This window comes from Pseudomonas sp. 15A4, from assembly GCF_016925575.1.
GTDB lineage: Bacteria > Pseudomonadota > Gammaproteobacteria > Pseudomonadales > Pseudomonadaceae > Aquipseudomonas.
The window spans coordinates 1,546,457-1,587,500 of sequence record NZ_CP068986.1; the positions used below are offsets into that span (position 1 = coordinate 1,546,457).

The window sequence follows — 41,044 nt, forward strand, 5'->3', positions numbered from 1 at the left end:
CAATCACCGCCACCAGGACCGGCCGCCAGACGCTCGACCACTTCTTTCTGCAGCATGAAGTGCATGTCGCGGATCAGGTAGGCGTTCTGCAGCAGGTGGAAAATCAGCGGCGTCGAGATGTTGTAAGGCAGGTTGCCGACGACACGCAGGCTATTGGGTGCGGCGTTCAGGCTGGTGAAGTCGAACTTCAGCGCGTCACCCTGATGCAGGCTGAAATTCGGCTTGCTGCCGAACTGATGCATGAGGATCGGCACGAGGTCTTTGTCGAGTTCCACGACGTCCAGCTGCGCGCCGCTGCTCAGCAGGCCTTGGGTCAGGGCACCTTGCCCCGGGCCGATTTCCAGCATGCGGTCTTCGGCCTTGGCACGAATGGAGCGCAGGATCTTGTCGATCACGCCAGCATCGTGCAGGAAGTTCTGGCCAAAACGCTTGCGCGCCTTGTGTTGGAATTGCTCGTTCATGAATGGGTCTCGGCCATCTGATAGGCGGTTTCCAGAGCGACCCTGAGGCTGCCGGTGTCGATCTTGCCTGTGCCCGCCAGATCCAGCGCCGTGCCGTGATCCACGGAAGTGCGAATGATCGGCAGGCCCAGCGTGATGTTGACGGCGGCGCCGAAGCCTTTGTACTTCAGCACGGGCAGGCCTTGGTCGTGGTACATCGCCAGCACCGCGTCGCAGTGCTCCAGATATTTGGGGGTAAAGAGCGTGTCGGCGGGCAGCGGGCCATATAAGTCCAGCCCCTCGCTGCGCAGACGCGCCAGAGTAGGTTCAATGATGTCGATTTCTTCTCGGCCCAGGTGGCCACTCTCGCCGGCATGCGGGTTTAGGCCACAGACCAGAATCCGCGGGCGGGCGATGCCGAATTTGTTGACCAGATCCGCGTGCAGGATGCGCGTCCCACGCTCCAGCCGCTCAGCAGTGATCGCGTCGGCGACGTCACGCAGGGGCAGGTGAGTGGTCACCAGCGCCACGCGCAGATCACCGGTCGCCAGCATCATCACCACTTGTTCGGTATGGGTCAGCTCCGCAAGGAACTCGGTATGGCCGGAAAATGCGATGCCACTGTCGTTGATCACGCCCTTGTGCACCGGCGCTGTGATCATCCCGGCGAAGTGGCCGTCCATGCAGCCCTGGCCGGCTCGGGTCAGGGTTTCGAGCACGAAACCGCCGTTGGCTTTATCGAGCTGGCCGGCTACTACCGGCGCTTTAACCGGCGTGTCCCAGACATACAGACTGCCAGCGGGGGCGGGGACGTCAGGCCAGGCGGCGGGTGTGACGGGAATCAGGCTAACGGCCACGCCCAGCTGGGCGGCCCGCTCGGTGAGCAGGTCACAGCTGGTAATGGCAATCAGGGGATGGGGCTGGGACTGCGCGGCGAGCAACAGGCAAAGGTCAGGACCAATGCCGGCCGGCTCGCCGGGTGTCAGGGCGAAACGCTGGGGTTTCACTTGGCCGCCTGATCAGCTCCGGGGAGCTTGATCTCGACGTAGGCTTCATCACGGATCTGACGCAACCAGGTTTGCAGTTCTTCGTCGTATTTGCGGTTACGCAGTACGGTCATTGCCTGTTGTTCACGCGCCTGACTGGTGCTGTCAGTCGAACGACGGCCGAGGACTTCCAGAACGTGCCAGCCGAATTGGGTCTCGAACGGCTTGGAGACGACGCCCTGAGGTGTCTCGTTCATGACGTCGCGGAACTCCGGAACCAGCGAGCGCGGATCAACCCAGTTCATGTCGCCGCCGTTAAGCGCCGAACCCGGGTCTTCGGAAAAGCTCTTCGCCAGTTCGCCGAAGTCTTCGCCATTCTGGATGCGATCGTAGATACGTTGCGCGAGCAGCTTGGTCTCGGCTGGGCTACGGATTTCGCTTGGCTTGATCAGGATGTGACGAACGTGAACCTCGTCGCGCATCTGGGTCTGAGTCTCGCCGCCGCGTTTTTCCAGCAGTTTGAGGATGATGAAACCGCCCGGTGTACGCGCAGGAGGGGTGACCTCGCCCGGACGCATGGACGACAGCATGTCGCCGAACGGAGGCGGCAGCTGAGCGGCTTTACGCCAGCCCATGTCACCACCGTCCAACGCACTTTCACTGGCCGACGATGCGATCGCCATCTGCTCGAAGTTCGCACCCTGTTGCAGCTTGCCGTAGAGGTCCTTGGCTTTGGCTGCAGCAGCTTGAATCTGATCCGACGTCGCACTGTCCGGCGTCGGGATCAAAATGTTGGCCAGGTGGAATTCTTCAGAGAACTGAGCTTTGCCCAGATCGGAAGCCAGGAAGTTCTTCACTTCTTGCTCCGAGACCTGAATGCGCTCGGCAACCCGGCGCTGACGCACACGGCTGATGATCATTTCCCGGCGGATCTGCTCACGTGCGCTGGTGTAGGACAGCCCGTCGTGGGTCAGTGCAGCCTTGAACTGGTCAACACTCATGTTGTTGCGTTGAGCAATGGTGGCAACTGCCTGGTTCAGCTCTTCATCGCTGATGCGAATGCCGGAGCGTTCGCCGATCTGGATCTGCAGGTTTTCCAGGATCAGACGATCCAGGACCTGAGACTCCAGTGCGCTGGCAGGCGGAACGCCTTGCCCGCGCTTGGCGATGGTTTGCTGAACCTCACGGGTGCGCTGGTCGAGCTGGCTTTGCATGACCACGTCGTTGTCGACGATGGCAACTACCTTGTCGATGGTGCGCACTTCAGCGTGCGCAACAGAACCGATAAGCAGCGCGCCCAGCATCAGCGGGCGCAGACAATCAGAAAGCTTGGTCTTCACGTTCACGATAACCTTGGATGCCTTTGTCGAGGAAGCTTTCAACTTTTTGGCCAACGACGCCGCCAAGTCCCTTCAACACGATTTGTAGGAAGACGCCGTGGTCGCCTTTTTCGTTCTGCGCAACCTCTTGGGTGGTTTCGTCGTAATCGACCCAGTAACGGTTGATCAGACGCAACTTCCAGCAGCAGTTGTCATATTCAAAACCACCGAAGGCCTCGAGGGTACGGTCGCGGTTGTAGTCGAACTGCCAGCGCGCGATGGCGCTCCACTGCGGCACAACCGGCCAGATAACCGAGAAGTCATGCTGCTGGATTTTGTAGTAGTCCTTGATAACTGAGCCGTCCGGGAGGACCGCGTCGCCGCCGCCAATGGTCCAGCGCCCGGTCGTCTGATCGTAGCGAATCTGGTCGTTACGATAGCGATAGCCGGCGTTGATGATCTTGCCCGGCTCGTCTTCAGGCTGGTAGTGGAGCATTGCACTGCCGGAGCGAGTGCTGCGGCTGTCCGGGTCCCAGTTGAAGTCCGACGTTGCACGCCAGTCGCGGTTGAAGCGGTATTCGTATTCCAGTGCGTACGGCGACACGTCGGACTGAGCATCTTTGCGGTCTTCGAAGGAAATACCTGGGAGTTGCACCTTGCGATCGGCAAAGTACACCGCCTGACCAATGCTCACGCGCTGACGTTCGAAACCGTTGTCTTCGATCCAGCGATTGGTCACGCCCAGCGACAGTTTGTTTTCGTCGCCAATACGGTCGGAGCCGACGAAGCGGTTGTCGCGGAACAGCGAGCTGTAGTTGAAGGTGGTTTCGCCACTGTCGAAGATCGGAATATCGCTCTGATCTTTGTTCGGGACATAAAGGTAGTAAGCACGAGGCTCCAGCGTCTGACGGTAGTTTTTACCGAACCAGTTGGTGTTGCGATCGAAGTACAAGCCGCTGTCGACGCTGAAGATCGGAACACTGCGGTTTTCGCTGCTGTGATAAGTCTCGTCGGCCAGCAACGTACGTTTGCCCTGCGCGTCCAGGTCAAGATCGTACTGGGTGTAAACGTATTTAAGCTTAGGCGTTACAAAACCGTAGCTCGCCGTCAGCGGCAGGCTTACCGACGGAGCAAGGTTCAGACGATCGCCGTTTGCGCGTGCAAGCCCAGAAATATTGTTGTCGAGTCTAGTTGTACCTATGGAGCCGTCCGCATTCAACGGGCCGCCGTTTTCATCGACGTAATTGCCCGTTCTCAAATCTCGATCAAAGCGAACCAACTCTGTCTCGTAATCGAACTTCAGGCCTTCAGGACGATATGGCAACGTTCCGTTCAAGGTCAGCTGGGGAAGACGAGCATATGGCGTGATCTGAGTCACGGTGGTCAGTTGATACTGCTGCGCATTCAGCGTCGCGGTATAGCTGTCACCACGGTAGTAAAGCGCACCTTGCTGGTTCAGGTAGTCGCTGGTGCTCACACCCTCCTGACCGCTTTTCAGATCCTTGAAGTAATAAGGATCACTGACCTTGGTGTAGTCGATCTTGCTGGTCAGACGCGAATCCAGACCACTGCGATCCTGCCAGTTGATCAACCAGCGAGTGTCTTTGTAGTCCGACTGGTCTTTGCGATCATCATCGTCGTCATTCAAGTAAGCCGCACCGAACTGACCTTCGCTGCTCTTGGTCAGGTAGCGGAACTCGCCTTCCAGCAACATGCCGCGCTTGGCCATGTAGGTCGGGTACAACGTGGCGTCGTAGTTCGGCGCCAGGTTGAAGTAGTACGGAGTGAGCAACGAGAAGCCCGTGTCGGTGCTCGTGCCGATGGTCGGCGGCAGGAAGCCGGACTGGCGACGGTCGTCGATCGGGAAATAGATGTAAGGCGTGTACAGGATCGGGATGTCATGAACGCGCAGTGTGGCGTTGGTGGCCGTACCGAAACCGGTGGCCGGGTTCAGGGTGATGTTGTTGCCCTTCACCGTCCACGCGTTGCTGTTCGGCTCACACGTGGTGTACGTGCCGTCCTTCAAGCGGATGATCGCGTTCTCGGCACGACGAGCGTACAGCGCGTTACCGCGAACGTTGCTCTTGTGCAGCACGTATTCGGCGTTGTCGACTTTGGCTTCGCCGGTGTCGAGCTGAACTTCAGCATGGTCGCCGACGATCAGGGCGCCGTTGTCGCGCAGACGGACATCGCCGTTCAGCTCGCCACGGTTCTCGGCCTGATGCAGGCTGGCTTCGTCAGCCTCGACCTGCATGCTGCCCTGACGCAGAACAACGTCACCTGCCAGGGTCGCAACCTGTTCTTCCTGCTGATAACGCGAAGCCTTGGCGCCGATGAAAGTCGGTGCGTCGCTCTTCGGCGTCTTGTCGTCCATGCCCGGACGGATCGGTTCGACATAGGCGCCCGAGCAATACGGACCGGTCTCAGCCAGTTGGGCTGCGGTCAGCTTCTCGCGCGGCACCCAGTCCAGGTGGCTGTAGTCGGCGCTGCGCGACTTCAGGCCACGGCCCTTGGCCTCGGTGACCAGCATCGTTTTGGGCACGACTTCGCCATCGGAGGTGGTGGTCGTCTGAGCGCCATCTGCCGTGCTGCTGTTGGACGAAACACTGTTGGCGTCGTGCACGGGGCGCGGAGGCAACTGGGCTGCGTTGGTTTTCGGGGAGCAATCCCATGCACCTGTTGCAGACACCGAGCAGTCATACTGTTCGGCGGCAACCACGTACGGGACGGCCAAGGGTTGCATCGCCAGCAGACTGCCGGTTACGAGCAACGGAAATTTTTTACGAAACGCGGGGGATTTCAATGCCATCTTATTAGTCCGGGCTTCCTGCGCGCCATCTGCCCGCGGGGGGCCGCACGCCTCTCGATGGGCTGAAAAAGATGTCGGATAATAAAGCATGACCCGCTTGACGGCTAGCGCCGTCGGAGACCCTTGCAATGCCAGATCAAGATGTACGCCTGCAACACCTGAAAGTTTGGCTCGATGAGCAGCTCCCGCGTTTATTCGAGGCCCAGAACTGGGGCCCGATACCCCCGGCCACGTTGACTGCTGCCAGCAGCGACGCCAGTTTCAGACGTTACTTTCGCTGGGAGGGGAGGGCCGCACTTTTATTGTCATGGATGCTCCGCCCCCACAGGAAAACTGCAAACCCTTCGTGGATATCGCTCATTTATTGAGCGGGTCGGGCATTAATGTTCCGAAAATTTATGCCGAAGACCTGAATCAGGGCTTCCTTTTATTGAATGACCTGGGTCGTCAGACTTATCTGGATGTGATCAACGAGCAAAATGCCGATCAGCTGTTCAGTGACGCAATCGACGCATTGCTCGCCTACCAGCAACTACCGATGGATGCGCCGTTGCCAAGTTATGACGTGGCACTGCTGCGCCGCGAGCTGGAGCTGTTTCCCGAGTGGTACGTGAAGCATCATCTGGGCGTGGCGTTTGACCAGGCGCAGCAGGCCAGTTGGCAGGCCGTCAGCGATCTGCTGATCGAAAGCGCGCTGGCCCAGCCGAAGGTGCTGGTGCACCGCGATTACATGCCGCGCAACCTGATGCTCAGCGAACCGAACCCTGGCGTGCTGGATTTTCAGGACGCGGTATACGGCCCGGTCACCTACGACATCACGTGCCTGTTCAAGGATGCGTTCCTGAGCTGGCCGGAGGAGCGCGTAGCGGACTGGCTCAAGCTGTATTGGAGCAAGGCCGCTGCGGCGGGTATCCCGGTGCAGGAAGAATTCGATGAATTCCGTCGTGCCAGTGATCTGATGGGCGTGCAGCGGCATTTGAAGGTGATCGGTATCTTCGCCCGCATTTGCCACCGTGACGGCAAGCCACGCTACGTCGCGGATGTACCACGCTTCTTCTCTTATATAGAAGCGGTATTGGCGCGACGCCCCGAGCTGGTTGAGTTGAGTAATCTGTTGACCAGCCTTGGCCATACAAAACCGACACAGGCAAATCCGGCATCTGCTGGGTAATGGACGGACTGAAATTGAAGAGGGACTGCACTTGATGATTGTCTTGATGAGGGCCGCATGAAAGCGATGATTCTGGCGGCGGGTAAAGGCGAGCGCCTGCGCCCGTTGACCCTGCACACGCCCAAACCGCTGGTGCGTGCCGGCGGCGTTCCACTGATTGAATATCACCTGCGCGCGATCAAATCGGCTGGCATTGAAGACGTTGTGATCAACCATGCGTGGTTGGGCCAGCAGATCGAAGATTATCTGGGCGACGGTCGTCAGTGGGGCCTGAAAATCCGCTACTCCCCTGAAGGCGAACCCCTGGAGACGGGTGGCGGGATCTTCCGTGCGCTGCCGCTGCTGGGCGACGAGCCTTTTCTGGTCGTCAACGGTGATATCTGGGTCGACTTCGATTTCAGCTCATTGATGAAACCGCTCAAGGGGCTTGCGCATCTGGTGCTGGTGGACAACCCGCCGCATCACCCTGACGGGGATTTCGCGCTGATCGACGGGCATGTGCATGACGACGCAGCTCAGCCGCGCCTGACCTACAGCGGCATTGCGGTGCTGCATCCGCAACTCTTCGCGGGCTGCACCGAAGGCGCGTTCAAGCTGGCGCCCCTGTTGCGCGACGCCATGGCGAAAGGCCTGGTGACAGGCGAACGTTTCGGCGGCCGCTGGGTGGATGTCGGTACCCATGAGCGTCTGGCCGAAGTCGAGCAGATCCTTGCGGTGAAATCCTAAATGCTGTGGCCATTCACGGTGGTCGGCGGCGGCGTCGGCTATCTGATTGCCAGCATTCCCGGCGCCATGCTCGGCGCACTTCTTGGGCAGGCGCTTGATCGGCGACTGCATTTCCGCAGCTGGGCGGAGATGCGCGAGCGTGCCAATGGCCGCAGCGTGCCGCAGGATGACGAGCTTATTTTCATCATGCTGGGGCGTCTGGCGAAGAGCGACGGTCGGGTGGTCGACGGGCACATTCAGCAGGCGCGCGTTGAGATGCGCCGGCTGGACCTCGGCGAGGCGGCGCAACGACGGGCGATTCAGGCGTTTAATCGGGGTAAGGACGGGCGCGACAATTTGCGTGTCCACCTCACGCGCCTTAAAACACAGCCCCACGCCGCAGAAGGTCTGTTGCGTGCCTGTTGGCGCATGGCGTGGGCGGATGGCAGGGCGTCGCGCACCGAGCGTGAACTGATTGTGCTGTGGGGCAAATGGCTGGGCTGGACGGCGGACAAGGTCGAAGGCTTGTCATCGACCGAAGACGAGCAACGGTCGCGGGGCGCGCCCGCCAGCAGTGGCGGCGAGTTTCAGGACGCGCTCCGTTTGCTGGGTGTGAAAGCCGATGCCGAGCCGGCGCAGATCAAGCGGGCCTATCGTCGCTTGCTGAGTCGTCATCACCCGGACAAGATCGCCGGCAGTGGCGCTAACCAGATCCAGGTTCGTGATGCCACCGAGAAAACCCGCGAGCTGCATCATGCCTACGCGGTGATTCGCGATCGACGCGGGTTTCGCTGACGCTTTTGTTTCGTTGATGCTGCCCTGAGCGCAGGCAGCATCGCAGGCGATCAGGGTTACTTCGCTGCATCCCCTTCCAACCATCCCCGAACCCGACGAAACAGTTGGTCCTGCTCCATCGCCGGGTTGCCGGGAATGGCGCTCAGTGCGACTTGGGTGAACCGCGCGTTTTTGCTTCGCTTGCTCGCGTCAAGACGGTCTTGTGCCTGCTGACGTGGCACCGGACGATCCTTGTTGACGAAGTCGGCCGTCGGGACTTTCAGTGTCGGCAGCATCTCCATCAGCGATGGCGTTTCCTTGCCGGTGTCTACGGCCGTGACCATTACCAGCCGTTGAACAGCCGGCGATGGCCTCTCGCTCATGTAACGCGCCGCCCAATAAGCGCCTTTGCCGTGGCCGAGGAGGACGATGCTGCGGGCCTTGTTCTGCTGGGCAAACGCCACAGCGCTGTCGATCCTGGCGAAGATTTTCTCGGCGTTTGCCTTGGCGATCTCGGCCTGGGCGGCGGCCTGTTCGGCAGCCGCTGCAGCGTCCGCTTCAGCGGTGGCCGCAGGGTCGGGGGCTTTTGCCGCTGCGTCCTTTGCTTTATCGCCGTCACCCGCCGCCGCTGGTGCATCCACCGCGCGGGCGAAAATACCGTCATTGTGAGCGTCCGGCATGCTCAAACTGAGGCTGGACCAACCGACGTCCGGCAACTTGCGTCGCAACGGTGCCACCGCCGTCGGCCAGTCTGCTGATTCATCGGCGCCTGGCACGATGATCACCGCGCCTTTGGGCTCGTCGACGTTCGCCGGTTTCCACAGGGCCAGAAAGGCCTCGTCGCCCGCCTGCAACTGTTGTTGCTCGACTTGCGGCACCTGACGCTCCAGCGCCAGGGTGTCTTCTTCAGTGCGCGACGGCAGTGCGGCCCGCTCGACCGGCGCTTCAGCAGGCTTGGCGTCTTTATCCGGCGTCGGGTCCGCAGCCACCGCGAGCGGCGAGCAAGGTAGTATCAGCGTCAGGCACAGCGCAGGAAATAGTGCGCGAAGGGTGTAGGACATCGAGTATTCCAAAGGCCGGAAACAATTCCAGCAGACTAATGGGTTGACGGCGGTTTGTCAGGCCAGGCAATCAGCTCCACAGCGAGCGCCAGACACACCAAACGATCGGCACGGTATTCATGGAAATGGAGACGACAGTTTGAGAATCCACGCGCGGTGCCTTCGGGTTATCGGCGATACCGGCGCGCTCTTGATCGGCCTGATGCTGATCCTGCTGCCGATGTCGCACCATGCCGCCGCCTCGCCCACGCAGGCCGACCCCTTGAGTCGCGAACAGCAGGACTGGCTGACCCAGCGCGGGCAATTGCGCGTAGGGCTGGTCCTTCAAACGCCTTACGCCCAGCTTGATCGTCGTGCGCAGCAGTTGTCGGGCGCGAACGTCGACCTTATCAATCTCATGGCAAAGACCCTTCAGGTGGAGCTGCTGTGGCGCAGCTATGCCGATCAGGCCGAGCTCGAAAAAGCCCTTGTCGACGGCCAGATCGACTTTGCGCCCGGCCTGACCCAGACGCCCGCCGGCTTGCGCCTGTGGCTGTATTCCGATCCGTACATGCGCGTGCCGCAACTGATCGTCGGCGAGCGTGATGGCACCGGTGCGGTGGATCTGGAAAAGCTCGACAGCCAGGCGCGCGTCGCCGTACGCATGCCCAGCGCCACCGCTGACTACCTGCGCAGCAACTACACCCACCTCAATCTGCAAGGCGTGCCGCTGGAGCGTCAGGCGCTGCAGCTCTTGCTCAGTCAGCAGGCGCGATTCGCCGTGATCGATGAAGCGCAGCTCAGCCGTCTGTCCCGCGAAGCCGAGTTTGCGGGGCTCGCCGTAGTTGGCGACATTGGCTTCCCGCAGTTGCTGCGCGTGGCTTCCCGACGTGACACGCCGCAGCTCGCCGAGATCATCAGCCAGGCATTGAGCGCCATTCCGGCCCGGGATCTCGAACAGTTGCATACGCAGTGGCTGCAGCCCAAATACCCGCAGATCACTGAGTCGCCGGGGCTGTGGAAGAACATCGCGCTACTGCTGTCGGTCCTGCTCATGGCCAGCGGCGCGATCGTTTACTGGCAGCGCAAACAACAGCAGCAACTGGAGAAACAATTACTCGCCGCCCGGGATGACATCGCCAGGCGCCTGGCCGGCGAAGAGGCATTGCGGCTGGCGCAGTTCTCCATCGATCAGAGCACCGTCGGCATTCTCTGGGTCAATTGGGACAGCCATGTGCGCTACGCCAATCAGGCTGCCGAGGCCATGCTGGGTTATGCGCCGGGTGGAGTGGTGGACCGGCCGCTGATTGATTTCGAGCCGGGGCTGAACATGGATCGCTGGCTCAATCTGTGGAAAACCGCGCGCTCCACCGAGGAAGGGCCGCAGAACTACGAAAGCAATTGCGTGCGCGCCGATGGCAGCATCCTGCCTGCCGATGTGTCGCTGAGTTTCCTGCGCTTTCGCGATTCCGAGTACTTGGTGGTGTTCATCACCGACGTGACCGAACGGCGTCGGTCCCTCGCTGCGCTGCAAGAAAGTGAAGCGCGCTTGCAGGTGCTCGCCGAGCAGTTGCGCGAGCTTTCGGCGCACCTGGAAACCGTGCGCGAAGAAGAAAAGGCCCGAATCGCCCGGGAAGTCCACGACGAGCTGGGTCAGATGCTGACCGTGCTCAAGCTCGAAACGTCCATGTGTGAACTGGCCTACGCCGATCTCGACCCTGGCCTGCGGGATCGCTTGAACAGCATGAAGCGCCTGATTGCCCAGTTGTTCCAGTTGGTGAGGGACGTGGCGACCGCGCTGCGACCACCGATTCTCGATGCAGGCATTGCCTCGGCCATCGAGTGGCAGGCCCGACGCTTTGAAGCGCGCACCCAGATCCCCTGCCTGGTGCAGGTGCCGGACAATCTGCCTAGCCTGCCGGACGCAACGGCCATCGGGCTGTTTCGCATTCTTCAGGAGTCGCTGACCAACGTCATGCGTCACGCCGAAGCGCATACGGTCGAGCTGAGCCTGACGCTGAGCGACGGCGTCCTGTGCATGCGCATCGCCGATGACGGCAAGGGTTTCGATCAGCGCGCCGAACGTCCTGCGTCGTTCGGGCTGGTGGGCATGCGCGAGCGGGTGCTGATCATGGGTGGGCAATTGCATCTGGACACCTTGCCCGGTGAAGGCACAACCTTGCGCATCCACATTCCGCTGGACCCGGTCGCTGAGGAGCACGTGCATTGATTCGCGTATTGGTTGCCGAAGACCACACGATTGTCCGCGAGGGCATCAAACAGCTGATCGGCCTGGCGAAAGATCTGCAAGTGGTCGGGGAGGCCAGCAATGGCGAGCAGTTGCTGGAGGCTTTGCGCCACATCCCGTGCGAGGTCGTGCTGCTGGATATTTCCATGCCGGGCGTCAACGGCCTGGAGGCGATCCCGAGAATTCGCGCGTTGAACAATCCGCCTGCGATTCTCGTGCTGTCGATGCACGATGAAGCGCAAATGGCCGCGCGGGCCTTGAAGGTCGGCGCCGCTGGGTATGCCACAAAGGACAGCGATCCTGCGTTGCTGCTGACAGCGATCCGGCGCGTGGCTGCGGGTGGGCGTTACATCGATCCGGACTTGGCCGATCGGATGGTGTTTGAGGTCGGGCTGACGGATAGCCGGCCTTTGCACTCGTTGTTGTCCGAACGCGAGTTTTCAGTGTTCGAGCGCCTGGCCCAGGGCGCCAACGTCAACGACATTGCCCAGCAACTGGCTTTAAGCAGCAAAACCATCAGCACCCACAAGGCGCGCCTGATGCAGAAGCTGAAAATCAATTCGCTGGCCGAGCTGGTGAAGTATGCGATGGAGCACAAGTTGGTTTGATTGCGTGTCTAAAAACGACTTCCTGTGGTGCTTCGTAAAACGCTATCGCGAGCAAGCTCACTCCTACAGGTTATTGCGATCCCCTGTAGGAGTGAGCTTGCTCGCGAAGACGCCAGACCAGGTCATAAATAACTTCCGGGCGACATACCTATCCCCGCCATCCCTGTAGGGCAATCCCTACCCGAAACCTTCCATCACACCTAGGTCATTCTCTCTCACGCCCCGATTTGCGCGGCCTTCAGGCTCATCTAGGCTTGATCCCCACGGTGGATCAAACAAAGGTGTGGGCAATGAGCAACGTCGATTCAAGCGCTGGGGCAAGTGATGTTCTGGTCAGCTTTCGCGGTGTGCAAAAGAGCTACGACGGCGAAGCCCTGATCGTCAAAGACCTCAACCTGGATATCTGCAAAGGCGAATTCCTCACCCTGCTCGGGCCGTCCGGCTCCGGCAAAACCACTAGCCTGATGATGCTCGCCGGTTTCGAGACGCCTACTGCTGGCGAGATCCTGCTGGCGGGCCGTTCGATCAACAACGTGCCGCCGCACAAGCGCGACATCGGCATGGTGTTCCAGAACTACGCGCTGTTCCCGCACATGACCGTCGCCGAGAACCTTGCGTTTCCGCTGTCGGTGCGCGGCATGAGCAAGACCGACGTCGCTGAGAAGGTCAAACGCGCCCTCGACATGGTGCAGCTCGGGACCTTCGCCCATCGTTACCCCGCGCAGCTGTCGGGTGGTCAGCAACAGCGTGTCGCGCTGGCCCGGGCGCTGGTGTTCGAGCCGCAGCTGGTGCTGATGGACGAACCCCTCGGTGCGCTCGACAAACAACTGCGCGAACACATGCAGATGGAAATCAAGCACCTGCATCAGCGTCTGGGCGTGACCGTCGTCTACGTCACCCACGATCAGGGCGAAGCGCTGACCATGTCCGACCGCGTCGCGGTGTTCCATCAGGGCGAGATTCAGCAGATCGCCCCACCGCGCACCCTTTATGAAGAACCGAAAAATACCTTTGTCGCCAACTTCATCGGCGAGAACAACCGCATCAGCGGCACGTTGCTCAGCCAGAGCGGCGACCGTTGTGTGGTGGGCCTGGCGCGCGGCGAAAAAGTCGAAGCGCTGGCGATTAACGTCGGCGCCACGGGGAGTCCGGTCACCCTGTCGATTCGTCCCGAGCGCGTAAACCTCAACGGCCGCAGCGAAAGTTGCGTCAACCGTTTCTCTGGCCGTGTTGCCGAATTCATCTACCTGGGCGACCACGTGCGAGTGCGCCTGGAAGTCGCCGGCAAAACCGATTTCTTCGTCAAGCAGCCCATCGCCGAGCTGGATCCGGCCCTGAGCGTTGGCGATGTTGTGCCCATTGGATGGCAGGTCGAGCACGCGCGCGCGCTGGACCCGTTGCTGGATGCGCATTGATACGCCCGTATTACGCGTCAACCGAAGAAACCAGAGGCGAGCCAAATCGCCCCATCGCTTAACCAACATTGTTCGTGGAGAGAAAAACTGATGCTCAAGACATTGAAGCTCACCGCCTTATCGGTCGGCATGATGTGCGCCGCGCAAACCATGGCAGCGGACCTGACGGTCATTTCCTTCGGTGGCGCGAACAAGGCGGCCCAGGAAAAGGCCTTCTACGCGCCGTGGGAAAAAGCCGGCAACGGCAAGATCATCGCTGGCGAATACAACGGTGAAATGGCCAAGGTCAAAGCCATGGTCGATACCAAGAGCGTGACGTGGGATCTGGTGGAAGTGGAATCGCCCGAGCTGTCCCGTGGCTGTGACGAAGACATGTTCGAGTCGCTGGCATCGGTCGATCTCGGCAACAAAGACAACTACGTCAAAGGCGCAATCTCTGAATGCGGCGTGGGCTTTTTCGTCTGGTCGACCGTGCTGGCCTATAACGCCGACAAGCTGAAATCCGCACCGACCGGCTGGGCTGATTTCTGGGACACCGAGAAATTCCCGGGCAAGCGTGGCCTGCGCAAGGGCGCCAAATACACCCTGGAATTCGCCTTGATGGCTGACGGTGTTGCGCCGAAAGACGTTTATAAAGTGCTGGGGACCAAGGAAGGCCAGGACCGCGCCTTCAAAATGCTCGACAAGCTCAAGCCAAGCATTCAGTGGTGGGAAGCGGGCGCACAGCCGCCGCAGTACCTGCAATCGGGCGACGTCGTGATGAGCTCGGCCTACAACGGTCGTATCGCTGCCGTGCAGAAAGAGAGCAACCTGAAAGTGGTCTGGACCGGCGGCGTGTATGACTTCGACGCGTGGGCCATTCCGAAGGGCGCGAAAAACGCAGAAGAGGCGAAGAAATTCATCGCTTATTCACTCAAGCCAGAGCAACAAAAAATCTACTCCGAAAACATCGCTTACGGTCCGGCCAACACGGGCGCCGTCCCGTTGCTGAGCGCGGAGACCTTGAAAAACATGCCGACCACCCCTGAGAACATCAAGGACCAAGTGCAGATCGACGTGAAGTTCTGGGCCGACTTCGGTGAGTCGCTGGAACAGCGGTTCAACTCTTGGGCTGCCAAGTAAAAGCGCTGCCCATTTAGCGATGGGTTGTGAGTTAGATCCGGGTGCGTCGTCTGAACTGTCTGAAAGCAGGGCAGGGGACGCGCTCTTTGTTAAAAGATTTCGGAGTTCACTATGGCCACCGCCGTGCCCCTGACTGAAGGTGCCAGCCCGACCCTGAAGCAACGCCTGGCCCGTGCCGAGCGCGTCAATCGCTGGAAGGCTCAGGCGTTGATCGCGCCATTGGTGATCTTTCTGCTGCTGGTGTTTCTCGTGCCGATTGCGGCGTTGCTCTACAAAAGCGTCAGTAACCCGGAAGTGGTGGGTGGCATGCCGCTCACTGTGGTGGAAGTGGCGAAATGGGACGGCAAGGGGCTGCCGCCGGAAGCGGTGTACAAAGCCGCGAGCCAGGACCTGGCCGAAGCGCGCAAGAATCAGACGCTGGGCGATCTGTCCAAACGCTTGAACCAGGAGTTGGCGGGCTACCGCAGTCTGTTGGCAAAAACCGCCCGCGCCATGCCATTCAAGGAAGAGCCGGCTTCTTATAAAGAAGCGCTGGAAGCCATTGATGAACGCTGGGGCGACCCCGCGTACTGGCAGGCGATCCGCCGCAACACCTCAAGCTTCACCCCTATTATTTACTGGCCGCTGTCGACCACCGCATCGATGACCTCGGTGAAGTGGCGCCGGCGACGCCCGATCAGGCGATTTACCTCGACATCTTCGCCCGCACCTTCTGGATGGGCCTGGTGATCACCGTGATCTGTCTGTTGCTGGCCTATCCGCTGGCGTACCTGTTGGCCAACCTGCCTGCACGGCAGAGCAATTTACTGATGATTCTGGTCCTGTTGCCCTTCTGGACGTCGATCCTGGTGCGCGTCGCTGCGTGGATCGTGTTGCTGCAATCAAGCGGCCTGATCAATGGCGCGCTGATGGCCATGGGCATTATCGATAAGCCGCTGGAGCTGGTGTTCAACCGGGTCGGCGTCTACATCTCGATGGTACACATCATGCTGCCGTTCATGATTCTGCCCATCTACAGCGTGATGAAAGGCATCTCGCCGACCTACATGCGCGCCGCGATCTCTCTGGGTTGCAACCCGTTTGCGAGCTTCTGGCGCGTGTACTTCCCACAGACCTACGCCGGTGTGGGCGCGGGCTGTCTGTTGGTGTTCATCCTTGCCATCGGTTACTACATCACCCCGGCGCTGCTCGGCAGCCCGAACGATCAGATGGTCAGTTATTTCGTGGCGTTCTACACCAACACCAGCATCAACTGGGGCATGGCGACGGCGCTGGGCGGGTTGCTGCTGCTGGCGACCGTCGTGCTGTACCTGATCTATAACTGGCTGGTCGGCGCCAGCCGCCTGCGTCTGAGCTGAGGAGAACGACCATGTTGAGCCCTTATTCCTCGCCCATCGAGCGGGTCTGGCATTACACGCTGCGCACGCTGTGCGGGTTGATTCTGTTGTTTCTGGTGCTGCCGGTATTGGTGATCGTGCCGCTGTCGTTCAACTCCGGCAGCTTTCTGGTCTACCCGCTGCAGGGCTTTTCGCTGCACTGGTATCAGGACTTTTTCGGTTCGGCGGAGTGGATGCGCGCGCTGAAGAACAGCCTGATCGTCGCGCCAGCTGCCACGGTGCTGGCGATGGGGTTCGGGACGTTGGCGGCCATCGGTCTGACCCGCAGCAACTTTCCCGGCAAGGCACTGGTGATGGCGCTGGTGATTTCACCGATGGTGGTGCCAGTGGTGATTGTCGGGGTGGCGAGCTACCTGTTTTTCGCGCCACTGGGTCTGGGCAACAGTTACATCTCGCTGATCCTGGTCCACGCCGTGTTGGGTGTGCCGTTCGTGATCATCACCGTGTCGGCCACCTTGCAGGGTTTCAACTACAACCTGGTGCGTGCAGCGGCCAGCCTGGGTGCTTCTCCCACCACCGCCTTTCGGCGTGTGACCCTGCCGCTGATTGCGCCGGGCGTGATCTCCGGAGCGCTGTTTGCCTTCGCGACCTCGTTCGATGAAGTAGTGGTGACGCTGTTCCTCGCCGGTCCAGGCCAGGCAACCTTGCCGCGGCAGATGTTCAGCGGCATCCGCGAAAACCTCAGCCCGACGATTGCCGCCGCCGCCACCTTGCTCATCGGCTTCTCGGTGGTGCTCTTGCTGGTGCTGGAATGGCTGCGCGGCCGCAGCGAGAAATTGCGCACGGCGGTGGAGTGATCAAAACCCACTGAGGCACTGGCTGTAACGCGAATGGTAGGACCGGCTTTAGCCGGGAAAGCGTCAAGTGCTACGCCGCAGATTGACAGCGCACTCTAGGGCTTCTTCCCGGCTGAAGCCGGTCCTACACCTGTACTGCATTCATCCAGTGGATCTTGCTGACACGCCGCAGGCTCTTTGTGGGACCGGCTTCAGCCGGGAAGGCGTCAGGTGCAACGCCGCAACATTAATAGCGCACACCGAGGGCGCTTCCCACACCACAAAACTGACGTATCCCGCGATCCGGTCTATGTTTCACTCAACGCACGCTGACCCTGCCTTGTAAAAGAGCCACGTCTCCAACAACAACGTAAAGGACGAGCCCGATGAGTGTTTCTGCTTTCAAAATCGCCAACAAACTGATCACCGGCCCCGCCGCGATTGAGCAGTTGTCGGCCGAGCTGACCCGGCTCAACGTCCAAAACCCGCTGATCGTCACCGACGCGATATTGGTTAAATCCGGCACGGTCGACCTCGCACTGGCGCAATTGGGCGGCCGTCGGTATGGCCTGTTTGATCAGGTCAAACCCGAGCCGGAAATCTCCATCGTCGAGCACTGCACCCGTGCCTACCGGGAGGGCGGTCACGACGGCCTGATCGGTGTAGGCGGCGGCAGCGCCATCGACATTGCAAAAGGCGTCGCTGCGTTCGCCAGCCACGAAGGGCCGCTGGCCGAGTTGTTCGGCGTTGATCTGGTCAAGCGCAAAGGCCCGCCGCTGATTGCCATCCCGACCACCGCCGGCACCGGTTCGGAAGTCACCAACGTCGCGATCTTCTCGGACAAGGAGGCCCAGCTGAAAAAAGGCATCGTCAGCGATTACCTGTTGCCCGACGTCGCGCTGGTCAGCCCGTTGATGACACTGACCTGTCCGCGCAGTGTCACGGCAGCCAGCGGAGTCGATGCGCTAGTGCATGCCATCGAGTCCTACCTTTCAGTCAATGCCTCGCCGATCACCGACGCCATCGCATTGGGCGCCATCAAACTGATCGTCAAGGCGCTGCCCAAGGCCTACGCCAATCCTTCGAATTTGCAGGCGCGAGAAGACATGGCCACCGCCAGCCTCATGGCCGGCATGGCGTTCGGCAATGCCGGGGTTGGCGCGGTACATGCGTTGGCGTATCCGCTGGGAGGGCGTTTCAACATTGCCCACGGCGTCAGCAATGCGCTGTTGCTGCCGTATGTGATGGAGTGGAACAAGCTGGCCTGCGTCGAACGGATGCGCGACATTGCCGACGCGATGGGCGTCCGCGTTGCGCACCTGAGCGACAAGGACGCCGCCGACCTCGCCGTGAAAGCCATGGCCGACTTGTGCGCAGCGGTGGAGATTCCATCTGGCCTGCGCAGCTTCAATGTGCCCGAAGACGCCATTCCCGCGATGGCCGAGGAGGCCAGCAAGATCGATCGCCTGATGCGCAACAATCCACGGAAGCTGACCGCCGCCGACATCGAGAAAATCTACCGCGCGGCGTATTGATCAGGCTGGCCAGTGATCATGCTGGCCAAGCCACGAACCTCAACTGCGACGACGGGCCAGCAACCAGCCCACGGTCAGCGTCAGGCCGGCGAGCACCATTAACGTAGTGCGCGGGCGTTGCTGGGTGAAGGTTGCGACTTCGTCCAGCAGATCGCCGTAACGCTCCTGCAATTCACCCGCCGCCTGACGTGCCTTGCCTTCCATTTGCGTGCGCTCGTCACCGGTCAGGTTGCCGAAGACGTCTTGGGCCTTGCCAGCTGCCTGTTCCAGTACGCCTTTCACTTGTTCGCTTTTCATATCTTGGCTCCGGGAAATGAGTATCCATGATGCATATCTCGCTGACCCAACTGCGTCAGCCACACCCATAGCGTAGGTTCCGGACAGCACCCCCTGAAGGTGACTATGCACCAGACGCACTGGCGCATTTGCATCACTCAGCGTTTGCCTTTGCCCTGATTGGCGAACAGGTTTCGCTCCCTCGCCCAGACGATGGCTTCCGCCCGGCTGTGCACGTCCAGCTTTGAATACACCGTCGCGACGTGGTTGCGAATGGTGTTGAGCGCCAGGTTCAACCGTGCAGCGATCTCTTTGTCCGCCAGCCCCTCACAGATCAAACTCAGCACATCTCGCTCGCGAGCGGTCAGGTCGGTGAATGAAGCGCTGGGCATCTGTCGACTGTTGACCCGCTTGGCATTGGCCAGCTTTTCGATCAGCGTCTGGCTGAACCACGAAGCGTCCTGCATCACCGTTTCGATGGCCTCGACCAGCTCAAGCTCGGATCGCTTGCGCTCGGTAATGTCCATCAGTACGAAGAGGTAGCAAGCGTTGTCCTGAATCGTCACGGTGTCAGCGGCCAGTACGCAGTCCAGCGACTCGCTGCCTTTCTTGCGGACTTTCAGGTCGAGCCCGTCGACGCGGCCGGTGGTTTCCAGGACGTTGAACAGCCCGTCCATCACAGCGCCGTCTTCGATGAAACCCAGCTCGGCGACGGTCCGGCCGATCAGCTCCTGCGGGGTGTAACCCAGGGTGCTGACAAACGCTTCGTTGGCTTCGACGATCTGTTGTCGATCCGCCGTACACACCAGCGTGGGAACCGGTGTCAGCTTGAACGCCTTGGCAAACCGCTCCTCGCTCTGGCGCAGAGCGGTTTCGGCTTTGCGTCTGGGCTCAAGGTCGGTGAACGAAAACAGCATGCAGTCCTCTTCGTTCATGTCCAGCGGCTGCCCGGCGACGATGACCAATTTGGTACCGCCCTCCGGCAGCTTCAGCTCTGCCTGCATCTGCGGGATGGTCGCGCCTTGATTCAGACGCTCGATGGCGAGGTCCTTGCGTTCGGCGTTTTCCAGCACGTCCACTTCGTACACCGAGCGGCCAATCACGCTCTCTCTCGAATGCCCGGTCATCTCCAGAAAGCCCTGATTGACCTTGATGAAGCGCAGATCGCTCAGGCGGCAGATCACCGCAGGGGCGGGGTTGGCGTTGAAGGTCTTTTCGAAGCGCTGCTCGGCACCGGCCCACTCCGTCGCGTCGGCGAGGATCAGCACCAGCGATTCGGGCGTGCCGGTGCTGTCTTCGAGCACCATGCTGCGCACGCGATGCACCCAGCTGCGCTCGTCTTCTTCACCTTCACCGATCTTGCTGACCTCGATGAGCACGTCGCTGAACACCTCACCTGCCGCCACGCGGCTGATCGGATATTGATCGACGTCCAAAGGATGGTTGTTGCGATAGCGCAGGGAGAACTTCTCGCGATAGGCCTCGCCGTTGGCGCCCAGGTCGCTGATCTCTTCGACGCCATGCATCAGCAGCGCCGCTTCGTTGGCCCAGATGATGGTTTGATCGACCTCCACCAGCATCACCCCGTCCGACAGACCCGAGATGATCTGCTGCAACTGGCGGCGGTTGGTTTCTCTGGCGAGGATGGCCTCTGACATGCTTGCTCTCCTGACGTCTCAATGCGGTCGGGCTCCGGTCAGCCGGGCGCTCCACGCTATCCGACCGGCTGGCAAAGCCTTAGTGCTGAAGCTTAGTGCAGCCGTGTCCGCGAGGGTCGGTGCGAATGCACCAGACGAAGCGGTGCAAATGCGCCATCACATCCCTCAACGCGCTGATCAAACTGGTTTCACGTCTTACAAGACGCGGTGAGTCCGCCCTCGCAGGCCCGCCCATATCAACGCAGGGGGTGCATTTGCACTGACACGTCGGTTGCACGAGTGATGTGCACCCCCTGCACCGGAGGAAATTTTCATGGCTTCGACCTACGCAACATCTGCCGCTCTGGGCAACGCTTCGCCATTCCGTGTGTCATGGGGATCGGTGTTTGCCGGTGCGGCAATCACGTTGGTGACCTACCTGGTGCTCAGCGTGCTTGGCACGGCGATCGGCGCAGGCGCGCTTGATCCGATGGCCCAGGGCAACCCACTCAGCGGTTTCGGCAAGGGCGCCGGCGCCTGGTTGTTCATCAGTACCCTGGTGGCCATTGCCGCCGGTGCCTGGGTGTCGGGCCGTACCGCGCCGGACCGTGGTGGTCTGCATGGTTTGCTCAGCTGGACGGTCAGCACGTTGCTGACCACCTGGCTCCTCGCGTCGCTGGCCGGCTCGCTCGTCGGCACTGCCGGCAACATCGCCGGCAAGGGCATCTCCCTGGCGGCCGACGGCGTTGCCGCTGCCGCACCGGGTGTGGGCCAGAGCATCAAGCAACAGCTGGATAAGAACGGCATCAGCCTGGATTGGGACAGCCTGAAATCACAGCTGGACACCACCCTGAAGCAGTCCGGCAAGCCAGAGCTCGACCCTTCGAAGCTGGATCAGAAAGCTGACGTGGCTGGCGCCGATGCCAAGCAGACAGCAGAACAGGCGTCTACCGATCCAGCCCAGGCGGGCGATCAGTTGAAGCAGTGGTTTGATCGCGTTCAGAAAGCCGGCGAACCGGCCTTGAACGCCGCCGACAAAGACGCGCTGGTCAACATCGTTGCGGCCCGCACCGGCAAGAGCAAAGCGGAGGCGCAGCAGATCGTCGACAACTATGCGCAGGCGTATCAGCAAGCGGCCGCGAAAGTCGCAGAGCTGAAGGCGCAGGCCGAGCAGCAGGCCCGCGAAGCGGCAGACGTCGCGGCCAAGCAAGTCTCCAAAGCAGCATGGGGCACGTTCTTCATGCTGATCATCGGCGCCGCGTTGAGCTTTGGTCTGGCCCGTTACGCCCTGAGCTCACGTCCTCGTCTGCTGGTCGAGACCGTGTAAGGTTTCAGTCGTCACCTGTTGACGCTGAATCCTGAATCAAGCCTGGGCCCGGTGCGCACTTCTGTCGCACTGGGCCTAGTGCAGTTCACGCCGCCTGCATCAAGCCTCTTGACTCACTCGCTTGCGACCCAACGCACGTTTCAAACTCTTGGAGTACAATGCGCGCCACCGTGATTTCGCTCATAAAAGGTGCGTCATGCAGCCCTTCGCTATTGCTCCTTCGATTCTGTCCGCCGATTTCGCCCGTCTGGGAGAGGAAGTCGACAACGTGCTGGCCGCTGGCGCCGACATCGTCCACTTCGACGTCATGGACAACCACTACGTCCCCAACCTGACAATAGGACCGATGGTCTGCGCGGCATTGCGCAAATACGGCATCACCGCGCCCATCGATGTTCATCTGATGGTCAGCCCGGTGGATCGCATCATCGGCGACTTCATCGAAGCCGGGGCCACCTACATCACCTTCCACCCGGAAGCGACCCAGCACATCGACCGTTCCCTGCAGCTGATTCGCGAAGGTGGCTGCAAGGCGGGTCTGGTGTTCAACCCGGCGACTCCGCTGAACCTGCTCGAATACGTCATGGACAAGGTCGACATGATCCTGCTCATGAGCGTCAACCCGGGCTTCGGCGGTCAGAAATTTATTCCCGGTACGATCAACAAGCTGCGCGAGGCCCGCGCGCTTATTGACGCATCCGGTCGCGACATCCGTCTGGAGATAGACGGCGGTGTCAACGTCAACAACATTCGCGAGATCGCCGCAGCCGGTGCCGACACCTTCGTCGCAGGCTCGGCCATTTTCAACGCGCCTGATTACCGCGAAGTCATTGCGAAGATGCACGCAGAACTGGCGTTGGCCCGTTGACCAGCGGCTTCGAGCAGCTGTTTCCGGGCCGTCTGCCCAAGCTGATCATGTTCGACCTCGACGGCACACTGATCGACTCGGTGCCGGATCTGGCGGCAGCTGTGGATAAAACCCTGATCCAGCTTGGCCGGCCGCCGGCAGGAACCGAACGGGTGCGTGACTGGATTGGCAACGGCGTGCGGGTGCTGGTACGCCGCGCCTTGGCGAACGGCATGGACCACACCGCCGTGGATGAAGAGTCCACGGAGGCTGCGCTGGCGATTTTCATGGAGGCCTACAGCGGCAGTCACGCGCTGACCAAGGTCTACCCTGGCGTGCGGGAAACCCTGAAATGGCTGCAGAAGATGGGCGTCGAGATGGCGCTGATCACCAACAAGCCGGAGCGCTTCGTGGCGCCCTTGCTGGATGACCTCAAGCTTGGCCGGTTCTTTCGCTGGATCGTGGGCGGCGACACGCTGCCGCAGCAGAAGCCCGACCCGGCGGCGCTGTTCTTTGTCATGAAAATGGCCGGCGTACCGGGATCGCAATCACTGTTCGTGGGTGACTCGCGCAACGACGTGCTGGCGGCGAAAGCGGCGGGTGTCACCTGTGTGGCATTGAGTTATGGCTACAACCACGGGCGCCCGATCGCTGAAGAGTCACCGGCACTGGTGATCGACGATTTGCGCAGGCTGATTCCGGGCAGTTCTGCCGGTTGCTTAGCGCAGGGCGCTGAGATAACGTTGCCCGACATCAAGTCTCCCTCCTTTAGAGAATCCATCGTGGTGGTCACTCGCAAACTCTGGATGAAAGTCATCAAGGCCCTGGCCCGCTGGCGTTGGCGCGCCTGACTTGAATCTGGCCGGAGCCCCGGCGCGTTTGCATCCCTGACCGTTTTCCCTCACACCACGAGGCTGATATGACCCGCGAAGAATTCCTGCGTTTGGCCGCTGAAGGCTACAACCGCATTCCCCTTGCCTACGAAACCCTGGCCGATTTCGACACCCCGCTGTCGATCTATCTGAAACTCGCTGACGAGCCAAACTCCTACCTGCTTGAGTCCGTACAAGGCGGGGAGAAGTGGGGGCGTTATTCGATCATCGGGCTGCCGTGCCGTACGGTCATGCGCGTGCATGACCACACCGTCCGCGTGACCCACGACGGTGCCGAGATCGAGCGCCTCGAAGTCGAAGACCCGCTGGACTTCGTCGAGACTTTCAAGGCCCGCTACAACGTTCCGACCATCGCCGGTCTGCCGCGCTTCAACGGCGGCCTGGTGGGCTACTTCGGTTACGACTGCGTGCGTTATGTAGAGCCGCGTCTGGGCAAGTGCCCAAATCCTGACCCGCTGGGCGTGCCGGATATTCTGCTGATGGTGTCCGATGCCGTCGTGGTGTTCGATAACCTGGCTGGCAAGATGCACGCGATCGTCCTCGTTGATCCGGCCCAGCCTGAGGCCTATGAAGGCGGCCTGGCGCGACTCGAAGCGTTGATGGAAAAACTGCGCCAGCCGATCACGCCCCGTCGTGGTCTGGACCTGACCCGTCCGCAGGCGGCGGACCCGGTGTTCCGTTCCAGCTTCACCCAGTCGGATTATGAAAACGCCGTCGACACCATCAAGGAATACATCCTCGCGGGCGACTGCATGCAGGTCGTGCCGTCCCAGCGCATGTCCATCGACTTCAAGGCCGCGCCGATCGACCTGTACCGCGCGCTGCGGTGTTTCAATCCGACGCCCTACATGTACTTCTTCAACTTCGGCGACTTCCACGTCGTCGGCAGTTCGCCCGAAGTGCTGGTGCGGGTCGAAGACAACTTGATCACCGTACGGCCGATTGCCGGGACGCGTCCCCGTGGCGCCACCGAGGAAGAAGATCACGCGTTGGAAGTCGACTTGCTGTCTGACGACAAAGAGATCGCCGAGCACCTGATGCTCATTGATTTGGGGCGCAACGACACCGGGCGGGTTTCGGAAGTCGGTTCGGTGAAACTCACCGAGAAGATGGTTATCGAGCGTTATTCGAACGTCATGCACATCGTGTCCAACGTCACGGGTCAGCTGAAAAACGGCCTGACAGCGATGGATGCGCTGCGGGCTATCTTGCCGGCGGGCACATTGTCGGGCGCGCCGAAGATTCGCGCGATGGAAATCATCGACGAACTGGAGCCGGTCAAGCGTGGTGTGTATGGCGGCGCAGTGGGTTACTTCGCCTGGAACGGCAACATGGACACCGCGATTGCCATCCGCACCGCGGTGATCAAAAACGGCGAACTGCACGTGCAGGCCGGCGGCGGGATTGTTGCGGATTCTGTGCCGGCGCTGGAGTGGGAAGAAACCCTCAACAAGCGCCGCGCGATGTTCCGCGCGGTGGCGCTGGCGCAGCAAACGCCCGAGGCTTGATGGTTGGTCTGCTCATGAAAACGGCGCCAGGGGCGCCGTTTTTTATGCCGAACACAAATCCCCACTAGGGGCTTCAGAAATCCAGACTCACCGCCAGATTTATCCCTTGCTGCGTCACGTCATCATTCTTGCGCCAGTTATAACCGGCACGCAGTGTGAGGTCGGGCGCCAGCTTCTGGCTCACGCCCAGGCTTGCGCGATTCAAGCTGCGCTGTGGGTCATAGCCTTTCAGATCGAAGTCCACCCCCGGCACGCTGTTCAGCGCGATGGTCACGTCCTGCTGATCGGTGTCGAACTCGCGTTCATGGGCCACTTCGCCAAACACCTGGGTCTGCGGGGTGACGTCGAACTTGCCTTGAAGCCCCGCGCCGAGCCGCTTCGACTTGCGCGTCTGGTCGTCGTAATTAAGTGCCGTCGCGCGAGCACTGTTCTCCGAGTAACCATCGACGTTGACGTGGGAATAGTCGGCGCTGATGAACGGCGAGAAATGCCAGCGACTGCTCGGCTCGGCCAGATCGAAGCCCACGCGCCCACTTACTGCCCACAGATCGCCTTTGGTGTCGCCTTTCTCTGCGCCTTCGCTGATGCCCAGTGCGAACTTGCGCTTGAGGTTGTCGTAGTCGAGTTTGCCGCCCGAGGCCGCCAGGTCTGCCCACCAGTGTTGCGCCTGATACTGCACGAATGCGGTCGCGATATAGCTGTTGAGTTTGTAGTCCGAATCCTTGGCGCCGGCTTCAAGGGTTTGCCGATAAGCGCCCGCCACCAGGCCTGCTCTCCAGTCCTCAGCGAAACGATAGCTGCCGCCCACCGTGAGGTTGTAGCCATGACCGTCTCCGCTTGCTGAATTGCCTTGCGCGTCGAAATCCATTTTCTGACCGCCACCGGCGACGATGGCGCGCCATTCACCGACGTTCTGCCAGTTGCCCCAGTCCGCCAGCCACTGACTGCGCAGTTCATCCTGCTGCGCGCGCAACGTGCCGTTGGCCATTTCCGGCAGCAGGGTGATTTCCCATGGTGCGGACAGAATCGAATAACCGTAGTCGGCAATCAATCGCTGGCCCGCAACGGTCGGATGCACGCCGTCGTTGAACAGCAGCTTGGTCGGATCCGGCGTCAGGCCGCCAATTCCGAAAACGCTGTTGGCGGTGCAGTTGTTGCCGTTGAAACAGGTGCCGATCAAGTTCTGATCGGCCGCCAACCCGTAGCGCGCCGGATCGGTCAGAACATCACGTATGAGCCCCGGCACATTGAGCGGAATGACCTCGGCATCGATTTGCCCCAGGCGGTTGACCAACTGCTGGTTGAACACCCCGCTCAGTAACGTCGACGGCACCTGCAACGGCGTGCCGAATACCGCAGGTGTACGGCCGATGTCCGGCAGCAGCCAGACCATGATGTAACGGGCGCCGGCCTGGGACAGGATTTGTGCGCCGTTGGCCAGGTTGTTTGCCGCGTTGACGGCCTGTCCGGCACTCAGCACTCGGCCCTGAAGGAAGTCGTTGCCGCCTCCGGTCAGGTAATAGAGGGCGTTCGGGTCAGCCCGCGAGCTGTTTTCAACCAGATAACCGGGTCGCGTCCGGAACACCGTGGTCACGCCCGTCGCCGCGTCGGTATTGGCAACCTGTGATTGGGTGGTGATCGCCGCGAGAATCTGGTCGGTCCGATCGCCGCCCACGGCCCAGTTGTTGCCGTCTGCCAGCCCTTGCGCCGCGCGAACGGGGAGGTCGACGCCTGCAGATCACCGGGCGCCACGCCTAGCATTCCGCCCAGCAACGTCGATGAGTTCAGACCGAATGCCTCGCCGCTGCCGTTCAGGTACGTTGGGCCGGTGCGGTTGGTGAAGCGCAAGGTGGCGCCCGGTGGTCCGCCCGCGTCGGGAAACTGCCCGGCGTCGGCGAGGCTGTCGCCGAACACGATCATCGTGGAGTAGGGGGAAGAGGCGGCCAGGGCCGAGGAGCAGGCGAGCGAGAGCAGGCAAGCCGCGAACGGCCAGCGCAGTGTGGCTTTGAGCATGGGGGCATCCCTTATTGTTTTCAGTGCTGTACGAGAAGGTAGCAGCCGCGACACAAATCGCCCACGATGCCGTGGCATTCACGGCGAATATTCTGTACTGGTCTTCAAGCTGCGATCTGCATCTTGCAGGCGCCCGGTTCCTGCCAATCGGCCGCCGGGTCGGGCCATACGGGCACTGCGATATTGCGCGCCCTGCGGCGGTACGCTACTGTGCGGCAACGTATGAACGAGACCTTTCCTGTGTCGATTGTCAGCAGCTTCTTGATGCGCGTTATCAAGGGCCACGCCCGTTGGCGTTGGCGCGCCTGACTATTTCCCCGCCGGCCCTGCCGGATCTGTATTGATATGCCTTCTGATGCCTCGGTTTTGCAGTGCCTCGCCGGAACCCGTCCTGCGACCTCTCAGCGTGCAACTGCGGTCAGAAAACAGAAGGCCACGTTAGAAGTCAGTAATTCAAAAGGTTAAGCACCATGCTGCTGATGATCGATAACTACGACTCCTTCACCTACAACGTCGTGCAGTACCTGGGCGAGCTAGGTGCCGATGTCAAAGTGATTCGCAATGACGAAATGACCGTCGCCGAGATCGAAGCCCTGAACCCCGAACGCATTGTCGTCTCCCCGGGCCGTGCACGCCCAATGAAGCGGGCGTGTCCATTGACGTGATCAAACACTTCGCGGGCAAGCTCCCCCTGCTCGGCGTCTGCCTGGGCCATCAGTCGATTGGTCAGGCGTTTGGCGGTGACGTGGTGCGTGCGCGCCAAGTCATGCACGGCAAGACCAGCGAGCTGATTCACGAGGACAAAGGCGTTTTCGAAGGTCTCAAGCATCCGCTGACCGTGACCCGCTATCACTCGCTGGTGGTCAAGCGCGAGACGCTCCCCGACTGTCTCGAGCTGACCGCCTGGACCCAGCGCGAAGACGGCTCTGTCGATGAAATCATGGGCTTGCGTCACAAAACCCTGAACGTTGAGGGCGTACAGTTTCACCCTGAATCGATTCTCTCCGAGCAGGGCCACGAGCTGTTCGCCAACTTCCTCAAGCAGACCGGCGGCACCCGTCAGGGTTAAGGACTTCGACATGGCAATGGATATCAAAACGGCGCTGGGCCGGGTTGTGAATCAACTGGACCTGAGCACCGATGAAATGCGCGACGTCATGCGCGAGATCATGACCGGCCAGTGCACCCAGGCGCAGATCGGCGCATTTCTGATGGGCATGCGCATGAAGAGTGAAAGCATCGACGAGATTGTCGGTGCGGTGTCGGTCATGCGCGAGCTGGCGGATCAGGTCCAACTCAAAACCCTCGACGGCGTGGTTGACATCGTCGGCACCGGCGGCGATGGCGCGAACATCTTCAACGTATCGACCGCTGCCTCGTTCGTGATCGCGGCGGCCGGTTGCACAGTTGCCAAGCACGGCAATCGCGCGGTCTCCGGCAAGAGTGGCAGCGCTGACTTACTGGAAGCCGCAGGCGTTTACCTGAACCTGACCCCGGTGCAAGTGGCGCGCTGCATCGACAGCGTCGGCATCGGTTTCATGTTCGCCCAAACCCATCACGGCGCGATGAAACACGCCGCCGGACCACGCAAGGAACTGGGCCTGCGCACACTGTTCAACATGCTCGGTCCACTTACTAACCCGGCCGGCGTCAAACATCAGGTGGTCGGCGTGTTCAGTCAGGCGCTGTGCAGGCCATTGGCCGAGGTGCTGCTGCGCATGGGCAGCAAACATGTGTTGGTCGTGCACTCCCAGGATGGCCTGGACGAATTCAGCCTTGCCGCACCGACGTTCGTCGCGGAACTGAAGAACGGCGAAGTGACGGAGTACTGGGTACAGCCGGAAGACCTGGGCATGAAGAGCCAGAGCCTGTTCGGCCTGGTGGTCGACAGCCCGGCGCAATCGCTGGAATTGATTCGCGACGCGCTGGGTCGGCGCAAATCCGAGCACGGTCAGAAAGCCGCTGAAATGATCGTGCTCAATGCCGGCGCTGCGCTTTACGCGGCTGACCATGCGTCGTCATTGAAAGAAGGCGTGGCGCTGGCTCACGATGCACTGCACACGGGCCTGGCTCGTGAAAAGCTGGAAGAACTGGGTGCCTTTACCGCGGTATTCAAGCAGGAGAATGAAGAATGAGTGTGCCGACGGTGTTGGAAAAGATTCTGGCCCGAAAGGTCGAGGAAATCGCTGCGCGTCGAGCCAGCGTCAGCCTCGCCGAGTTGGAAACTCTGGCGAAAGTAGCCGATGCGCCGCGTGGGTTCGCTCAAGCGATGATTGCTCAGGCCAAGCGCAAGCAGCCGGCCGTCATTGCAGAAATCAAGAAGGCTTCGCCGAGCAAAGGCGTGATCCGCGAAAACTTCCAGCCGGCGGAAATCGCCAAGAGCTACGAAGCCGGCGGGGCTACCTGCCTGTCTGTGCTCACTGACATTGATTTCTTCCAGGGCGCTGACGAGTATCTGAAGCAAGCCCGGGCGACGTGTTCGCTGCCGGTGATCCGCAAGGACTTCATGATCGACCCGTACCAGATCGTCGAAGCGCGGGCATTGGGCGCCGATTGCATTCTGCTGATTGTCTCGGCACTGGACGACGCGAAGATGGCCGAGCTGGCCTCAGTTGCCAAAGGTGTCGGCCTCGACGTGTTGGTTGAAGTCCACGATGGCGACGAGCTGGAGCGAGCACTAAAAACCCTCGATACCCCGCTGGTGGGCGTCAACAACCGCAACTTGCACACGTTCGATGTCAGTCTGGAAACCACGCTTGATCTGCTGCCACGTATTCCCCGTGATCGTCTGGTCATCACTGAAAGCGGGATCCTCAACCGCGCCGATGTCGAGCTGATGGAGATCAACGACGTCTATTCCTTCCTCGTTGGCGAGGCGTTCATGCGCGCCGAGAAGCCGGGCGTGGAACTGCAGCGGCTGTTTTTCCCGGAGAAAGGCACGGCGATCAAGTCCGGCGGGCTGGACTGATCTATCGTTGTAGTCCAGAAAGCCATCGCCACTTGCGTCAGGAGGCAGCATGACCCTTCAGCTTTTGGACACCTGCGTTGAAGCCGGCCTCAAGGCTGAGCAGGATCTGCTGGCATCGGTGTGTGATGGGCACGCCGATAGTGGTTTGCTGTTCTGGCGGCCTACGGATCGCGCGTTGGTCATGCCGCGGCGGTTGAGCCGTCTTCCCGGCTTCACTGAAGCCAGCGAAACGCTCGCCGACAGTGGTTGGCCCGTGCTGTTGCGTGAAAGTGGCGGCGAGCCCGTGCCGCAATCACCCTCGACGGTGAATGTGGCGCTTGTGTATGTGCAGCCGGACACCGACCTGGATCGCGACCGCATCGAAAACGCTTACATGCGCCTGTGTCAGCCGATCCTCGATACGCTGATTGAATCGGGTGGCAATGCATCCTTGGGCGAAGTTGAAGGCGCCTTCTGCGATGGCCGTTTCAACGTCAACCTCAACGCTCGCAAGATGGTCGGTACGGCGCAGCGCTGGCGGCAGAGTCAGGGTGGCAAGCGGCCGGTGGTGTTGGCTCATGCTGCGATGCTGCTGGATGACGAACGCGTGGCAATGGTGAATGCGGTCAACCGTTTTAACGAGACGTGCGAGCTGGAGCAGCGCTGCAAAGCAGAGAGCCATATCGCCTTGCACGAACTGTTCGAAGTGCCAGATTTTCTCCACCGCCTGAGCGAACGCTACACGCGACTGCTCGCCGGGATCTGATTCAGCTGCGGGCATCGGTCACGTCGTTAGCGAGTACCGAACACAACCATGGTTTTGCCCCGAACATGTACCAGGTTCTGCTCCTCGAGCGCCTTGAGCACGCGACCGACCATCTCCCGCGAACACCCCACGATACGGCCAATCTCCTGGCGAGTGATCTTGATCTGCATGCCATCGGGGTGAGTCATCGCGTCAGGCTGTTTGCATAGATCAAGCAGGCTGCGGGCAACGCGGCCAGTGACGTCCAGAAACGCAAGATCGCCGACCTTGCGCGTGGTATTGCGCAGCCGCTCGGCGATCTGCGCACCGATGGCGTACATCAATTCGGGATCATGCTGACTGAGCTCGCGGAACTTGGCGTAGCTGATCTCGGCCACTTCGCATTCGGTTTTGGCGCGCACCCAGGCGCTGCGCTGTGCACCGGCGGCCGTCTGCTGAAAAAGCCCCAGTTCGCCAAAGAAATCCCCGGTATTGAGGTAGGCCACTATCATCTCGCGGCCTTCGTTATCTTCGATCAGGATCGTCACCGAGCCCTTTATGATCAAGTACAGCGAGTCCGATTCTTCGCCTTCGCAAATGATGTTGCTCTTCGCCGGGCATTTTCGCCGCTGGGAATGGGGCAGCAGTTTGTCGGCGATTTTCATCTTGTTCGGAGGCGGCACGGCGAGCATGGCTGTATCCCGTAAAAAACTGCGCCCTGAGGCATTCTTAGAGGTATCGGCAGTATTTCCGATTTGATGCAGTTCAAGACCGGCAATTAGCCATTTTTTCAGATATTTCCTACATTTCCGTCGTTTTCGGGCATGTCCGGCCTACTCAGCGACAGTAAAGCCCTGTGCTAAGCTGGCCGCCATTTTTCAAGCATTGGAGTCCGGTGATGAAGGCGCGTATTCAATGGGCGGGTGAGGCAATGTTCCTCGGTGAGTCCGGCAGCGGCCACGTGGTCGTGATGGACGGCCCGCCAGAAAGCGGCGGTCGCAATCTGGGTGTTCGCCCGATGGAAATGGTGCTGATCGGTTTGGGTGGCTGCAGCAACTACGACGTGGTCAGCATCCTCAAGAAAGCCCGCCAGCCTATCGAGGGCTGCGAGGCGTTTCTGGAAGCCGAGCGCGCCAACGAAGATCCCAAGGTCTTCACCAAGATCCATCTGCACTTCGTGGTTAAAGGGCGCGGCCTGAAAGAAACGCAGGTCAAGCGAGCGATCGAGCTGTCGGCCGAGAAATACTGCTCGGCGTCGATCATGTTGGGTAACGCCGGCGTCGAAATCACCCACGATTACGAGATCATCGAACTGGGCTGAGCAACGCTCAATTTTCACAAAAGCGGTGCAGGCTATGGCATGCGACTTCTGACGTCTGCATAATGCGCCCCTTTTTCAGGGCGCGACCGCCGGATAGCCGGCTCGCCTCCGACCAGACAACCAAAATCGCCAACGCGAAGAGGTGTTAACCGTCCTACGCAGCTGAGCCGGGCTCAGTTGACGGGCATGCTTGATCACGCGGCCAGCGCCGCACCCATATAGAGAGTTTTTAACGGTGAAAAGCAAACTCAAGCTCCACGGGTTCAATAACCTGACCAAGACCTTGAGCTTCAACATCTATGACATCTGCTATGCGGAAACCCCGCAGGACCAGCAGGCCTACGTCGAGTACATCAACAGTGTGTACGACGCCGAACGCCTGACGCGGATTCTCACCGATGTCGTCGATATCATTGGCGCGAACATCCTGAACATCGCGCGTCAGGATTACGACCCACAAGGCGCCAGTGTGACCATTCTGATCTCCGAGCAGCCGGTTACGCCGACCGACAGCCAGATCGAAGAATCGCCGGGTCCGCTGCCGGAAACCATCCTCGCGCACTTGGACAAGAGCCACATCACGGTTCACACCTATCCGGAAATTCACCCTGTTGACGGCATCGCCACCTTCCGTGTGGACATCGACGTGTCGACCTGTGGCGTGATCTCGCCGTTGAAAGCGCTGAACTACCTGATCCACAAGTTCGAGTCCGACATCGTGACCGTCGATTATCGCGTGCGCGGGTTCACCCGTGACGTCGAAGGCAAGAAGCACTTCATCGACCACGAGATCAACTCGATCCAGAATTACCTTTCCGACGACACGCGCGACAGCTACCAGATGACTGACGTGAACGTGTACCAGGAGAACCTGTTCCATACCAAAATGCTGCTCAAGCAATTCGAACTGGACAACTACCTGTTCGGCGACGCCACCAGCAATCTCTCCGCAGAGCAGCGCGAGCAGGTCACTGGCCGCGTGAAGCACGAGATGCTCGAAATCTTCTACGGCCGCAACATGCCGGTCTAAGGTTTCAGCGATAAAAAAGGCGCCCCTTCAGGCGCCTTTCTTGTTTCCAGCCTCCAGCGATTACCTTGCCCCGTAAGAGAAGCCGGTCGCCGCAGATCCGATCAGATCCTGTAGGTGGTCTTGGTCATGACTTTGGCGATCAGGCTCATGCCGAATTTCACCGGCGCCGGGAAGCGGAAACCGCCTGCCTCGATCGCGCTTTCTGCGTGATGCTCCTCGTCGGCGCGCATCTGTTCGAGAATCGCCCGGGACTTCTCGTCCTCGACCGGCAATTGCTCCAGATGCTCATTCAAATGCTTGCACACCTGATCTTCCGTCGCGGCAACAAAGCCCAGGCTGATTCGATCGCTGATCAGGCCAGCCACCGCGCCAATACCAAACGAAGCCCCGTAGAACAGCGGGTTGAGCACACTGGTGTGACTGCCCAACTGGTGAATGCGTTGCTCGCACCACACAAGATGGTCGATCTCTTCCTCGGCGGCGTGCTCCATGGCTTTGCGTACCTGAGGCAGTTTCGCAGTCAGCGCCTGCCCCTGGTACAACGCCTGAGCACAGACTTCGCCAGTGTGGTTGATGCGCATGAGCCCGGCCACATGCCGGGTGTCGGACTCATTCATCTTGACGTCGGGTTGAACGATGGCAGGCGAGGGACGGTGGGCGTGCGCGCTGACGGGCAGCAGCGTCTTCATCGCAGCGTCGGCCTGAAGCAGAAAGCGGTCGATAGGGGAATAGTGACGTTCGGTAGCCATGGGCGCCTCCGGGTAAATCCACGGTGGCCAGTCTACCTCAAACGATGTAACCGGGCTTGTCCGGCATCAGCCCGCCGAGGCGCAGAGCACGCCTGCGACGGGGCGACGAAGCATGAATGGAATGACTCAGCCCGGCGGCCAGTTCATCTGGCGCTGACCCAGCACGTGCATATGAATGTGATAGACGGTCTGCCCGCCTTTTTCGTTGGTGTTCATGACCACGCGGAAGCCATCCTCGCAACCCAGCTCTTTCGCCAGGCGCTGCGCCGTGAACAGAATATGGCCCAGCAGGCCCTTATCATCTTCAGTCACGTCGTTGAGGGTGGCGATCGGCTTCTTCGGAATGACCAGAAAATGCACTGGCGCCTGTGGGGCGATGTCGTGAAAAGCCAGTACCTGATCATCTTCATAGATGATCTTCGCCGGAATTTCCCGGTTGATGATCTTGGTGAACAAAGTATCCACAGCCTTCTTGCTCCGTTTCGAGGGGGATGAAGGCAGTGTACTGAGCGTCCCGGGTCACGCCCAGACGTTTGTTGCGATGTGCTGCGTCAGACTGACGTACGAGATTTGAGAATCGAGCCCCAGAGTTTTCGCGTCATCCAGCGACCGGCGAAGCGCGGAAGGCGTGTCAGCAGCCTGTTACGCCAACCGGGAATGATCACCGCACGGTTCTTGTCCAGCGCGCGAACCGTGTACAGCGCAACTTCCTCGGCGGTCATGTGTTTGTCGTGGGTGAACTTGCCGGCGTCCAGCTGTGCGGTGCGGAAAAACGCCGTTCGCGTCGGCCCGGGGCACAACACCGAAATCTTCACGCCGGTTTTGTGCAGCTCCTCGCGAAGCCCTTCGGAAAAATGCAGTACATACGCTTTGCTCGCGGCGTAGGTGCTCATCCACGGCCCAGGCTGAAAGCCCATGATCGACGCAACGTTGAGGATCTGGCCGCCACCTTGCACCGCCATCAGGTTGCCAACTGTGTGACAGAGGCGCGTCAACGCGAGCACATTAAGGTCGAGCAGGTCCTGCTCCTGCGCCCATTCTTGGGCTAGAAACGGCCCGCTGTTGCCAATACCCGCGCAGTTGACCAGCAAATCGATACTTCGCGAGCCTTCCTCAAGTTCAAGCAGAAAGCCCGAGAGGCGCAGTGGCTCACCCAGATCGCAGGCGCGGAACAGCACCTCCACGCCAAAGCGTTGGGTGAACTCGATTGCGATGCTCTCAAGCATCTCCCGGTGCCTGGCCACCAGAATAAGGTTGCGACCCCGGCGGGCGAGGGCTTCGGCCATCGCCAGGCCAATACCGCTGGATGCCCCTGTGACCATGGCGTAACGGGTCATGCAATTCTCCAGTGTTTGCAGCTCGTATTAAGACAGCGTCCTTGCTGCCAGATAGTTATTGGTCGTCGTTGCTGTCGGACGAGTCACCAATATCTACAGGATCAACGGGAACGACCGGTTGTTCCGCGTCATCGTCGTACGGCAGCGCTTCCTCGTATTCGCTGGTGGTGGCTTCGACCTGCTCTTGAACAGTCTCCATGCCACCCATCATCGCGACGATAAACACCAGCGCAAGCACCGCAAGCCACAGGATGGCGAGGACCTTGACGCGCGGTGTGTTACCTGGCGGCGGCGGACCATACCTATTCGGGCCCGTGCTGCCGGGGACGGCCATCATTACGATCGGAAAGAAGCTGCCCACTACTGGTACCAGATTCAGCAACAGCAACCAGGCTGACCAACCGGCATCGTGCAACCGCTGGGCGCCGATCTGGATGCTGACAACCACGAACGCGACGAGGGCAACGGTGCCGAGCAGTCCGCCCGCCACCAGCGAAACGCTTAGAACGCCGACGCACAGGGCGGCGACCAGCAGGCCAACTGCAACCAGCGCCAGGCTCCACGCCAGATAGCGCAAGCGGCCTATTCGCCCCTGAATGGAGAACACCTTCAATTCGCCCACGGCGGGCCAGTCTTGTGCGACCGGCGTGCGCGGCGGTGCGTAGGGCGATGCTGCAGGCTCGAAAGCCGGACGCTGAGAAACGTCTTCCACCACTTCATCAAGGCTCAGTGACACTGGCTCCTCAAGCTCGATACGGCCTTCGACGCCTGCATCGTTCAGTGCCGCGAGATAGCGCTGCGCGTCGTCCCGCGTCAGGCTGCGCTTGATGGTCACGGGTTTCCCGGTGAAGAGACGGTCAACGCCGGACACGTCGGTCTTGAACAGCTGCGCCAGGTTCAGACGTGCAGTTTGCAGCTCAACCCCTGTTCGCAACTGTCCCTCGAAAACGATCTTGAAGTGCTCCGCCATGCCGGCTTCCTTGTCTTGAGTTCATATGATGTGAGCGATGCGCTTCAGAACGGTTTGACGACAACCAGAATGACCACCGCCAGCAAGATCAACACGGGTACTTCGTTGAACCAGCGATAAAACACGTGGCTGCGGCCTGGTTCTCCACGGGCGAAGCGTTTGACCTGCGCGCCGCAGACGTGGTGATAGCCAATCAGCAGGACGACGAGGGTGAGCTTGGCGTGCAACCAGCCTTGCTGCAGGAAACCCGGTGCGAGGACGATCAGCCAGATCCCGAATATCAGGGTAGCGATCATCGCGGGCATCATGATGCCCCGGTACAACTTGCGCTCCATGGTGCAGAAACGCTCGCGGCTTACGGCGTCTTCGCTCATGGCGTGATAGACGAACAATCGCGGCAGATAGAACAGGGCGGCGAACCAGCACACCATCGCGACGATATGCAGCGCTTTGATCCAGAGATAGAGCATTTTGGTTTTTTTCCAGGGACACGGTGCCAAATAGTAGTGGCATCGGCGCCCGTACGTCACGTTCGCGGTTGTCCCATTGGCGATCGGCCCATATGATCAGCGGCTTTCCAGTGGTTTCGTTGAGGGGCAGGTTATGGTCAAGGTCGGTATCGTCGGCGGCACGGGTTACACCGGCGTCGAGTTGCTGCGTCTTCTGGCGCAACATCCAGAGGCTGAAGTGGTTGCGATCACCTCGCGCTCCGAGGCAGGTCTGCCTGTCGCTGACATGTATCCGAACCTGCGCGGTCACTATGACGGTCTGGCATTCAGCGTGCCGGATGTCAAAGTGCTTGGCGCATGCGACGTGGTGTTCTTCGCCACGCCTCACGGAGTCGCACATGCGCTGGCGGGCGAACTGCTCGCCGCCGGCACCAAGGTCATCGACCTCTCCGCCGACTTCCGTCTGCAGGATCCGGTCGAGTGGACCAAGTGGTACAACCAGCCCCACGGCGCGCCGGAACTGCTCGACGAGGCGGTGTACGGCCTGCCGGAAGTCAATCGCGAGCACATCAAGGGCGCACGCCTGATTGCGGTACCGGGTTGCTATCCGACCGCAACTCAGCTGGGTTTTCTTCCACTGCTCGAAGCGGGCCTGGCCGATCCGTTGCGTTTGATCGCCGACTGTAAGTCGGGCGTCAGTGGAGCAGGACGCGGCGCCAGTGTGGGCTCGCTGTATTCCGAAACCAGCGAGAGCTTCAAGGCCTATGCCGTAAAAGGGCATCGCCATCTTCCCGAAATCACCCAAGGGCTGCGTCGTGCTGCAGGCGGTGATATCGGGCTGACCTTCGTGCCGCACCTGACGCCGATGATCCGTGGTATTCACGCCACCTTGTACGCGACCGTCGCCGACAGGTCGGTCGATCTGCAGGCGTTGTTCGAAAAGCGCTATGCCAATGAGCCGTTCGTCGACGTGATGCCCGCCGGCAGCCATCCGGAAACCCGCAGCGTACGTGGAGCCAACGTCTGCCGCATGGCGGTGCACCGTCCGCAGGATGGCGATCTGGTGGTGGTGCTGTCGGTCATCGACAACCTGGTCAAAGGCGCTTCGGGCCAGGCCGTGCAGAACATGAACATCATGTTTGGCCTTGATGAGCGCCTGGGTCTGTCCCACGCGGGGATGTTGCCTTAACGGCGTCAAGTCGCGCGCCTCAAGTTGTAAGCCGATAGCAGGCTGTTTCTTGCAGCTTGTCGCTTGTGGCTTGTGGCTGCCGTGACAATAGTTGACCAATTTTCTAGGAGAAGCGGATAATGCGCGACATTACGCATTATGACGGCTTAGCGCCGGGAGATTTTGAGCATGAGCGTTGAATCCTTTACCCCTGTGGCTTTGGAATTCACCCACGGTGCCGCGCACAAGGTGAAAACCCTGGTCGACGAAGAGGGCAATGATCGCCTGAAGCTCCGCGTCTTCGTGACCGGTGGCGGTTGTTCCGGCTTTCAGTACGGCTTCACTTTTGATGAAGACGTTGCCGAAGATGACACGATCGTCGAGCGCGAGGGCGTCAGCCTGGTGGTCGACCCTATGAGCTTCCAGTACCTGGCAGGTGCGGAGGTGGATTATCAGGAGGGTCTGGAAGGCTCTCGCTTCGTGATCAAGAACCCCAACGCCGCGACTACTTGTGGCTGTGGCTCTTCGTTTTCGATCTGATCCAGTCGGTACGCACAAAAACGCCGCGCATTTGTGCGGCGTTTTGCATTTCGGGCGTTGCGCTTAAGCCGGGTAGATGGCACCCAGAACACGCAAGCCTTTGGCCCCCGTGACGCTCGGACGATTGGCGGGTACGCTTTCAAGTGCGCAGTGGGCGAGCCAGGCGAATGCCATCGCCTCGACCCAATCAGGATCGACGCCGAACTCCGCCGTGCTCGTGACCTTTGTTGCCGGCAGTAGCGCCGCCAGTCGATCCATCAACGCCTTGTTGTGAGCACCGCCGCCGCAGATCAGCAGTTCTTTGGTCTGCGCCTGTGCCGATTGCAGCGACTCAGTAATGCTCAATGCGGTGACCTCGAGCAGCGTCGCCTGCACGTCTTCAGGTCTCAGCGTCGGCATCTGAAACAGGTGGTGATGAACCCAGCCAAGGTTGAACACTTCACGACCCGTGCTCTTAGGGCCCTTGGTTTGAAAAAACTGATCGCTGAGCATGGACTTCAACAGCGCATCATTGACTGTCCCACTCGCGCCCCATGCGCCATCGCGGTCATAGCTCACGCCGCGCTGCGCCTGAATCCAGGCGTCGAGCAACACATTGCCTGGACCCGAGTCGAAGCCGGAAACCGGTTTGTCGATCTCGATCAGGCTGAGGTTGCTGAACCCACCCACGTTGAGCACGGCGCGGTAGTCCTTGTTATCGTCGAACAGCGCTTCGTGGAATGCCGGAACCAGCGGCGCGCCTTGGCCACCTGCAGCGATATCGCGCTTGCGAAAGTCGCTGACCACGGTGATTCCCGTCAGCTCGGCCAGGAGGGCAGGGTTGCCAATCTGGATGGTGAAGCCGCGAGCCGGCTCGTGACGAATCGTCTGACCGTGGCTGCCGATGGCGCGGATCTCACCGGCTGAAACATTCTGCTGATCCAGCAGGGCCAGTACGCCTTGAGCCGCGAGGTGAACCCATTTCTGCTCGGCAATGCCGGCGCGCGCCAGCTCGTCCGGCCCGCTGGCACAGAGCCCAAGCAGCTCGGCGCGAAGATCGTCGGGCATGGGAATGTAGTAGGTGCCGAGCAGACGTGGTCGGTCATCCTGTTCTACCAGCGCGAAGTCGAGTCCATCCAGACTGCTTCCGGACATTACACCTACATATAAAGTCATGGGTCAGCGCTTACTCGAGGCCAGCATGGTGGCCTTTTCCTGGTCCATGCGAGCCATCAAAGGTTGGCTCTCCTGCATAAACCGCTGTTTTTCGGACTTGGCGATCGGATCAGCCATCGGCAGCTTCTGCCCCAATGGATCGACATGAACGCCGTTTACCTGGAACTCGTAATGAACATGAGGACCCGTCGACAGCCCGGTGGTTCCAATATAGCCAATGACTTGACCCTGCTTGACGCTGGATCCGGACTGGATGCCCTTGGCAAAACCTTGCATGTGGCCGTACAGCGTTCGGTAGGTTTCACCGTGCTGAATGATCACGGTATTGCCATAGCCGCCGCGCCGCCCGGCAAGAATGACTTTGCCATCGCCGGTCGCCTTGATGGGGGTGCCACGAGGTGCAGCGTAGTCGATGCCTTGGTGGGCGCGAATCTTGTTCAGGATCGGGTGTTTGCGACCGGATGAGAACAGTGAGCTGATACGGGCGAATTCGACTGGCGTGCGGATGAATGCCTTACGCATGCTGTTGCCGTCTGCGGTGTAATAATTGGTATTGCCCTGCTTGTTCGTATAACGCACAGCGGTGTAAGTCTTGCCGCGGTTTACGAAGCGCGCCGAAAGAATATTGCCCGTACTGACCGTCTTGCCGTTGACGACCTTCTGCTCGTAGATCACATCGAATTCGTCACCCTTGCGGATATCCTGGGTGAAGTCGACGTCGTAGCCGAAGATGTTTGCCATCTCCATGGTCATGGTGTGGCTCAGGCCTGCACGCTGGGCGGATTGCGACAGCGAGTTGTTGATCATGCCATGCACATAGGCAGTGCGGATGTTGGGTTTACTCACGTCACGGGTAAATGTGTAGCCCTTGTCTGTACGAGACAAGCTGATGCTTTCTGTCTCGCTCAGCTTGCTGTGCAGTTGCTTGAGGTTGCCTTCAGGCGACAGTTCGAACTGCAGCACCTGGCCATTTTTCAACTGGCTGAACTGCTTGGCTTGCTTGTCGCTGGCAATCACGTCGTGCACTGCCGTCGCGGGCAGACCGACTTTGCTGAACAATGTCGACAGCGTATCGCCCTTCGATACCACCACTTCCCGGTGCGTCGGGCCTTTGGCAGTAGCAATGTCTTTCGGCGCGGCCTTGGTGTCGTTGGAGGCCTTGGCTGTTTCGGCCGGCTCAGCCGCATCACCTTCGATCTGAGCGAACGGAGAATCTACGGGCGCGTCTGTGGCTTGAGTCTGTTCTTGAGCGTCTTGTTCTTGCTCGATCTGATCGGCAGGTGTGTCGAGTTCCAGCGTAAGGTTTGTTCGTTTGGCTTCGACGTCGCTGGATGGAAATACAAGGAGAGCCAGGCTAAGCAGCGCGGCGATACCGCTGGCTGCGAGCAGGTGGCTCTTCGGATAAAGCGGTGGCGCTTTAGACGGAGTGTCGGTCATAGGTAATTTTGACTTTGAAAAAGATGAAATGGAAAAGATGAATGACATGATGAAGATGAAATAACTGTATAAAATATAACCAAATCTCGCCTGAGGCAAGCTTGTGATCGGCACGCTCCGCGATTCGTCATGCTCCTATTGTCAGAACTTGTATTTGGGCGCTGATCTTGTATGGTTGTTTCCCTTTGAAATAAGGCATTACGGGGCGGTTATGAAGTCGGTTGAAGAGCAGCTAGCGCTGATCAAGCGTGGTGCAGATGAACTCCTGGTCGAGGCCGAGCTGATCACAAAGCTCAAGCGTGGGCAGCCACTTCGCATCAAGGCCGGTTTTGATCCAACCGCGCCCGACC

At 60.1% G+C, this 41,044-nt stretch carries 35 protein-coding genes and 4 pseudogenes (2 of these 39 cut by a window edge); 23 read left to right on the forward strand and 16 right to left on the reverse strand.

From position 1 onward, the window contains the following. The 4 genes in view from rsmA to JN403_RS06910 are tightly spaced (each overlapping or abutting the next) and all read right to left on the reverse strand, a layout consistent with a single transcriptional unit that may run on beyond the window. Positions 1 to 461: the 5' portion of a 16S rRNA (adenine(1518)-N(6)/adenine(1519)-N(6))-dimethyltransferase RsmA gene (rsmA, locus tag JN403_RS06895; protein ID WP_205486470.1), read on the reverse strand. It extends 346 nt beyond the left edge of the window; only the first 461 of its 807 coding nucleotides appear in the window; it begins with the start codon at positions 459 to 461; its stop codon lies off the left edge, out of view. After that, positions 458 to 1,447 carry a 4-hydroxythreonine-4-phosphate dehydrogenase PdxA gene (gene pdxA / locus JN403_RS06900; RefSeq protein WP_205486472.1) on the reverse strand — a complete coding sequence of 330 codons (990 nt, stop codon included), beginning with the start codon at positions 1,445 to 1,447 and terminating at the stop codon, positions 458 to 460. Before pdxA ends, rsmA begins: the two co-directional genes overlap by 4 nt. Beyond that, positions 1,444 to 2,766: a peptidylprolyl isomerase gene (locus JN403_RS06905; protein WP_163023110.1), complete on the reverse strand. Its 1,323-nt coding sequence runs from the start codon at positions 2,764 to 2,766 to the stop codon at positions 1,444 to 1,446. Before JN403_RS06905 ends, pdxA begins: the two co-directional genes overlap by 4 nt. Then, entirely contained in the window at positions 2,747 to 5,554 is a 2,808-nt protein-coding gene (locus JN403_RS06910) for an LPS-assembly protein LptD (RefSeq protein ID WP_205486474.1), read from the reverse strand. Before JN403_RS06910 ends, JN403_RS06905 begins: the two co-directional genes overlap by 20 nt. 128 nt (positions 5,555 to 5,682) lie before the next feature. On the opposite strand from JN403_RS06910, the pseudogene JN403_RS06915 reads away from it, so the two are divergent. The 3 genes and pseudogenes from JN403_RS06915 to JN403_RS06925 all read left to right on the forward strand — a co-directional run bounded on the left by JN403_RS06915 (position 5,683) and on the right by JN403_RS06925 (position 8,225). Beyond that, positions 5,683 to 6,725 (forward strand): annotated as a pseudogene (locus JN403_RS06915) (phosphotransferase). A 57-nt stretch (positions 6,726 to 6,782) separates the two neighbouring features. Further along, on the forward strand, positions 6,783 to 7,451 hold the full coding sequence (murU, locus tag JN403_RS06920) for an N-acetylmuramate alpha-1-phosphate uridylyltransferase MurU (protein ID WP_205486476.1): 669 nt from the start codon (positions 6,783 to 6,785) through the stop codon (positions 7,449 to 7,451). Next, positions 7,452 to 8,225 (forward strand): DnaJ domain-containing protein, encoded by a 774-nt coding sequence (locus JN403_RS06925; RefSeq protein ID WP_122624528.1) that lies wholly within the window; start codon positions 7,452 to 7,454, stop codon positions 8,223 to 8,225. Between the two features lie 56 nt (positions 8,226 to 8,281). Here the strand turns inward: JN403_RS06925 and JN403_RS06930 are convergent, their stop codons facing one another. Then, positions 8,282 to 9,265, reverse strand: coding sequence for an alpha/beta hydrolase family protein (locus JN403_RS06930; RefSeq protein ID WP_205486478.1), 984 nt, complete (start codon positions 9,263 to 9,265; stop codon positions 8,282 to 8,284). Positions 9,266 to 9,467: 202 nt separating this feature from the next. Between JN403_RS06930 and JN403_RS06935 the strand changes: the two genes are divergently transcribed. The 7 genes and pseudogenes from JN403_RS06935 (at position 9,468) to JN403_RS06965 (ending at position 18,345) form a co-directional block, all read left to right on the forward strand. Then, a complete protein-coding gene (locus JN403_RS06935) occupies positions 9,468 to 11,474 on the forward strand; it encodes a transporter substrate-binding domain-containing protein (protein ID WP_205487246.1) in 2,007 nt (668 codons plus the stop codon). Further along, a complete protein-coding gene (locus JN403_RS06940; RefSeq protein ID WP_122536572.1) occupies positions 11,471 to 12,100 on the forward strand; it encodes a response regulator transcription factor in 630 nt (209 codons plus the stop codon). Before JN403_RS06935 ends, JN403_RS06940 begins: the two co-directional genes overlap by 4 nt. Positions 12,101 to 12,390: 290 nt before the next feature. Next, the gene (locus JN403_RS06945; protein ID WP_065991345.1) at positions 12,391 to 13,515 is read left to right on the forward strand and encodes an ABC transporter ATP-binding protein; all 1,125 of its coding nucleotides are present in this window, start codon (positions 12,391 to 12,393) and stop codon (positions 13,513 to 13,515) included. A gap of 90 nt (positions 13,516 to 13,605) precedes the next feature. Beyond that, complete coding sequence (locus tag JN403_RS06950; protein WP_122536574.1) at positions 13,606 to 14,637, forward strand: ABC transporter substrate-binding protein; 1,032 nt, start codon at positions 13,606 to 13,608, stop codon at positions 14,635 to 14,637. 111 nt (positions 14,638 to 14,748) lie between these two features. Beyond that, positions 14,749 to 15,995 (forward strand): annotated as a pseudogene (locus JN403_RS06955) (ABC transporter permease). Between the two features lie 11 nt (positions 15,996 to 16,006). Beyond that, positions 16,007 to 16,831 carry an ABC transporter permease gene (locus JN403_RS06960; protein ID WP_065991348.1) on the forward strand — a complete coding sequence of 275 codons (825 nt, stop codon included), beginning with the start codon at positions 16,007 to 16,009 and terminating at the stop codon, positions 16,829 to 16,831. Positions 16,832 to 17,196: 365 nt separating this feature from the next. Continuing rightward, a complete protein-coding gene (locus JN403_RS06965) occupies positions 17,197 to 18,345 on the forward strand; it encodes an iron-containing alcohol dehydrogenase (RefSeq protein ID WP_205486480.1) in 1,149 nt (382 codons plus the stop codon). 39 nt (positions 18,346 to 18,384) lie between these two features. Here JN403_RS06965 and JN403_RS06970 read toward each other — a convergent pair whose 3' ends face one another. Continuing rightward, positions 18,385 to 18,642, reverse strand: a complete 258-nt coding sequence (locus JN403_RS06970) for a CsbD family protein (RefSeq protein WP_122624533.1) — start codon at positions 18,640 to 18,642, stop codon at positions 18,385 to 18,387. 137 nt (positions 18,643 to 18,779) lie between these two features. Next, entirely contained in the window at positions 18,780 to 20,279 is a 1,500-nt protein-coding gene (locus JN403_RS06975) for a helix-turn-helix transcriptional regulator (RefSeq protein ID WP_122624534.1), read from the reverse strand. 313 nt (positions 20,280 to 20,592) lie between these two features. On the opposite strand from JN403_RS06975, the gene JN403_RS06980 reads away from it, so the two are divergent. The 4 genes from JN403_RS06980 (at position 20,593) to trpE (ending at position 24,833) form a co-directional block, all read left to right on the forward strand. Next, on the forward strand, positions 20,593 to 21,585 hold the full coding sequence (locus tag JN403_RS06980; RefSeq protein ID WP_205486482.1) for a hypothetical protein: 993 nt from the start codon (positions 20,593 to 20,595) through the stop codon (positions 21,583 to 21,585). A gap of 196 nt (positions 21,586 to 21,781) precedes the next feature. Further along, entirely contained in the window at positions 21,782 to 22,453 is a 672-nt protein-coding gene (rpe, locus tag JN403_RS06985; RefSeq protein ID WP_074887036.1) for a ribulose-phosphate 3-epimerase, read from the forward strand. A 47-nt stretch (positions 22,454 to 22,500) separates the two neighbouring features. Further along, positions 22,501 to 23,283 (forward strand): phosphoglycolate phosphatase, encoded by a 783-nt coding sequence (locus JN403_RS06990; RefSeq protein ID WP_205487247.1) that lies wholly within the window; start codon positions 22,501 to 22,503, stop codon positions 23,281 to 23,283. Between the two features lie 68 nt (positions 23,284 to 23,351). Beyond that, positions 23,352 to 24,833 carry an anthranilate synthase component I gene (trpE, locus tag JN403_RS06995; protein WP_205486484.1) on the forward strand — a complete coding sequence of 494 codons (1,482 nt, stop codon included), beginning with the start codon at positions 23,352 to 23,354 and terminating at the stop codon, positions 24,831 to 24,833. A gap of 73 nt (positions 24,834 to 24,906) precedes the next feature. On the opposite strand, the pseudogene estP reads toward trpE, so the two are convergent. Then, positions 24,907 to 26,846, reverse strand: a pseudogene (gene estP, locus JN403_RS07000) (esterase EstP). A 470-nt stretch (positions 26,847 to 27,316) separates the two neighbouring features. On the opposite strand from estP, the pseudogene JN403_RS07005 reads away from it, so the two are divergent. The 4 genes and pseudogenes from JN403_RS07005 (at position 27,317) to JN403_RS07020 (ending at position 30,559) form a co-directional block, all read left to right on the forward strand. Next, positions 27,317 to 27,915, forward strand: a pseudogene (locus JN403_RS07005) (aminodeoxychorismate/anthranilate synthase component II). 16 nt (positions 27,916 to 27,931) lie between these two features. Next, positions 27,932 to 28,981 (forward strand): anthranilate phosphoribosyltransferase, encoded by a 1,050-nt coding sequence (gene trpD, locus JN403_RS07010; protein ID WP_122536611.1) that lies wholly within the window; start codon positions 27,932 to 27,934, stop codon positions 28,979 to 28,981. Next, positions 28,978 to 29,814, forward strand: coding sequence for an indole-3-glycerol phosphate synthase TrpC (gene trpC, locus JN403_RS07015; RefSeq protein ID WP_205486487.1), 837 nt, complete (start codon positions 28,978 to 28,980; stop codon positions 29,812 to 29,814). The genes trpD and trpC overlap by 4 nt, the downstream gene beginning before the upstream one ends. Before the next feature lie 49 nt (positions 29,815 to 29,863). Further along, on the forward strand, positions 29,864 to 30,559 hold the full coding sequence (locus JN403_RS07020) for a lipoate--protein ligase family protein (protein WP_205486489.1): 696 nt from the start codon (positions 29,864 to 29,866) through the stop codon (positions 30,557 to 30,559). A 26-nt stretch (positions 30,560 to 30,585) separates the two neighbouring features. Here JN403_RS07020 and crp read toward each other — a convergent pair whose 3' ends face one another. Further along, complete coding sequence (gene crp, locus JN403_RS07025) at positions 30,586 to 31,230, reverse strand: cAMP-activated global transcriptional regulator CRP (RefSeq protein ID WP_205486498.1); 645 nt, start codon at positions 31,228 to 31,230, stop codon at positions 30,586 to 30,588. Positions 31,231 to 31,436: 206 nt separating this feature from the next. On the opposite strand from crp, the gene JN403_RS07030 reads away from it, so the two are divergent. Next, entirely contained in the window at positions 31,437 to 31,859 is a 423-nt protein-coding gene (locus tag JN403_RS07030; protein WP_205486500.1) for an OsmC family protein, read from the forward strand. A 235-nt stretch (positions 31,860 to 32,094) separates the two neighbouring features. Then, positions 32,095 to 32,889, forward strand: a complete 795-nt coding sequence (gene speD / locus JN403_RS07035) for an adenosylmethionine decarboxylase (RefSeq protein WP_037019204.1) — start codon at positions 32,095 to 32,097, stop codon at positions 32,887 to 32,889. Between the two features lie 101 nt (positions 32,890 to 32,990). Here speD and coq7 read toward each other — a convergent pair whose 3' ends face one another. The 5 genes from coq7 to hemJ all read right to left on the reverse strand — a co-directional run bounded on the left by coq7 (position 32,991) and on the right by hemJ (position 36,415). Beyond that, positions 32,991 to 33,638 (reverse strand): 2-polyprenyl-3-methyl-6-methoxy-1,4-benzoquinone monooxygenase, encoded by a 648-nt coding sequence (coq7, locus tag JN403_RS07040; protein ID WP_122624544.1) that lies wholly within the window; start codon positions 33,636 to 33,638, stop codon positions 32,991 to 32,993. A 126-nt stretch (positions 33,639 to 33,764) separates the two neighbouring features. Further along, positions 33,765 to 34,103 carry a histidine triad nucleotide-binding protein gene (locus tag JN403_RS07045; protein WP_065991361.1) on the reverse strand — a complete coding sequence of 113 codons (339 nt, stop codon included), beginning with the start codon at positions 34,101 to 34,103 and terminating at the stop codon, positions 33,765 to 33,767. A gap of 86 nt (positions 34,104 to 34,189) precedes the next feature. Further along, positions 34,190 to 34,975, reverse strand: coding sequence for an SDR family oxidoreductase (locus JN403_RS07050; protein WP_205486503.1), 786 nt, complete (start codon positions 34,973 to 34,975; stop codon positions 34,190 to 34,192). Positions 34,976 to 35,030: 55 nt separating this feature from the next. Continuing rightward, entirely contained in the window at positions 35,031 to 35,945 is a 915-nt protein-coding gene (locus JN403_RS07055) for a DUF805 domain-containing protein (RefSeq protein WP_205486506.1), read from the reverse strand. 44 nt (positions 35,946 to 35,989) lie between these two features. Beyond that, positions 35,990 to 36,415: a protoporphyrinogen oxidase HemJ gene (hemJ, locus tag JN403_RS07060; RefSeq protein WP_122536592.1), complete on the reverse strand. Its 426-nt coding sequence runs from the start codon at positions 36,413 to 36,415 to the stop codon at positions 35,990 to 35,992. A 133-nt stretch (positions 36,416 to 36,548) separates the two neighbouring features. Here hemJ and argC point away from each other — a divergent pair, with 133 nt between their 5' ends. Both argC and erpA read left to right on the forward strand, forming a co-directional pair. Beyond that, the gene (argC, locus tag JN403_RS07065; RefSeq protein WP_205486508.1) at positions 36,549 to 37,583 is read left to right on the forward strand and encodes an N-acetyl-gamma-glutamyl-phosphate reductase; all 1,035 of its coding nucleotides are present in this window, start codon (positions 36,549 to 36,551) and stop codon (positions 37,581 to 37,583) included. A gap of 168 nt (positions 37,584 to 37,751) precedes the next feature. Further along, positions 37,752 to 38,102, forward strand: a complete 351-nt coding sequence (gene erpA, locus JN403_RS07070) for an iron-sulfur cluster insertion protein ErpA (protein WP_122536594.1) — start codon at positions 37,752 to 37,754, stop codon at positions 38,100 to 38,102. A gap of 63 nt (positions 38,103 to 38,165) precedes the next feature. Here erpA and JN403_RS07075 read toward each other — a convergent pair whose 3' ends face one another. Both JN403_RS07075 and JN403_RS07080 read right to left on the reverse strand, forming a co-directional pair. After that, positions 38,166 to 39,257, reverse strand: coding sequence for an anhydro-N-acetylmuramic acid kinase (locus tag JN403_RS07075; protein WP_205486510.1), 1,092 nt, complete (start codon positions 39,255 to 39,257; stop codon positions 38,166 to 38,168). 3 nt (positions 39,258 to 39,260) lie between these two features. Next, positions 39,261 to 40,694, reverse strand: coding sequence for a peptidoglycan DD-metalloendopeptidase family protein (locus tag JN403_RS07080; protein ID WP_205487248.1), 1,434 nt, complete (start codon positions 40,692 to 40,694; stop codon positions 39,261 to 39,263). A gap of 211 nt (positions 40,695 to 40,905) precedes the next feature. On the opposite strand from JN403_RS07080, the gene tyrS reads away from it, so the two are divergent. Next, on the forward strand, positions 40,906 to 41,044 hold the 5' portion of the coding sequence (gene tyrS, locus JN403_RS07085; protein WP_205486518.1) for a tyrosine--tRNA ligase. Its footprint extends 1,061 nt past the window's final position; only the first 139 of its 1,200 coding nucleotides appear in the window; it begins with the start codon at positions 40,906 to 40,908; its stop codon lies beyond the right edge, outside the window.

Excerpts from the sequence above, each read along its gene's own strand:
- JN403_RS07020 (WP_205486489.1), top strand. The coding sequence starts at position 29,864 with ATGACCCTTCAGCTTTTGGACACCTGCGTTGAAGCCGGCCTCAAGGCT.
- JN403_RS06990 (WP_205487247.1), top strand. The coding sequence starts at position 22,501 with ATGTTCGACCTCGACGGCACACTGATCGACTCGGTGCCGGATCTGGCG.
- JN403_RS07075 (WP_205486510.1), bottom strand. The coding sequence starts at position 39,257 with ATGACTTTATATGTAGGTGTAATGTCCGGAAGCAGTCTGGATGGACTC.
- JN403_RS06965 (WP_205486480.1), top strand. The coding sequence starts at position 17,197 with ATGAGTGTTTCTGCTTTCAAAATCGCCAACAAACTGATCACCGGCCCC.
- trpE (WP_205486484.1), top strand. The coding sequence starts at position 23,352 with ATGACCCGCGAAGAATTCCTGCGTTTGGCCGCTGAAGGCTACAACCGC.
- JN403_RS07030 (WP_205486500.1), top strand. The coding sequence starts at position 31,437 with ATGAAGGCGCGTATTCAATGGGCGGGTGAGGCAATGTTCCTCGGTGAG.
- JN403_RS06950 (WP_122536574.1), top strand. The coding sequence starts at position 13,606 with ATGCTCAAGACATTGAAGCTCACCGCCTTATCGGTCGGCATGATGTGC.
- JN403_RS07080 (WP_205487248.1), bottom strand. The coding sequence starts at position 40,694 with ATGACCGACACTCCGTCTAAAGCGCCACCGCTTTATCCGAAGAGCCAC.
- coq7 (WP_122624544.1), bottom strand. The coding sequence starts at position 33,638 with ATGGCTACCGAACGTCACTATTCCCCTATCGACCGCTTTCTGCTTCAG.
- JN403_RS07055 (WP_205486506.1), bottom strand. The coding sequence starts at position 35,945 with ATGGCGGAGCACTTCAAGATCGTTTTCGAGGGACAGTTGCGAACAGGG.
- JN403_RS06960 (WP_065991348.1), top strand. The coding sequence starts at position 16,007 with ATGTTGAGCCCTTATTCCTCGCCCATCGAGCGGGTCTGGCATTACACG.
- rpe (WP_074887036.1), top strand. The coding sequence starts at position 21,782 with ATGCAGCCCTTCGCTATTGCTCCTTCGATTCTGTCCGCCGATTTCGCC.
- JN403_RS06975 (WP_122624534.1), bottom strand. The coding sequence starts at position 20,279 with ATGTCAGAGGCCATCCTCGCCAGAGAAACCAACCGCCGCCAGTTGCAG.
- JN403_RS06970 (WP_122624533.1), bottom strand. The coding sequence starts at position 18,642 with ATGAAAAGCGAACAAGTGAAAGGCGTACTGGAACAGGCAGCTGGCAAG.
- murU (WP_205486476.1), top strand. The coding sequence starts at position 6,783 with ATGAAAGCGATGATTCTGGCGGCGGGTAAAGGCGAGCGCCTGCGCCCG.
- trpD (WP_122536611.1), top strand. The coding sequence starts at position 27,932 with ATGGATATCAAAACGGCGCTGGGCCGGGTTGTGAATCAACTGGACCTG.
- argC (WP_205486508.1), top strand. The coding sequence starts at position 36,549 with ATGGTCAAGGTCGGTATCGTCGGCGGCACGGGTTACACCGGCGTCGAG.
- JN403_RS06945 (WP_065991345.1), top strand. The coding sequence starts at position 12,391 with ATGAGCAACGTCGATTCAAGCGCTGGGGCAAGTGATGTTCTGGTCAGC.
- trpC (WP_205486487.1), top strand. The coding sequence starts at position 28,978 with ATGAGTGTGCCGACGGTGTTGGAAAAGATTCTGGCCCGAAAGGTCGAG.
- JN403_RS06910 (WP_205486474.1), bottom strand. The coding sequence starts at position 5,554 with ATGGCATTGAAATCCCCCGCGTTTCGTAAAAAATTTCCGTTGCTCGTA.
- JN403_RS06935 (WP_205487246.1), top strand. The coding sequence starts at position 9,468 with ATGCTGATCCTGCTGCCGATGTCGCACCATGCCGCCGCCTCGCCCACG.
- JN403_RS06930 (WP_205486478.1), bottom strand. The coding sequence starts at position 9,265 with ATGTCCTACACCCTTCGCGCACTATTTCCTGCGCTGTGCCTGACGCTG.
- JN403_RS06980 (WP_205486482.1), top strand. The coding sequence starts at position 20,593 with ATGGCTTCGACCTACGCAACATCTGCCGCTCTGGGCAACGCTTCGCCA.
- crp (WP_205486498.1), bottom strand. The coding sequence starts at position 31,230 with ATGCTCGCCGTGCCGCCTCCGAACAAGATGAAAATCGCCGACAAACTG.
- JN403_RS07050 (WP_205486503.1), bottom strand. The coding sequence starts at position 34,975 with ATGACCCGTTACGCCATGGTCACAGGGGCATCCAGCGGTATTGGCCTG.
- erpA (WP_122536594.1), top strand. The coding sequence starts at position 37,752 with ATGAGCGTTGAATCCTTTACCCCTGTGGCTTTGGAATTCACCCACGGT.
- JN403_RS06925 (WP_122624528.1), top strand. The coding sequence starts at position 7,452 with ATGCTGTGGCCATTCACGGTGGTCGGCGGCGGCGTCGGCTATCTGATT.
- hemJ (WP_122536592.1), bottom strand. The coding sequence starts at position 36,415 with ATGCTCTATCTCTGGATCAAAGCGCTGCATATCGTCGCGATGGTGTGC.